Source organism: Nitratireductor arenosus, assembly GCF_009742725.1.
GTDB lineage: Bacteria > Pseudomonadota > Alphaproteobacteria > Rhizobiales > Rhizobiaceae > Mangrovimarina > Mangrovimarina arenosa.
In genome coordinates this window covers 1-55,526 of sequence record NZ_WPHG01000002.1, presented here as the reverse complement: position 1 = coordinate 55,526, position 55,526 = coordinate 1, and the positions used below count along the sequence as shown (strand labels likewise).

Here is a 55,526-nt window from a genome sequence, read left to right as displayed (position 1 = left end):
AGCCGGGCCGCACCGTTTCAATCGGCACCGGCCCGCTGCCGGGCGGCGCGGCGCGGGCCACCCGCCGGCTCAATCCTGCCCGGTCGCTGTCGGGCAGGCATACGCGGCACAGGCCCTGCCCGGTCCAGGCGATGCCGAACAGGCCGAGCCCGGTTTCAAAAACGGTCCAGCCCGCCTCGCCCGCCATCAAAGCTCCTCCTGTCGGCGTCCGGTTCAACCGGACTTCGCACCGCCAAGACTATCATGGCGCGGCCGGGCGCTCAAAAGCGCCGCGCCAGCCAGCTGACAGGTCCCGCCACAACCGGCAGGCTCGCGCCTCAGTCGAGATGTTTGCTGATGAAGGCGCCGGTCGCGCCGATCAGCTCGTCGACCATCTCGGTGCCGGCAAAGGCGTTGAAGACGTGGTCCATCGGCCGCACGAACAGCTCCTCCTCGCCGTCGTGATAGTCGAGCAGCACCTGGCCCGAGGCCGGCTGCGGGAACACCACGTCGTCCTTGGTGCCGACCGCCACGAACAGCGGCTCGTCATACTCGGCGATCTCGGCCACCGGATCGACCAGGTAAAGCGTTTCGAAAAAACCCGGCTTGAGCGCAATCTCCGCGCCCCAGGGCAAGGTCACCTTCACCGCTTCGCCGCTGCTGGCGAAACCGGCCTTCATGGTGTCGGGGCCGAGCACGAAGGTCATCGCCGCGGCGAGATTGCTGCCCGGCGCCCACAGCGCCACGGCGTCGAGATCGTGTTCGGTGCGGCCGGCGACCGTCGCGCCGACGGTGCCGCCCATGCTCCAGCCGACCAGCGCCATGCGCTCGTCGTCGACCTCGCCGGAGGCGGCGAGAAAGTCGAGCGCGGCCAGCCCGTCCTCGACCTGACGCGCAACCGTGGTGTCGGCGAAATCGCCGTCGCTGTCGCCGGAATTGCGGAAGTCGATCCTGAGGCTGGCAATGCCGTTTTCGGCCCACATGCGCGCCGCGCGCGCAAAAATGCCTTCCTTGACGGCCGGAATCTCGAGCTCGTCGCGGCTGCCGGTAAACCCGTGCAGAAGCAGGATCACCGGCGGGTTGTCGACGCCGTCGGGCAGGTTCATCGTGCCGACCACCTTTTCGCCGCCAACCTCGAAGCTGACGGTCTTTTCGGCGGCCAGGGCCACGCCCGGCGCGGCCGCCAGGGTGATGGTGGCGAGCGATGCGAGGGCTGCAAGGGGCAAACGAAGTGTCATGGCGATGTCCTCCCGGGGCTGATGCGCAACCCCTTAGCCATAACACGTCGCGGGCGAGGTGCAACGCGTTCCCCGTTTGAGGAGCACCGCCGAAGCCCAAAAGCCGCTGCGGCTTCCGCCGATGCCTGCCGCCGGCGATCCGCCCGCGGCAGGCCTGTCACGGTCGTGCCAGCGATCAGTTGGCCACGATCGAGATCACGGTGTCGCTGTCGTCGGTGGTGACGACGACGCTGGCGCCCGGCTCGATGCCGTCGAGGCTGACGCCGTCGGCAACGGCGAGCTCGGCGCCGTCCTCCATCACGATGACCATGGCCTCGGCATCGACGGCCGACACCACGCCCTGCATTTCACCGGCGAGCGCGACAGTCACGAAGGAAGCCGAGGCGAGCACGGCGGCGAGAAGCATCTTCATCGGAATTTCTCCATTCCATAATGAGGGGTCATAGACGCCGCTTCGGCGCGTTCCGGGCAGGCCCGTCTCATCCGCGCCGTAGCGGACGGCAGGCATGTATTCCCGCCCCTTCATTCGCGCAATTGGTTGAAAAATATATTTTTTCCGTAATCTTCCATACCGAATTCCGCCGCAATTCGGCGCTGTCGCGCAGCAATGATCGCAACCCTAGGCCGGGGGCCGCTTCACCCGGTGCCCGCCCGGCAAAAACCGGGCCGTCGCCAGCGAGCCCACCGAAAAGGCCACAAGCACGGCGAAGGCCGCTCGATAGCCGCCCGCCCCGGCGGTGCTTTCCAGAACGAGGACGACGATGATCGCCCCCAACGCTCCGCCGAGACGCTGGGCGATGTTGACAAGCGTCGCCGCATCGCCCGTTTCGGCCTTGTCGACCAGGGTGTAGGCCGCCGTCATGGCGGGCATCTGGGCAAGCGCAAGCCCGGCACCGCGCAGGAAAAGCAGCCCAGCGAGCGGCAGGACGGACAAAAAACCCGGCACCACCGCCGTGGCGACCACGACGAGGCCGCTTCCGGCCAGGCTGATCCGGGCCGCGCCGGCCCGGTCGACGAGCGCACCGGCGACCGGCAGAGCAACGGCCGCGCCAAGGCCCAGGAGCAGCAGCATCAGACCGGCGAGAGCCGGCGGCTGGCCAAGCGCACGCTGCAAATAGAGCGGCAACAGCAACAGCCCGCCATAAAGGGCCGCCCCCGTCAGACCGGCCGTCGCGATCGCGGCGCCGAAGCCCGGACGATCAAGCAGACGCATATCGATCAGCGGCGCGGCGGCACGGCGTCCATGGTGCCAAAATCCGCCAAGCAGAAGCACACCGGCAACCGTCGCGACACCCGGCAGGACGCCGCCACCGGTGCCGGCGATCGCGGCCGCTCCGAAAAGCGCGAGCGGAAGACCGGGGCTGACAAGCGCCAGCCCTTTCACGTCGAGCCGTTCCGACGGCACCCGCTTGCCACCGGCGATCAGCCCCCGCGCGGCGAAAAGCGCGAACAGCCCGACCGGGAGATTGATCCAGAAGAGCCAGCGCCATGAGGCGAGTTCTATCAGCAAGCCGCCCAGCGCGGGCCCCAGCGCCGGACCGAGCGCGACGGCGAAGCCGACCGTGCCCATCAACCGTCCGAGCTGGCGGGCATCGGCCTTGGCGGCCAGCACCGCTTGCCCGGCCGGCACCATCAACCCGGCCGCGAGCCCCTGCAGGCAGCGTCCGGCGACAAGCACCGCCATATCCTGCGCCGCCGCGCATAAGAGCGAGGCGGCGACGAAGACGACCATGCTTGCCGTCCATAGCCGCCCCTGCCCGATGCGGCGACCGAACCAGCCGGTGAGCGGCAGCGAGACGGCGAGCGCGATCAGATAGGCGGTCGCGACCCATTGCACGCTGGCGAGCGGGGCATCGAAACCGGCGCGGATGCTTTCCAGCGCCAGATTGGCGACGGTCGAATCAAGCATAGCCATGAAGCCGCCGGCGCCGGTTGTCGCGGCCAGCGCCCAAAGGCGGGTGGGTACGGGAGGCGGGGTGGTGGGCATGGTCGCGTTTTCGTCGAGCGGGACAGGATCGGATTTTTATGATACATATGTATCACAAAAAGCAACCCGGACGCCACAGGCCAGACCGATGCCGAAAACCGTCGACCACGACAAACGCCGCGCGATGATCCTCGACGCCCTCTTCGCCGTGGCCGCGCGCCAGGGCCTGCACGCCGTCTCACTGCGCGCGGTGGCTGCCGAAGCGGGCATATCGCTGCGCCTGGTGCAATATTACTTCGAGACCAAGGCCGGGCTGATGCAAGCCGGACTGGATCGCCTCGAGCGGGAGAGCAACGATCGCTGGACCGGGCGGCTGGCCCCGGCCCCCGATGCGCCCGACACACGCGCCGCACTCGCCGCGCTGTTCCGCGAGGCGCTGCCGACCGATCCGCAAAGCCGGGCCTTCCATCATATGTGGATGTCTTACGCGGTTTTGGCGATGACCGAGCCGGATCTGGCCGGACCCGGCCTCGTCGCGGGGCCCAACCGGCTACAGACGCGGATCGCGGCGATCCTCGCGGACGGCAAGGAGGCCGGCATGTTCCGCGCCGATATCGACGTCGACGCGGAAGCCGGCGCGCTGTTGGGACTGATCCACGGCCTCGGCACCGCGATGCTGGTCGGGCAGCAGAAACCTGCCGCGGCCCTGGCCCATCTGGAACGCCAGCTTGACCGGTTGTGTGTGACAAAGAAGCCTGGCGAAAATCCACCACGTGCCGGAAACCAAAGGCCGGCGTAACAAGGAGGTCGACATGACGGACTGGGCTCTGCCACGCGCGGGTGGTTGCCGCTGCGGCCAGGTGCGGATCGAGGTGAACGCGCCGCCTCTGATCACCATGGCCTGCCACTGCGCCGGTTGCCAGCGCATGAGCGCGTCGGCCTTTTCGCTGTCGGCGGCGATCCCGGCCAAAGGGTTTCACATCATCCGTGGCGAGGCGGTGATCGGCGGCCTGCACGGCGCGACACGACATTTTTTCTGTCCGCGCTGCATGACCTGGATGTTCACACGCCCGGAAGGGATGGACTGGTTCGTCAATCTGCGTCCGACCATGCTCGACGATCCGACCGGCTTCGCGCCCTTCATCGAAAGCTGGACCAGCGAAAAGCTGGCCTTCGCCGAAACCGGCGCAGTGCACAGTTACGATGCCTTTCCGCCGCTTGAGGCCTATGACGGGCTGATGCGCGACTTCGCCGTCTGGACCGGGACGTAGCATCAAACGAAATTCAGGGCCGGGAGCGTTGCATCAGGCACCGGACCGGGACTTGGAAACCGAGTTTCAATACGGTCCGATGCATGGACAACGGCCTGCAAGAGCATGACAATTCCGGTTGAACGCACGATGTCATCCAGTCGGTCCTGTTTGGTGAAACGGCATCGAACTGTCCTTGGCCCGGCACCGCCAAGACGCCGAAATGCCGGTTTTCCGCGCCTTGCCGGCCTCCGGAGCTCCGCCGGTCGCGCCTTGGCGCGTCGGCGCCGAACGCACCGCCCTTCTTGCCAGCGGGCCAACACACCTTTATATGGTCACCATTGATATTTCGGCCGATCGATACGGCAGGTTGCGATCTTCCTCGCATTTGCTGACGTCAATCTCCAAAATCTCGATACCACCGGCCACGACGGGTCGTGGCCACATGACGTTGCAAATCTGAAGGAACTCATCATGGCAACCGGAACAGTGAAGTGGTTCAATTCGACCAAAGGCTTCGGTTTCATCCAGCCTGACGAAGGCGGCTCGGACGTATTCGTCCACATCTCGGCTGTCGAACGTTCGGGCATGGGCAATCTCGTGGAAGGCCAGAAGGTCAATTACGAGATTCAGCAGGACCGCCGCACCGGCCGTTCCTCGGCTGGCAATCTGACGGCCGCCGACTGAACCATTTGCCGTCGCGCCTCGCGCCACGACAAACGATCGTCAAGGAAAAGGCGGGGTGCCGACCCCGCCTTTTTTGTGCCTGGCGACAAGACATAACAGCTACGCCCGCCTCACGGCAGCCAGTCGATCGGCACGTGACCGGGATCGGCCTCCACGCGCTTCAGCCATGCCGAAACCGCGGGAAACAGGCCAAGGTCGAACCCCCCGCGCTCAGCCTGGTGGGTATAGGCATAGAGCGCTATGTCGGCGACCGACAGCGCACCGCCGGCAAAAAAATGCGCCGCGCGCAACCGGTCTTCCATCACTCCAAGCGCCTTATTGCCCGCCTCCAGCGTTTCGGCGAGCCGGGCCGGCGTACGCTGATGCGCGCGTTCGGAGTACACGAATAGCGCCCGGCGCACCGCCACGGCGGGCTCATGGCTGTATTGCTCGAAGAACAGCCACTGATAGGCAAGCGCCCGATCGAACGGATCAGGCGGCAGGAAGCGCGTATCTTCGGCAAGATAAAGCAACATGGCGTTGGACTCAGCCAGATGGCGCCCGTCCCCGGTCTCCAACAGCGGCACCTTGCCGTTCGGATTTCTGGCGAGAAATTCCGGCGTCTGCGTCGAACCATCGAGCGAATTCACCTCGACATGCCGGAAGGGAATGCCGAGCTTGGCCAACAAAAGCCGCGGCTTGTAGCAATTGCCGCTGTCGCCCATGCCGTAGATCGTGATCATCGCGCCGCCATCCTTTCGATCCGAACAATCAAGATGCTTGGCGCCTACTATCCGGCGTGCGTGAGCGCTTGGCCAATCAGTAGTTTTGGTGGACCGATCGACAATCCTGAAGCGTCACCGCGACGTTGCCTGCGCCCCGGACGGGGCCTCGGACGACAGGGCCGCGACCGACAATGGGGCATCGTTGAATATGGTGCCGGCCAGAGCCGGACGGGCAAGCAGAAAACCCTGCAGATGGTCGGCGCCGGCCGAAATCGCGGCGACCAGCTGCTCCGGCGTCTCGATCCCTTCCACCAGCACCGTGCAATCGAGTTCGTGAAAACGTTCGAATAGCCGGGGCAAAAAATCGCGCGCTGCCTTGTCGGCGACGATCTTCTGGAACCAGCCGGCGTCGAGCTTGACGATGTCCGGCCTGATCAACCGCAGCCTGGCCGGCGTCGAATGACCTGCTCCGAAATCGTCGACCGCCACCCGCATGCCCGAGCCGCGGACAGTGCGCGCCAGCGCCGTCACCCGGTCCTTTCCCGCGCCGAAGGCCTCGGTGATCTCGCAAACGACCATGCCGGGCGGGATCTCGTTTTCCGCGAACAGCCAATCCAGATGCTCGACCTCCTCGTCGGGCATCGCCGGATCGACATTGAAGAACAGCTCCAGCCCGGCGACGCCGATATTGTGATAATTGCGCATGTGCAGCACCCGGCACAAACGCTCGAGCGCGGCCCGCTCTTCGGCCGCGGCGCGCTCGAACAGCTTCGCCGCCGGCACCGCCCGCCCGCCGGTGAAGGCAATCACCAGCGCCTCGACCGCGAACGGCATCAACACGTCGCCCTCGACCCGGAACAGCGGCTGGTAGCAGCTTTTCAGCCGCAATTCCTGAAAGCGGCCATAGGCGATACCGACCTCGTCGATATTGAAGGCGAAGGCGTCGCTCACCCTTACCCCTCCATCCGGGCGGCCGGACGACGGTGGAAAAGGCGCGGCGCGCGCGGCCGTTCCGGTACGACAGCGCTGGGTGTGGCGGAACGCATGGCAGACATTAACCGCCGGATTGGCGCCGGCCAAATGTCCGGCGCGGCGGCGACTGGTGGTGCTTGCCTTCCGGCCGGTCGTCGCTGGCCATCCGCACCGTACCGGGCCCGGACCACGATCCGCCCTGCCCGGTCGGCTCTTCCCCGCGGGAGAAGATCGAAAAACTCGTCGGCGCCAGTTCCGGCCGGGCCAGAGCGAAACCCTGCACCATCGACGCGCCCGTCTCCTCCGCCAGTTCCAACTGCCACGTTTCCTCGATGCCCTCGAACACGGTCTTGATGCCGCGTTCGGCGAAACGCGACACCATGACCTTCAACAGTCCGAATCCAGCTCCCGAATCCATCAGACGCGTGATCCACTGTGCGTCGAATTTGACGATATCGGGCTTCAGTTCGTCAATGCGCTGGATATCGGAATCGTCCGCGCCGTAATCGTCGACGGCGATCTTGAAACCGCTGGCCCGCAAGGCGTCGACAAACCGGCGCAGCGCACCGGTGGAGGCCGATTTCTGTTCGGTCACCTCACACACGATCCGGCCGGGATGCATGCCCGCTTCGTGCAGCACCAGGCGCATGTCGCGGATGGCGACATCGACGATCTCGGCATCGGTGAACAGGGACGGGTCGAAATTGACGAAGATCGACATTTTTGGATCGAGGCACGCGGCCGCGTTGAGCAGATGCAGCGTGCGCATCAAGGTCTCGACATGGAACCGGTCGACCGGCGGAATGCTGCGAAAGAACGCATAGGGCGACAGCCCGGCCCCGTCGCGAAACGGTCGCACCAGTCCCTCGAACGCGGTGATGGCGAGTTTTCCCTCACCGAAGGCGAACACCGGCTGGAAGGCGCTCTTGATCGTGTAGACGCCCCAGACGCCGGTCGAGGTGCCGTCGTCCTGGCGAATGATGTGGGCAAGGCCTGTGCTGCGCGACACGAAAGCGGTTCTCCGCGTTGAACCCGACCGGCGGCGGTCACCCGCCGCACCGCGAACCCGCCGGCCGCGACTGCGCGAGACCAGCCGGATCCTTGCCATTATCGGCGAACAGCCTTCGATCGAGGTTAACGACGCCGATCTTTTTTGCATCGGCCACGATCGCCGCCATGTCTTGCGCTCGTGCCCGCATTCGGACATTACAAGCCGCTGCCCACGCAGCGCCCCTGGCCCAAAGGAGACGATCACAATGGCCTTTCTCGCCGACGCCCTTTCCCGCGTGAAGCCCTCCGCGACCATCGCGGTAAGCCAGAAAGCGCGCGAGCTCAAAGCGAAAGGCCGCGACGTGATCGGCCTGGGAGCCGGCGAGCCGGATTTCGACACGCCCGACAACGTCAAGAACGCCGCGATCGAGGCGATCCGGCGCGGCGAGACCAAATACACGCCCGTGTCCGGCATCGTGCCGCTGCGCGAGGCAATCGCGGCGAAATTCAAGCGCGAGAACAATCTCGACTACAGGCCCGAGCAGACCATCGTCGGCACCGGCGGCAAGCAGATCCTGTTCAACGCCTTCATGGCCACGCTCAACCCGGGCGACGAGGTCGTCATCCCCGCGCCCTACTGGGTCAGCTATCCCGAAATGGTGGCGATCTGCGGCGGCACGGCGGTGTTTGCCGAAACCAGCATCGAGGACGGCTTCAAGCTGACGCCGACCGCACTGGAAAAGGCGATCACGCCCAAGACCAAGTGGCTGGTGATGAACTCGCCCTCCAATCCGTCGGGCGCGGCCTATACCGAGGCCGAGCTGAAGGCGCTCGCCGACGTGCTGATGAAGCACGAGCATGTGTGGACGCTCACCGACGACATGTACGAGCACCTGACCTATGGCGATTTCGCCTTCCGCACCATCGCCGAGGTCGAACCGGCGCTGTACGGGCGCACGCTGACCATGAACGGCGTGTCGAAGGCCTATGCCATGACCGGCTGGCGCATCGGCTACGCGGCCGGACCGGTCGAACTCATCAAGGCAATGGACATGATCCAGGGCCAGCAGACCTCGGGCGCCTGCTCGATCGCGCAATGGGCCGCCGTCGAGGCGCTCAACGGACCGCAGGATTTCGTCGCCCGCAACAAGGCGATCTTCCAGAGCCGCCGCGATCTCGTCGTCTCGATGCTCAACCAGGCCCGCGGCATCTCCTGTCCGGTGCCGGAGGGCGCCTTCTACGTCTATCCGTCCTGCGCGGCGCTGATCGGCAAGAAGGCCCCGTCCGGCACGGTGATCGAGACCGACCAGGATTTCGTCACCGCGCTTCTGGAGGCCGAGGGCGTGGCGGTGGTGCAGGGCTCCGCCTTCGGGCTCGGCCCGAATTTCCGCATTTCCTACGCGACCTCGGAGGAGCTGCTGGAAGAGGCCTGCACCCGCATTCAGCGCTTTACCGGCTCGCTTACCTGACCCCTTCGGCGGCGTCCCCGACAACAAGACCGACCCGGCCCCCGCGGCCGGGTTTTTGCTTTCCGGCGGTCAGGGCCGTTCTGCTTTTCACGGAATCGCGGACCGGCTCTAACTTATTGTTTTAACGCGTTTTTGATCGGTGAACCGGCTTCCACTTCGCCTGGAAACGCTTTAGTGCGCCAGTCGCCGCCAGGCGCCCGGCGGCGCGCCGTAGCGCGCGCGAAACGACCTGGAAAAATGCGACAGGTCGGAAAAGCCGCAGGCATAGGCGATCGAGGTGACCGGAAGCCCGGCCTTTGCCGGCGCGCGCAGCGCGCAAGCCGCCTCACCAAGCCGCACCTCCATCACGAAAGCCCCGAGCGTGGTGCCGGCCCGGGCAAAAAGCTTTTGCACATAGCGCGGCGAAATGCCCATCGCCCGGGCACATCGCGCCGCATCGAGACGCGGATCGGCGAAATTGCGCTCGACAAAGCAGCGCAGCGCGAGCAATTGCGCATCCGCCCGCGACGTGCGCGACACGCCGACGCCCTCCCCGCCCAAGACCATCGCCGTCAGGTCGAGCAGCATGGAAAAAAGCCGTGCCGATGCCGCTTCGGGCAGATGGCCGGCGGTCTCGTCGATCGAGCGCGCCGTCTCCGCGATCAGCCGTCCGAGCGCGGGTTCGAACGACAACAGACGGGGCCGCTCCGGCAGGCGGCCGCCGAGTCGGGCCGCGAGCGCCTCCTTCGGCACCCAGAACGACGACACCGCCAGCGACGACAGCCGGCGATGCTCGAGCGAAAACGGCCGGCCGGAATCGAAAATGCCGACATCGCCGGCGCGCAGGGCGATCTCCGTCCCGGCCTGATCGATGCGGCACTCCCCGCCCCGCTGCAGATTGAGATAATAGCATTCGCGCGGCGAGCGCGCGATCTCGCGCCCGGTCCGCAAAACCAGATGCGCGGTCGCATCGACCCGGTTGACCGCCCCCTCGCCCAGCGGATGCGATTCCACACGGGCCTTGAAGTGCCGCCGCCGGACGGCCTCCAACTCGGGCAGAAGCTCCATGAAGGACTGGCAGATGCCGTCGCGGTAATAATCGAACGCCTCGGTTCCATCGACATCGCGCGTGTCCCACACACTGCCCCAGTGCAGCGCCGGCCCGGCAACCGTATGCTTTCCCCCCGGCGTGGTCGTCATCGCCTGCCCCCTTGCGGTTCGCTCCGGTCCATCATCGGTGCGCGCCCGGCCAAGTCCGCCGCGCCCGTTTGCGCCAATATCGAACGCCCGACAAATCAAAGCGCAGGGAGGAAAAAATGGCAACTTACGTGCTCGTTCACGGCGCCTGGCATACCGGCGAGCTGATGGAGGATGTCGCCCGGCCGATCCGCGACCACGGCCATGACGTCCACACGCCGACCATCGCCGGCAACCGGCCGGGCGACGACCGGCGCACCGGACTTGAGGCGGCGATCGGTTCGATCGTCGCCTTCATCGAAGAACGCGAACTGACCGACGTCATCCTTGTCGGCCACTCCTATGGCGGCATGATCATCACCGGCACCGCCGACCGGTTGCCGGGCCGCATCCGCCGCCTGGTCTACTGGAACGCCTTCGTGCCCAACGACGGCGAATGCCTCAACGACATGGTGCCGCCCCACTATGTGGCGCTGTTCGACGCCGTCAGCGCCGCGAGCCCTGACAATGCCGTCATGCTGCCGCCGCCGATCTGGCGCGAGGCGTTCATGAACGACGCCGACGGCGCGGCGGCCCAGGCGACCTACGAGAAGCTCAACCCGCATCCCTACGCGACCTTTACCGACGCGATCAGGCTGTCGGCCAACCCGGCCGAGATGGAAGTCGCCAAATCCTACATCAACTTCACCGAAGACACCGCCCTGCCCCAGTCGCTCGGCTGGCATCCGCGCCTGTCGGAAAAGCTCGGCCTGTTCCGGCTGGTCCAGGCATCCGGCGGACACGAGGTCTGTTTCACCAATCCGACGCTGCTGGCCGAAAAGATCATCGAAGCCGGCCGCGACTGACCTGATGCGGGTATTTTGGCGGGATGCGGCCGACAAGGCCGCGTCCCCTCACCAGACCGACAATTCGTGCGCGGCGGCAATGACGCCCAACGCGCGCCAGTGCTCCTGCGGAATATTCGACAAGGTCTTTTCGTCGAGCACGTCCCGGGTCTCAAGATAACGCATCTTGTTGTAGAACAGCGCCTTGTCCCGTTCGATCAGCTCGTGTTTCTGCAAAAAATCATTCAGATCGGCGGCGAGCCTCTCGAACACGCCGGGCTCGACCCCGGTCAGCATCTCTTCCACCTTGAGTTCAAGGTCGGAGGGGCCAGCCGCCTGATAGAGATGGTAGAGCCGCGCCAAATGGTAGGTGCTGACGAAGCGGGACTTGACGGCGACCGTCCTGACGCTCGGCGACCGGCGGCTTTCGATCGTGGCCACCCCGCCGCTAACTGAAACGCCGATCCGCGGCGTATCGCCCAAAAGCGCCTGCAGCCGTTTTTGGGTCAGCCCGGCCTCCAGGGACGCGCCGCCGGCAGCCGCCATCTGCGTCCTCGCCGTGACCTGCCCCCTGATGATGTCGCTGACCATGAGATAGGCCGTCTCGCGCCCGTCGATGACCAACCGCACGAGGTCGCATTTTTCGTCGTTTGAAACGCGCTCCGTCGACGGCTCGTGCTCGGTGTGTTCGCGCGAGGCCGGGTCGATCGCAATCCTGGCGATGCCCGAGATCGCCAGCTCGAGTTCAGCTTCGATCTGCGCCAGCCCGTGAACGGAGATGCCGGCGCCGACACCGAACGACACCTGGTTGGCGAGCGTGATATCCAGCGCATCGACGTCGCGGAAAGCCGACGCGCCAAGATCGAGGCATTCTTGCCGCGGCACGACCCGCCCTTCGTCCGGATATTGGATGATGTCGCCTTTGCGAATGTTGCCGTTGGTGAAGATCGGAACGGCATAATGGTTGGCGATGAAATAGCGTGCCATGACGGCCTTGTACTGATCCTGGTACATGTCCGCCAAAGCCGGAGACGACATCAGCGCAAAGGCAAGAATAAAAAACAAGCGGTACATGGTTTTTCCTCTCCTCACCGAGGTGAATTGACAAATTCACTTAAGTAAAATGACAAACCTTGACCAAGACAACCAAAAATCAACAAACAGCCCACGCTTTTCGATATGTCTTTCACGACAAGGCCGTCCGAAAGCGGCAGCAACACGAGACCGCTTGGCGATATCCCAGCCCGATACCGGAAAACCCCGCGCGGCTTGCGTGCGGACCGGTTCGAGCGCAGTCTTTGGTCCCTTCGCCGCCATCTGATGTCGGCCGCGGCGTCCACGATGCCGCGCAGCAACGCACAGATCGTCAAGGGGACCACCACATGAGAAATTTTTGTCTTGCCGCAACGGTACTTGCCGTGTTTTCCGGAACCGCCCTGGCCCAGGAAAATCGTATCGACCGCATCCGGCCCGACGCGCCGGAACTCGCCGCCTTCGGCCCGCACGCGATCGGCGTGCGCACGCTGGAACTCGTGCACGCCGACCAGATCGACATCGTCAATCTCGAGCCCGGCAAACCGCATCCGCGCTACGATCGCCCGCTGACGGTCGAGATCTGGTATCCGGCCACAGGCAGCGCGGTCGGCGGAACCTATCAAAACGTCTATTTGCGCGACGGCCGAAAGACCGTCACCCTCGAAGGCCGCGCTGTGCGCGACGCAACGCCGAAAGCAGCGTCGCAGGATGGCTGGCCGCTGGTCCTGATCTCGCATGGTTATCCGGGAAATCGATTCCTGCTTAGCCATTTGGCGGAAAACCTCGCCACCAAGGGTTATGTCGTCGCATCGGTCGACCACACAGATTCCACTTATCACGACCAGTCGAAATTCGGTTCGACCCTGGTCAACAGGCCGTTCGACCAGCTTTTCGTGCTCGACGAGATCGCCCGGTTGTCGGCCGACACGAGCAGTTTCCTGAGCGGCCTTGTCGACGCCGAAACGACCGGTCTCATCGGTTATTCGATGGGCGGCTACGGCGCCGTCATTACCGCCGGCGGCGGCGTGACCCAGGCGGCGACCGAACTTTCCTGGGGTGCGCCCGACGGCACATTGTCGGTCCACCTGGCCGGCTCCGAGACGCATCGATCCCTGCCCGACCCGCGCATCAAGGCGGTGTTGGCGTTTGCGCCCTGGGGCATGGAGCGCGGCTTCTGGGACGCGGAAGGGCTCGCCGGGATCAAGACGCCGATCTTTTTCGTCGCCGGCAGCGTCGACGACGTCTCCGGTTACGAAAACGGCGTCAAGGCGATCTACGAGCAGGCCGTCAATGCCGAGCGCCTTTTGCTGACCTTCGACAATGCCAACCACAACGCGGCCGCCCCGATGCCGGCCCCGGCCGAATCCTGGTCCCCCGTCGACACGCTCGATTTCGTGCCGTTCGAGCATTATGCCGACCCGGTCTGGGACACCGTGCGCATGAACAATGTCGCCCAGCACTTCGCCACCGCTTATTTCGGCCTGCACCTGAAAGGCCGGGACGACTTGGCCGGTTATCTCGACCTGGTCGAAAACGCCGGCGACGGAGTATGGGCCGTCAACGAAGACGGCAGCTTCAAGCCCGAGCATTCATACTGGAAAGGCTTCGCCAACCGCACCGCCAAGGGGCTATCCCTTATCAAGGCGGCCCCGGCCGGCAAATGAGTCTTCCCGATCCCGGCGGCCGGTTCGCCGTGTCGGTTTCGCCCCGCGAAAGCCGGGTGACCGCGCGCATGTACGTCTCTTGCCTCATCGTGAAAGCCGTGTGACGATATCCGCGCCGGGCACCTAAAAACCCGGCGCGCGACGGCCGCGGGCCGGCCGCCGCTCGCGAGCAAGCGTGAGGAGGAGGTCGTTCACATGGGTAATCGCGCCGGAGGAAGACGCACGGGACCGAAATGCATCGCCATTGTCGGTCCCTTTGCCAGCGGAAAGACATCGCTTCTGGAAGCCATTCTGGCGCGCACGGGCGCCATCGCGCGGCAGGCCACCGTCGCCTCGGGCGCCACGGTCGGCGACGACAGCCCGGAGGCGCGCGCGCATCTGATGAGCGTCGAGGCGAGCGTTGCCACCACCGACTTCATGGACGACAGCCTGACCTTCGTCGACTGCCCGGGCTCGATCGAATTCGCCTACGAGGCCGAGCCGGTCCTGGCCGCCTGCGACCTGGCGATCGTGGTCGCGGAGGCCGACGAAAAGAAGATTCCCGCCCTGCAGCTCATCATGCGCACGCTGGAAGAACACGGCATTCCGCGCGTTTTGTTCCTCAACAAGGTCGACAAGGCCACCATCGGCGTGCGCGACACGCTGAAGCTGTTGCAGCCGGCAAGCACCGTACCGCTGGTGCTGCGCCAGATTCCGCTGCGCAAGGACGGCATCGTCGTCGGCTCGATCGATCTGGCGCTGGAACGCGCCCATATCTATCGCGAACACGCCGAAAGCGAGGTCGCGCCGATCCCGGACGACGAAAAGGCGCGCGAGGTCGAGGCGCGGTTTTCGATGCTGGAAACGCTGGCCGACCACGACGACGCGCTGATGGAACAATTGCTTGAGGAGATCGAGCCGCCCCGCGACGCGGTGTTCGACGACCTCGCCGCCGATTTGCGCGAGGGCTCGGTGATTCCTGTCCTGATCGGCTCGGCCGAGCATGGCAACGGCGTCCTCAGACTGCTGAAGACGATGCGCCACGACGCGCCCGACATCGCCCAGACCCGCGAACGGCTCGGGCTCGCTGAAACCGGCGATCCCGTCCTCCAGGTGGTGAAGACCGTGCACACGCCGCATGGCGGCAAGCTCTCCTACGCCCGGGTGCTGGCCGGCTCGATCGCCGACGGCGCCGAGATCGTCACGCATGACGGTCGCAGCGGGCGCGTTTCAGGCCTCTACCGCATGCTCGGCCGCAACCAGACCAAGTTGCAGAATGCCGGCGAAGGCGAAACGGTCGCCCTCGGCAAGCTCGACGAGGTGCGCACCTGCGACACGCTTGCCGTCGGCAAGGCGCCGCCGGCGGCGCTGGCCGCACCCGAGCCGCCGCGGCCGGTCAACGCCGTCGCCTTGCGGCCGCACGAGCGCAAGGACGAGGTCAAGCTGTCGGCGTCGCTGCAAAAACTCGCCGAGGAAGACCCCTCGATCGTAATCGAACATCAGGATACGGGCGAGACGGTGATATCGGGCCATGGCGAAATGCACCTGCGCGTGACCACGGAGAGGCTCGGTAGCAAGTTCCAGATCGAGGTCGATTCCAGCCGGCCGGGCGTGCCCTATCGCGAAACCATCCGCAAGGGCGCTACCCAGCGCGGCCGCCACAAGAAGCAGTCCGGCGGCCACGGACAGTTCGGCGACGTCGTGCTCGAGATCAGGCCGCTGCCGCGCGGCAGCGGTTTCGAATTCACCGATACCATCACCGGCGGCGTCGTGCCCAAGCAGTATATTCCCTCCGTCGAGGCCGGCGTGCGCGATTACCTCAAGGCCGGCATGTTCGGTTTTCCGGTGGTCGATATCGCGGTCAACCTCGCCGACGGCTCGTTCCACTCGGTCGATTCCTCCGACATGGCTTTCCAGCTTGCGGCCAAGCTCGCCATGCGCGAGGCGATGCCGGCCTGCTCGCCGGCGATCCTGGAGCCGATCATGAAGATCGAGGTCTTCACCCCCTCCGACACCACGGCCAAGGTGACCGCCATCCTGCCGCAGCGCCGCGGCCAGATTCTCGGTTTCGACGCCCGGCCCGGCTGGCCGGGCTGGGACGTGGTGGAAGCGATGATGCCGCAGGCCGAGATCGGGGATCTGATCATCGAATTGCGCTCGGCCACCGCCGGCGTCGCCACGTTCCAGGCAAGCTTCGATCACATGGCCGAGCTGACCGGCCGTCTTGCCGACGAGGTGGCCAACGCCCACGGCAAGGCGGCCTGAGCGTCGCCGGGCACGGCCCACCGGCCGCGTCCCACGCAGATGTGATGGCGATTGAATTGCCGGCCCGTCCGCGCGCGCTACGTTCTGCGCGACAATGGATTCGGGAGGAACACGATGGTCTCCATCCACCGCCGGCCGACCTGGGCGCTCGCCGAGCATCTGGCCACGCCGGAAGCCGCCTTCATCAACCGCCGCGCCCTACTTGCCGGCCTGGGTGCCGGCGCCGCCGCGCTGGCAGCGCCACCTTTCGTGCGCGCCGCGCGGGCGGCCGACGATCCCACGGCCGGCTTCTACCCCGCGCCCCGCAACGCGGCCTTCACCGTCGAGCGCCCGCTCACCCCGGAGGAGACGTCGAGCCAGTACAACAATTTCTACGAATTCGGCTCGCACAAGCAAATCGCCAACGCGGCCCAGGCGCTGGAGACGCGGCCGTGGGACATCGAGATCGCCGGCTTGGTCGACAAGCCGCAAAAAATCGGCATCGACGAGTTGATCCGCAAAATGCCGCTGGAAGAGCGTCTCTACCGCCACCGCTGCGTCGAGGCCTGGTCGATGACGGTGCCCTGGACGGGTTTCGCGCTTTCGGAACTGGTCGCGCTCGCCGAACCGCAAAGCGAGGCAAAATATCTGCGGTTCGAAACCTTCCTCGACCCCAAAATGGCCTCAGGCCAGAGACAGGTCTGGTATCCATGGCCCTATGTGGAAGGGGTGACCATGAATGAGGCGCGAAACGAGCTCGCCTTCATGGTTACCGGCGCCTACGGCAAGCCGCTCGCCAAACAGTTCGGCGCGCCGCTGCGGCTCGCCCTGCCGTGGAAATACGGCTTCAAATCGATCAAGTCGATCGTCAAGATCACCGTGACGGCCGAACGGCCGGTCAGTTTCTGGGAAGAGATCGCGTCCAGCGAATACGGGTTCTGGGCCAATGTGAACCCGCAGGTTCCGCATCCGCGCTGGAGCCAGGCCGAGGAGCGCGTTCTGCACACCGGCGAAACCGTGCCGACCGTGATCTATAACGGCTATGGCGAACAAGTTGCCGGGCTGTACGAGAACATGGACGGCGAAAAACTGTTCATGTGAGGCCGGTGGCGGCGCGTTGATGCCGGTATCCAGTCCGGTTCCGCCTGCGAGGCGACCGTCTTGCGCCCGGCACCTATGAAAAGGCAAAAAAAAGGCCGGTACCAAGAGGGACCGGCCTAGCTGATGGAGTTGCCGTAAAACGGCGAAACCTCCAGAGGGGAACACTCGCGGGCGCTAATGGGAGGAGAAACGCGCCCGGGAGTGATTGATATATGTGCTCACCCTGCCCTTTTCGCAAGCAGATGAATTGCAACGCACCCATGCAATTATGCATGGTTTATGCAAACGATTGAAAACCGTGCAGAATTGCCTTTTCGACAGGCACGTTTCCGGCTTGGAGAGCCCACCCAAGCCCTCAATAAGCCCAACTGCGCGCCTTGGAGAAGATGAAATCGCGAAACGCTTTGAGCTTCGCCTGATTCTTCATCGCCTCAGGATAGCAGAAATAGGTGTCGAAGGCCGGCACCGCCATATCCGTCAGCACCTGCACAAGGCCTGAACCGGGATCAGCCATATAATCGGGCAGCATGGCGACACCGGCGCCGCGCCGCACGACGCGGCGCATCGACATCAAATCGTTGATCTGCAGCGTCGCCGGCCTTTTCTCGCCCTCCGGCATGCCGAAACTCTGCAGCGTGTTGAGGTCCTTGAGATAGGCCGGGACCGGTTCGCCGAAGGTAACCAGCCGATGATTGTCGAGATCGGCTGCGGTTTCAGGTTCGCCGAACCTGTTGATGTAGGACGGCGCCGCGAAGACGTGCAGATGCACGGTAAACAACCGCCGCTGGATCAGGTCCGGCTGCTGCGGCTGGCGCAGGCGTATGGCGCAATCGGCCTGACGCATTGTCAGGTCCAGTTCCTCATTGGCGAGGATCAGCTGAATCTGGATCTCGGGATAGAGGTCGAGGAATTCCTGGACGCGCTGCGACAGCCATCCCGAGCCCAGGCCAACCGTGGTGGTGACGCGCAGCAGGCCAGACGGTTTTTCCGTCGTCTCCATCAACCGGCTACGCACCGATTCCAACTTCACGAACACTTCGTGCGCGGTGTTGAACAGAAGTTCGCCCTGCTCGGTCAGCACGAGCCCGCGGGCATGGCGGTTGAACAGCGACACGCCGATCTCCTGCTCAAGCGCACTGACCTGGCGCGAGATCGCCGACTGCGACAGATTGAGCTTCTCCGCCGCATGCGTGAACGAGCCGGCCTCGGCGGCGGCGTGAAACACGCGCAACTTATCCCAGTCGAGTGACATCAGCCCTCCTCCCGGACCGACGATCCGCTATTCCGCGGCTTCGCGGTGGGCTTCCTGTTCGGCCAGGTATTTTTCCGCTTCCAATGCCGCCATGCAGCCGAGACCGGCGGCCGTGACAGCCTGGCGGTAGATGTCGTCGGTGACGTCGCCGGCGGCGAAAACACCGGGAATGTCGGTTTTGGTCGAATTCGGTTCCGTGCGCAGATAGCCGTTCGGCTTCTGCTTGACCTTGCCCGCGAACAGTTCCACCGCCGGCGCGTGGCCGATCGCCACGAACACGCCGTCGATCGCCATTTCGGTGATCTCGCCGGTCTTCTTGTTGCGCAGCCTGATCGCGTTGACGGAGGCCGGCAGTGGCGGTTTCCCGGCCTCGCCCTTGATCTCGTCCACCTCGGTGTCCCAAAGCACTTTGATGTTGTCCTTCTTGAACAGCCGCTCCTGGAGGATGCGCTCGGCCCTGAACTCGTCGCGGCGGTGAACCACCGTGACGGTTTTCGCCAAATTGGACAGGTACAGCGCTTCCTCCACGGCGGTATTGCCGCCGCCGACCACCACGACCTCCTTGCCGCGATAGAAAAAACCGTCACAGGTCGCGCAGGCCGACACGCCGAAACCCATGAATTTCTCCTCGCTCGGCAGGCCGAGCCATTTGGCCTTGGCGCCGGTCGCGATCACCAGCGCATCGCAGGTATAGTCGGTGCCCGTATCGCCCTTGAGCCGGAACGGGCGCACGTCGAGATCGACCTCGGTAATCAGGTCGGAAACGATTTCGGTGCCGACATTCTCGGCCTGCTTGAGCATCTGCTCCATCAGCCACGGCCCCTGGATCGGCTCGGCGAAGCCGGGATAATTCTCCACCTCGGTGGTGATCATCAACTGGCCGCCCTGCTCGAGCCCGGCGATCAGCATCGGTTTGAGCATCGCGCGCGCGGCATAGATCGCGGCCGTGTAGCCGGCCGGACCGGAGCCGATGATGATGACGGGGGCGTGTCTTGCGCTCATATCCGGGTTCCTTTCGCGCGCCCGCACCGCCGCCGGCGGCAGCGGGCAGTCAGGGCCGTGCTGATCTAAGGAATGGGGACCCCATTGCGCAAGGGCGCCGCCGGCTTTTCGCACAACTGCGCCGTCCGCTGCCGGCGCTTTGTCGCCGGTTTCGGCCGGTAGGCGCAACGCTTGGCTCCATCGCGGCTTTGCCGTATGAGTTTGCCTGAGGGATCGATTCTTTCGCCAAGAACGCCATACGGGTAACAAATGACCTTCAAGGCCGAACTCGACGCGACGGATTGGAAGATCCTGCGCGAACTGCAAAATGACGGTCGCATGACCAATGTCGAACTGTCGCGCCGGGTCGGTATTTCAGCCCCGCCCTGCCTGCGCAGGGTCAAGCGCCTCGAGGACAATGGCGTCATCCGCGGTTACCGGGCGCTGCTGAACGCGCCGGCCCTGGGCTTCGACGTGGTGGCTTTCTGCCTGATCGGCCTGCAGCATCAGACCGAGGCGGAATTGAAGGCGTTTTCCGAACTCGCCCGCACCTGGCCGATCGTGCGGCGCGCCTGGATGGTGTCGGGCGATTCCGACTTCCTGCTCCACTGCGTGGCGAGCGACTTGACGACTTTTCAGAACTTCGTCATCGAGAAACTGACTTCCGCGCCGAATGTCGACACCGTACGGACCGCGCTGACGATCCGCCAGGTCAAGGACGACGGGCTGGTCGACATAGTCTGAGCCGCCGCGTCAGACCCATTTCAGCTTGACGATTTCGTAGCCGCGCGCGCCACCGGGCGCGTTGACCTCGATCGCCTCGCCCACGCCCTTGCCGATCAGCGCGCGCGCGATCGGCGAGGAAATCGAGATGCGGCCGGATTTCACATCGGCCTCCTGGTCGCCCACGATCTGATAGGTTCGCGTTTCCTCGGTGTCCTCGTCGACGAGTTCCACCGTCGCCCCGAACTTGACCGTATCGCCGGAAAGCTTCGACACGTCGATCACCTCCGCGCGCGCGATCATGTCCTCGAGTTCACCGACGCGGCCTTCGTTCAGGCTCTGCGCTTCCTTGGCGGCGTGATACTCCGCGTTTTCAGACAGATCGCCATGCGCGCGGGCTTCCGAGATCGCCTCGATGATTCTGGGGCGCTCTTCCTGCTGGCGCCAGCGCAATTCTTCCTTCAGCGCTTCGAATCCACGTACGGTCATCGGGACCTTGTTCATCGTCACACCTTTCTTCACCTGTCGCGCTGGGCGCCTGTCTCGCGGCGCGGAGCGCAAAAAGAAAACGGTCCGCAGGCGCATGCCACGGAACCGCAACAAATCGTTCCCGCCCTATATAGCAATCGTCGCGCAGGTTTTCACGCCCAAAAATTTGCCGGAACATCACCGCGCCGAGGCAAAAGGCCGCGACGTCTCCAGGTCGCCGTCCGGCGAATCGGGCGCCGGGCGTTCGCCGGCCGGCATGTGCCGGACGATCGCGGCGCGGGCCTGATCCGCATGCTTGAGGTCGCCGACGACGACCCGTCGGCCGCCCGAAAGCGTGACGACAAGCGCCCCGCTGCCCGCGATCCGCCCCGCCAGTCCGCGTCGCACCGCGACGCGGTCGATCAACCGATAAGGAATGTCCTGCGCTTCACCCGACGGAAAACCGCGATGAACGTAGAGCGTGCGCGGCATCACGGCGACCCGGATGGTGAAAACCCGCAACGTCGCATGTGCAATCAGGAACGGCCCGCCAAGCGCCAGCACAACGATGCACAGCCTGGCCAGCGCGCCATCTCCCCGACCGGCCAGAACAAGCCCCGCGAGAGCGACGCCGTAGCCCGCGAGAACCACCATGGTCGGCAGGAACAGCGACAACGCCGACGGCAGGAATGGGCCACCATATCCAGGCCGGGGATTGTCGTTCACCCCACGCATGCCGTGCCCCGTGATTCGTGTTCAACCGCTTGTGAACAGGATACATCGCTTTTCGCCGCTGTCACCGCGGCGCGTGCTTGCATCGGGAGTAAACGCCACTACCTCGTCTGGAGGACCGAAACCGTGAACCGGAGGGGACCGTGAACAGACTGACCCTGGCGATCGCCAGCATCACCATCGGCCTGTCGGCGGCGCTGATGATCGCCCGCGCCGCTCCCACGCAAAAGTTCGAGACCGAGGAGGCCGTGATCCAGGCCGACATCCTCGCCGACGGTCTCGACCATCCCTGGGGGCTCGATTTCCTGCCGAACGGCGACGCGCTGGTCACCGAGCGGCCGGGAAGCTTGCGGATTTTCTCGCAAGGCCGGCTGTCTTCCCCGCTCGAGGGCCTGCCCAAGGTCGCTGCGCGCGGCCAGGGCGGCCTGCTCGACGTCGCCGTTGCGCCCGACTTCGACCGCAGCCAGCTAATCTATTTCACCTATTCGGAACCGGGCAGCGACGGCGCCGGCACCGCGCTCGCGCGTGCACGACTGGTGCGCGGCGACGGACCGGCCAAGATCGCCGAGGTCGAAACCTTGTTTTCGATGGCCCGGAAAACCGCCGCCGGTCAGCATTTCGGCTCGCGCATCGTCTTCAATCCCGACGGCACGCTGTTCGTGACCACCGGCGACCGCGGCGACGGCCGTCGCGCCCAGGACATGGACGACCATGCCGGCGCCGTGCTGCGCCTCAATCCCGACGGCTCGGTTCCCGCCGACAATCCCTACGCCGACACCCCCGGCCACCGCCCGGAAATCTGGTCCAAGGGCCATCGCAACCCGCAAGGCGCGGTCTGGGATCCGGTTACGAATGCGCTGTGGACGATCGAGCACGGCGCGCGCGGCGGCGACGAGCTGAACAGGCCCGAAGCCGGCCGCAATTACGGCTGGCCGGTAATTTCCTTTGGAAGTCACTATTCGGGCGACCGGATCGGCGTGGGCACCGAGGCCGAGGGCTACGAACAGCCGGTCTATTACTGGGATCCCTCGATCGCGCCGTCGGGGCTCGACGTCTATGACGGGGAGATGTTCCCGGCCTGGAAGGGCGACCTGCTGGCCGGCGCGCTGAAATTCGCGCTGGTGAGCCGCATCAAGCGCGATCCCCAAGGCAACGTCACCGGCGAGGAGCGCATGTTTGAAGGTGCTTTCGGCCGCATCCGCGACGTCGATGTCGCGCCGGACGGGTCGGTGTGGCTGATCACCGACGACAGCGATGGTAAGATCGTCCGCCTGTCGCGCGGCGATTGATATCGGCGGTCCGCTCCGCGTCGCAAAAAAGAGGGCGCAGCCCGGCCAGTCGCGCCCTCTTTTCCAGCGATGTCCGCCGGTCAGCCGCTGTCGCGCTCGAACGTCGTGATCTGTCTGTCGAGCTCGGTATATTCGGCGCAGTTCTTACCGCAGCGTTTTGCGATCTCGTCCAACTGCTCGCGCGCCGAGGCGAGGTCGCCCATCTGCAAATGGGCCTCGCCGAGATATTCGCGCGTCAAGACGTAGTCGGGATCGAGCCTCAACGCCTCCTCGTAATAGCCCAGCGCGATCAGCAGCCTGCCCTGCTTGCGATGCGCGTAGCCGAGCATGTTGTAGACGCCCGGCTGCTTGCGCCCCTCGGCGAGCCGCAGGACCGAGATCGCCTCGTCATACTTGCCGGCATAGGCGAGCGCCCGCCCGGCCTCAAACAGCGTCTCGGTGTCGAGCGCGCTCGATTTCGCAACGCATTTCTTGGTGGACTTGTCGTAGACCTGCCCGGCCGGGCACTCCATCGTGTCGCCGCCACCGCCACCGCCACCGCCGCCGGCGGCCAGCGCGGCACCGCCGGAAAGCGGCAGCCCGATCATCAGCGCGGCGGCAAGGCTGGTCAGATATCTCGGCATAGGCTCCTCCCATTTGGCTCTCCTCAATACGGAGCGCACGGTTGATTGGTTTATCCCTTCGAGCAGAACATTAAGTCCGAAACACGCTGTGTGATCCTCACATTGCCGTGACGACGCGTTGGCGCATCCGCCGCCCCGGGGCTTTGCCAGTTCGTTGCAGCTTGCTAAACGAATGCATCGCCGCCCCCGAAACGGTTTTTTATGTCCCGCTCCGTCGCCAATCTGGTTCTTCTGCTTGCCGGCGCGCTGTGGGGCATGGGTTTCGTCGCCCAGTCGACTGCCATGGACGCGCTCGGCCCGTTTCTGTTCGTCGGCCTGCGCTTTCTGGTCGCCACCCTCGCCATGCTGCCTTTCGCGCTGCGCGAAAGCGCGGGTAGCAAAACCCTGTTGTCGCGCAGCGACTGGCGCGCCTTCGGCCTGATTGGTATCCTGCTGTTCGGCGGCATGGCCTCCCAGCAGGCCGGCCTGCTGACCACGACGGTCACCAATTCCGGCTTCCTGACCGGGCTCTATGTCGTCATGGTGCCGTTCCTGGCGGTCATCATCTACCGGCAATGGCCGCATCCGGTGGTGTGGCCCGCCGCCTTCGTCGCGCTCGCCGGCATCTGGCTGCTGTCGGGCGGCGCGCTCGCCGGGCTGACCGTTGGCGACTGGCTGACCATTCTGTGCGCGCTATTCTGGGCCTTGCAGATGATCTTCATCGCCCGCCACGCCGCAGGCAGCGGTCGGCCGATCACCCTGGCGGTCACCCAGTTCGCGGTCTGCGCCGGGCTGGGGCTCGCCACCGCGCTGGCGCTGGAACCGATCCGGCTTGCCGGCATCATCGCCGCCGCGCCCGAAATCCTTTACGCCGGCGTTTTCTCCGGCGGCATCGCCTTCACCTTGCAGGCCGTCGGCCAGCGCTACACCACCGCGTCGCAGGCGGCGATCTTCCTGTCCTCGGAATCGGTTTTCGCAGCCCTGTTCGGGGCGATGTTCCTCGGCGAACGGCTGCCCGCCGCGGGGCTCGTCGGGTGCGCGCTGATCCTTTTTGCCATTCTCGCCGTCGAAATCCTGCCGCCGCTTTTCTTGCGTCGACGCGGGCCAGCGTGAAAACACGACTTCATTTGCATCGGCCCCGCGTTGAATTCATTATGCGGTGACAGGCGCGCATGGAGCGGCACGGTGCAAAAGACCATCGAACCCAGCTGGGATCTGACGATCGACCCGGACACGGTGCGCCTCTTCATCCTCAAGGCGAAGGCGATCAGCGCCGCTCTCAGCGACGATTACAATGACGGCGCCGAGCACGAGGTCGAGTTCGACGGCAACCTGCGCGACGGCCACCATCATGACGGGCTGGCCGAGGAAGAATCCGAAAACCTGACCGAGAAGGAGCTGCGCGCCCTGATCGGCGACCTGAACGTCGATGAGACGGCCGAACTCATCGCTCTCGCCTGGCTCGGCCGCGGCGACTACGAGGCATCGGAATGGGACGCGGCCGTCGCCGAGGCGCGCCAGCGCGGCCGTCGTCGCATCGCCAGATACCTGCTCGGCATGCCGATGCTGGGCGACTGGCTTGAGGAAGGCCTGGAAGCAATCGGTGCATGACCGTCCGGCCTGCCGGCGCATCGAGACAACCCATCCAGGCTCCACCCGAGCCTGTGTTTCATCAACGAAACGCGATGTGATCGAACCGGTCACGCCACGGCCGCCACCGCTGGCTATGTCTCGGCGACAGGAACGTTGAACCGGTTCGAAAACACGTTGACTCACAACCACAACCCGATGACTCACCGCGTCACCAAACCGGGACAAATCTTTGTTTTGGCTTTCATCCTGAGCGCAGCATTGGCAAGCGGGAGCGCCGCCGCGCCGCTGCCGGATACCGCACCTGCGCCCGCATTGCGGCCGAAGCCGGAGACAGGAACCCGCGCGCCCGTTCCCGCTCCGGCGCCACGCCGCACCGTCGGCGACGACATGCAGCCAGCGCCACCACCACGAGCGGCGAGCGCGGCCGAACAGGCCTGCCGCGAGCGCCTGCTGACACTCGGCGCTTCCTTTCGAAACGCCGAGCCGGTGAGCGATCAAGCGGGCTGCCGCATCGATCATCCCGTGCTGGTGCGCGCGCTGTCGCCGCAGGTCGGCCTGCGTCCGCCGGCGCTCTTGAATTGCTCCGTCGCCGAAACCGCCGCCCGCTTCGTGCGCGACGTCGTCGCGCCCGCCGCCGCGCGCCGCTTCGCCCAGCCGCTCACCGCCCTGCATCAGGTGTCGGGTTATGTGTGCCGGCCGCGCAACGGCTCGGCGAAACTGTCCGAACACGCGTTCGGCAACGCAATCGATCTGTCGGCCTTCGAACTGGCCGACGGCACCCGCATCGAGGTCGGCAAGCCGGAAGGCGCCGACGAGCTCCGGTTTCTGCGTGGCGTGCGCGGCCGCGCCTGCGGACCGTTCAAGACCGTGCTCGGCCCGGGCGCGGATGCCGACCATGCCACCCATTTCCATTTCGACCTGGCCGAACGGCGCGGCGGGGCGAGCTTCTGCCAGTGAGCCCCGATTGCCAGCGAACGGGGGGGGGGGGCGGCCCGCCCGGATTTGGCCCAAATCGTAAATGCCGGCGCTGAACTTTCCTTTACGCTTCGCCGCTATTGTGGCGTGAAACGGACGGGAAAAATGTTCATGCGTCTATCGTTCCGCCGCTCTCCATGGCCGGCTCGGGGCCGTTCGCGCCGCATGCCGGTCGCGCCGCTCGCCGTGCTTGCCGTCGGGGTGCTGGCGCTGTCGGCCTGTTCGGTTTCGGAGGTGATGCGGCCGGATGTGGACGTCGGCGCCAAGACCAGCGCCGTGCCGGCGCGCGGGCTGGCGCGTCTGGTGCCGTCCAACCCGTTCATGGCCGGCTTCCCGCGTTTCAACAGTCCGGCCTCGCCGTTGCAGACGATGTCGGCCGAGGAGCGCCAGTGCCGGACTGCGCTGAAACGGCTCGGCGTGACCTATCGCGACATCGCGCCGATCAACGACAGCGCGTCCTGCCGCATCGACCATCCGGTTGAAATCTCCGGATTTTCGGGCAATATCGCCCTGAAACCGGCCGCCACGCTCAACTGCCAGATGGCGCTCGCTTTCGCCCGCTGGACCAAGGACGAACTCGCCCCGGCCGCGCGCTGGCGCTACATGTCGGGCATCCGCACCATCCACCAGGGGTCGAGCTATTCCTGCCGCCGGGTCAATGGCACCACCAAGATGTCGGAACATTCGCGCGGCAACGCGCTCGACGTCATGCAGATCGACCTGAAGAACGGCAAAAAGATCGACGTGCGCAAGCCGGGCTGGTTCTCCTTCCGCGAACGCGGGCTCTTAAACACCGTGCGTTCGGACGCCTGCGGCTATTTCACCACGGTGCTCGGCCCCGGATACGACCGCGACCACGCCGATCATTTCCATTTCGACATCAAGCCGCGCCGCAACGGCTACCGCGCCTGCAAATAGACCCGGGCCGCCGCCTTCAGCCGTTCGCCGGCACCGGGCTCGGCCTGCCGTCCTTGTCGAGCGCCACCATGATGAAATCGGCGTCGGTGACCTTTTCCATCAGGTCGGACAGGTAACGCTGCGCCCAGGCCTCGACCTTGAGCACCATCGACGTGCGGCCGACACGGGTGATCTCGGTATAGATGCACAGCGTGTCGCCGATCTTCATCGGCTTGGCGAAAGACATCTCCTTGACGGCGGCCGTCACCACGCGCCCCTTGGCGCGCTCGGCCGCGCGGATGCCGCAGGCAAGGTCCATCTGCGCCATCACCCAGCCGCCGAAAATATCGCCGGCGGCGTTGGCGTCGCCGGGCATGGCCAGCGTGCGCAAGGTGAGTTCGCCACATGGCGGAATCCGATTTTCGCCCATGATGCGCCTTTCTGGGTCGTGTCGCGGGAAACCCGCTGGTAGCGGCCGGAATGTCACGCGTCAACGCGAAGCGCGACAGGCGCGCACCGCCGGTCGCTAAGAAAATCCCGACCTGCCATGTCGCCCTGGCGGCGCGCAATCGCCACGCCCCTCGCCTAGTCTTGGTGGCACGATATCATCAGGGAGGCCGAAACCCGATGCCGAAAGCCCGCGCCGCCGTGTGCCACGCCTTTGGACAAAGACTGGCGATCGAGGAGGTGACGCTCGCCGATCCCGGACCGGGCGAGGTGCTGGTCGACGTCAGGGCCTGCGCCATCTGCCATTCCGACATCTCCTACGCCGAGGGCGCCTGGGGCGGAACGCTGCCGGCGGTCTACGGCCATGAGGCCGCCGGTATCGTCGCCGCGACCGGGACAGGCGTGAGCGGCGTTGCGCCCGGCGACCATGTCGTCGTCACCCTGATCCGATCCTGCGGGGCGTGCCATTATTGCCGCCGGCAAAGCCGGGTGATGTGCGAGGAGGTGTTCGCGCTCGACCGCGAGGGCGCGCTTACGGGCGCCGACGGAAGCCGCTACGAGCAGGCGATGCGCACCGGCGCCTTCGCCGACAAGGTGGTGGTGCATGAAAGCCAGCTCGTGGCGATCCCCGCCGACATACCGTTCGACAGCGCCTCGCTGTTGGCCTGCGGGGTGATCACCGGCTTCGGCGCCGTGGTCAACTCCGCCCGCGTCAGGCCCGGCGAGGCGGTCGCGGTCGTCGGCTGCGGCGGCGTCGGGCTCAACAGCGTCCAAGGCGCGGCGATCGCCGGCGCGGCGCCGATCGTGGCGATCGACCTTCACGACGACAAGCTGGAGGCGGCCAAACGGTTCGGCGCCACCGACGGCGTCAACCCGGCCCGCGAGGACGCCGCGGCCCGCGTCAAGGCACTGACCAACGGGCGCGGCGTCGACCATGTCTTCGTCACCGTCGGCCAGAAGGCCGCCTTCGACGGGGCCTTCGATTATATCACCAAGAACGGAACGGTCGTCGTCGTCGGCATGCCGCCCTCGGGCGTGCTTGCCCAATACGATCCCGGCACCCTTGCCGCCTGGAACCAGAAGATCATCGGTTCCAAGATGGGCGAGGCCGACATAGCGACCGACATTCCCGCCCTCATCGAGCATTATCGCGGCGGCCGGCTCAAGCTCGACGAGCTGGTCAGCGCGCGCTACCCGTTGGAGGCGATCAACGAGGCGATCGCGGCGGTGAAGGCCGGCCACGCCCTGCGCAACGTGATCGTGTTCGACTGAGGACTAGCGGATGGGAAGGAGCGGCAGACGATGAAGATCACCGACGTGAAGACCTGGGTGGTCGGCAATCCGCCGCCCGGCATCGGCGGCAAATATTTCATCTTCGTGCGGCTGACGACCGATGGCGGCGTGACCGGCTACGGCGAGGCCTACAACGCCACCTTCGGCCCGCACGTGACCGCCCGGATGATCGAGGATCTGGCCGCGCGCTATCTGGTCGGCCGCGACCCGCACGACATCGAGGCGTTTTTCCGCCGCGCCTACTCCTCCGGCTTCACCCAGCGTCCGGACGTCTCGGTGATGGGCTGTTTTTCCGCGCTGGAGATCGCCTGCTGGGACATTATCGGCAAGGAGGCCGGCAAGCCGGTCTACATGCTTTTGGGCGGCCGCGTGCACGAGAGCCTGCGCTCCTACACCTATCTCTACCCGCAGGAAGGCTCGGTGCATTCGGAAGACGCGCAAGAGGGCCGCAACGTCTACAACGACCCCGATCTCGCCGCCCAATGCGCGGCCGACTATGTCAGCCAGGGTTTTAGCGCCGTCAAGCTCGATCCGGCCGGCCCCTACACCGCGTTTGACGGCCACCAGCCGCGGCTTGTCGACATCGACCTGTCCGCGCGCATGATGAAGGCGATCCGCGCCGCGGTCGACACCTCCTGCGACATCCTGTTCGGCACCCATGGCCAGTTCACCGCCGCCGGCGCGCTCAGGATCGCGCGCGCGATCGAGCCCTACGACCCGCTCTGGTTCGAGGAACCGGTGCCGCCCGACATGCCCGAAGTGATGGCGCAGGTGGCCCGCGCCACCTCTATTCCGGTCGCGACCGGCGAGCGGCTGACCACCAAGGCCGAATTCGCCCGGGTGATCGAGCACCGCGCCGCCGCCATCCTGCAGCCCGATCTCGGCCGCTCCGGCGGCATTCTGGAAACCAAGAAGATCGCGGCGATGGCCGAGGCCTACCATATCCAGATCGCGCCGCACTGCTATTGCGGGCCGATCGTCGGCGCGGCCAACATCCAGCTCGCCGTCACCCTGCCCAATTTCCTGATCCTGGAATCGCTCAAGCAGTGGGACGGGTTTCATGCCCGGCTGTTGAAAAAAAAGATCGCATGGCAGGACGGCGACGTCATTCCCCCGACCGGGCCCGGCCTCGGCGTGGAACTCGACGAGGCGGTCTGCGAGGCCCACCCCTATGACGGCGACGACCTGCATCTGCAGATGATGCAGACCCCGCTGATGCCCTGAGGAGGCCGCGATGACGGACAAGCCCGACTACGCCTTCATCGGCCTCGGCCATCTCGGCCACCATCTCGCCGCCCGCCTGCTTGCGGCCGGCTACGCCGTTTTCGTCCACGACCGCGACCGGGAGGCCGTCGCCCGGCTGGTCGACAAGGGCGCGGTCGCCTGCGCCGGCCCGGCCGAAGCCGCCAAAAGCGCCGGCAACGCCATCACCTGCCTGCCCTCGCCGGCGGTCAGCGAGGCGGTGCTGGCCGGGCCGGGCGGCCTGCTCGACGGCCTGCGGGCGGGCGGGACCTGGATCGAAATGTCGACCAACGGCCGCGACGAGATGCTGCGGCTGGCCGGCCTCGCCGCCGAGCGCGGCGTCGCGGTGCTCGAATGCCCGGTCACCGGCGGCGTGCATCTGGCCGCCGAGGGCCGCATCACCGCGCTGGTCGGCGGCGACACGGCGCTTTACGACAGCCACGCCCCGGCGATCGCGGCGATGTGCCACAAGCATTTTCTGATGGGCCCGCTCGGCGCGGCGGCGGTGATCAAGGTGATCACCAACATGCTCGCCTTCATCCATCTGGTCGCCGCCGGCGAGGCCCTGATGCTGGCCCGGCGCGGCGGGCTCGACCTGACCCAGGCCTATCACGCCATCGCCGCCTCGTCGGGCACCAGCTTCGTGCACGAGACCGAGGGCCAGCTGGTCTTGAACGGCTCCTACGATATCGGCTTCACGATGGACCTGGCGCTGAAGGATCTGGGCTTCGCGCGCGCCATGGCCGCAGAATTCGGCGCGCCGCTCGATCTGGCCGCGCGTGTCGAGGCGATCTTCGAAAACGGCAGGGCGGCCTATGGCGGCGAGGCCTGGTCGACCATGATCGTCAAGCTGCTGGAGGACGAGACCGGCACCGATCTGCGCGCCCCCGGTTTCCCCGCCCGGCTGGGCGAATAGCTTGAGGTGGACCTGAAGGCTTCCGATCACACCCGGCATACTGTCTGACGTGAGTAGCCTGCGCGGTGCCGGTGTCTACCTCTCCCCGCAAGCGGGGAGAGTCAGGGTGAGCGGCTAGCGCGCCCGTCAATCTCGTTGCCATGAGGACCTTCAAGATCGACATGCTATCTCCGCGTGGCGAAACTGCCTGCGCTCAGATCGTTGGCAAGGCGATTCTCTGCCTTGATCGTGCTGATAGAACGACCGTCCAGCATCGTGTTGCCTATGGTCTCCAGCCACCCCAGCACCTTCTCCACTTCTCCCTCCGTCACCGCCTCCTCGGTGATCTCCAGCGTGACGCGCTTCAGCGCCACGCCGGGGCCGAAGGTGGCGGCGAGATCGTCGGGATCGACGCGCCTGACCGTCGTCGGGTCGGCAAGGTCGGTGAAGGTCACCAGCAGCGGGTAGCGCTCGCGCGGCAGCACGCGGATTTCGCGCATGGTCTCCAGCCTCTCGGCCCGTTCGAGCGGCGACGGCGCGGGCTCGGGGAAGAACAAGGTCAGCGCGACCTCGCGCTCCCAGTCGCCGCCGCCGAGCAGCGCGAACAGGTAGCGTCCGGGCGCCACCTCGACGAAGGACGCCTCGCCATGCATCCGCGAGCCGAGGCCGCCGGCGCCAGCGCCAGGCGCCCATTTCGGCGAGGTGCCGGCCTCGACCGCAACCACACTGCCGCCGCTGACGACGCCAGTCGGCGTCTCGACCTCGAGCACCAGTTTCTGGCGCCATTCCCAGTTCTTGAAACCGAGCGCGTCGCAGCCGGCGAGCAGAGTGATGGCAATCAAGACGTAAAGAAGGGCGACCTTGCGTCGGAAGAGTCTTGTTGCGGCCATCACGTACAACCCCCTACCCGGAAGGCACCAGTGCCAAGGGTGTTAGAAAGTTCGTTGTCAGTAATCGCGCCTGACTTGCCGTTCAGGCGCACTTGTTTCGTGCGTAGATCGCACCACCAGCCCAACACTGCCTCCACCTCTCCCTCTGTCACCGCCTCGTCGGTGATCTCCAGCGTGATGCGTTTCAGCGCGACGCCGGGGCCGAAGGTGGCGGCAAGGTCGTCGGGATCGACGCGCCTGACGGTCGCCGGGTCGGCAAGGTCGGTGAAGGTCACCAGCAGCGGGTAGCGCTCCGGCGGGACGTCGCGCACGCCACGGAACTGCGCGATCTTGGGATAGAGCGTCTCGTAGTCGGAACGGCGCTCGCCCAGTTCCTGATGCAGCGTGTAGCCGGCGATATATTTGGTCGGCTCGCCGATCAGGGCGAACAGCAAACCGCGCGCGCCGAGGTCGACCACCGTCGCCTCGCCGCGATAGGCGGTGGGATAATGGTCGAGCGCGTTGGCCTCCTGCCAGCGCACATAAGAAACCGCCGCGCCGGAAACGGTCTCGCCGTCGACCAGCACCTCGACGGTCAGCTTCTGGTTCCATTCCCAGCGCTCGGCCAACCACCCGCAGCCGGCGAGCAGTAGCGTGGCGAGAACGAACCCGACCAAAGGAACCAATCGAGGGCAGCGCGTGCAATTTTCGAACACGAGGCTCTGCAACTTTGTCATCGTCATCTTCGAATGAACTTGGTCCGACCGATTGTCTCGTAGCCAACCGGGCTGTTGTCCGGTGCTCTCAGCGGGTTTTCTCCACCGCCGGCGGCAAGGAAGCGTTCACGCGACCAGCGAAGCCACCCCAGCACCGCCTCCACCTCTCCCTCCGTCACGGCCTCGTCGGTGATCTCCAGCGTGATGCGTTTCAGCGCCACGCCCGGGCCGAACGTTGCCGCCAGATCGTCGGGATCGACGCGCTTGACGGTCGTCGGGTCGGCAATGTCGGTGAAGGTCACCAGCAGCGGGTAGGCCTCGCGGGCAACCTCGCGCACGCCGCGAAAGCCTGCGACCTTGGGATAAAGCGTCTCGTAGTCGGAGCGGCGCTCGCCCAGTTCCTCGTGCAGCGTGTAGCCCGCGACGTATTTGGTCGCCTCGCCGATCAGCGCGAACAGGACACCGCGTTCGCCGAGGTCGACCACCGTCGCCTCGCCGCGATAGGCCGTGGAATAGTTGTCGAGCGCGTCGGCTTCCTGCCAGCGCACATACGAAACCGCCGAGCCCGAAGCGATCTCGCCGTCGACCAGCACCTCGACGGTCAGCTTCTGGTTCCACTCCCAGCGCTCGGCGAACCAGCCGCAGCCGGCGAGCGCCAGCAGCGCCGCGACCAGCGCGACCTTCGCCAAAAAATCCCGCCGGCTCACGCCGCACGCCCCGCGCCGTGCGCGGCGAAAGCGGCGGCCGGGTGCGCTGCCGCCGATCTGCTTGCGTCGTTCGAAAGGACCATGCCGAGGCTCCCGCTACGGCGTCGTCCGCCGCGCTTTCTCCAAAGCCGCCGCCCGAAGGCCGCGCCGTCACCCCGCCCACCACATTAGCGATGGCTTGTTAAAAAATCATGCCACGATATCCCCAGCCGTGATGCGCGCCGCGCCTGCCCAGGCGGCCGGAATCGGCTAAACTCAAAGCCTCGAACCGCAAGGGGGCGGCAATGACGCTGATCCAGAAACTCGGCATCGCCTACGCCGTGATGTTTTTCGCCGTGGTCGGCATCGGCTACGTGCCGGCCTTCAACGACGCCAACGGCTCTCTGTTCGGCCTGTTCTCGCTGCAATGGTATGACGACCTGCTGCACGGTTTTTCCGGCGTCTGGGCGCTCGCCGCCGCAATCGTCTCGCACCGCGCCGCGGTGCTCTATTTCCGGCTGTTCGGCTCGGTCTATTTCTTCGACGGCGTGCTCGGCCTCGTCACCGGCTCGGGCTGTCTCGACGGCGGCATCTTCCTCGACGGTTTCCGCTCCTTCGACGACATCGAACTGCCGACGCGTTTCTTTGCCAACCTGCCGCATCTGGCAATCGGCGGCATCGCCATCCTGATCGGCTTCTGGCTGGCCGGCCGCGTCCGCGCCGCGCCCGGGCCGGCCTGAGCGATGGCGCGGCTCGCTGGGCGCATCGCGCGTCTCATCGTCGCGCTTCTGGCGCTGGCGCTCGCCATTCCCGCCGCCGGGCTCGCCTATGGCTGGCTGACGACGGCAGCGCTCGAGGCCACGCCGCCCAACGAGGCCGACGGCGCGCCGACCGAAGCGCTGCGCGCCGAGGCCGCCGCCGGCATCGAGGCCTATCGGCGCCCCGAGGAGGCGACCTATCTCACCTATCCGGAATGGGCGATCGTCTACGCGGCGCGCGACTATGCCGGTTTCGTCGCCGAGGCCGACGAGAGCGGCTTTGCCTACTGGGCCTATATCGGCCGCTTTTGGCAGGACTACGCCACCGTGATTCGCGCCACGGCGGACTATCCCTTCAACGCCGGCAACCATGTGATGCTGCTCGTCATCGGCACCAGCCACACGGTCGAGCACGCCATCCAGTGGGCCTGGGAAAACACGCTCGGCCGGCTGAGCGCCGTCGCCGCCGGCGGACGGAAGACGGCGCAGGACCGGTTCCTGGCGGCAATGGCGGCCGACTACGCCGCCTTTCTCGACCAAGTGCCATGGTACCGCTTCGCCTATGACGAAAGGCGCGCCGCGCTGTGGCGCACCGAGACCGCGCCCGGGCTGGCCGCGCTGCGCTCGTGGGAGCGCAGGCTCGCCTTCGGCCTGGCGCTGTCGATCAAGCAGGCTTATGCCGGCCTGATCACCGCCGGGCTCGGGGCCACCTACGACCCCGCCCTGACCGACATAAATGTCTGGGCCGCCGGCCCGGTCGCGAGTGCGATTTCCGGCGAGGCGGACACCCGGCTTCAAAAGGATCTCGGCGACCATGGCGCGGTGTTCGTCACCCGGCGCTACCAGGTCTTTACCGAAATGATCCCGCGCCTGATCGCCAGCGGCGTACGCTTCGTCGAAATCGGCGGCAACGACGACATCCTCGTCACCGTGGTGTCGAACGACGAGATTGCCGTGCCCGCCGGCGCGCGCGCGATCTTCGCCTACCAGCTCCCCGCCCGGCCGGCCGTGCGCCGCACCGGGCTCGCCGTGCCGGTGCGCCGGCTGCATGCGATCCTGCCGGCGCTGGCTGCGGCCGGGGCCGGGCTGGAGCACGTCTATGATTATTGACCGGCGCGCCCGGCCTCGGTGACGATGAAGTCCATCGCGATGTCGTGGGGCTGCGGATAGATGGTAGCGATGGCGGCAGCGGCGTAGCCGACGCCGATCACCGTCGGCCGGGCCGGCAGCGCCGCCAGCGTGCGGTCGAAGAACCCGCCGCCGTAACCCAGCCTGTAATTGGCCGGATCGAAGCCGACGACCGGCGAAATCACGATGTCGGGGATGACGGCCGGCGCCGCCGGCGGAACCGGGATGTTCCACACGCCCTTTTCCAGCTTCATGCCCGGCCGCCAGTCGCGAAACACAAGCGGCGCGGCCTTTTCCACCACCACCGGCAGGGCGAGCGTGCCGCCGCGCCGCATGAAGCCGGCGGCGAAGGCGCGCAGATCCGGCTCGCCGCGAAACGGCCAGTAGAGGCTGAGCCGCCGGCCGGCCGGGTCGCCGATCGCCGCGTCAAGATGGGTCGCGATCGCGCCGGCCATGGCGCTGCGTTCGGCGGCCGGCACGGCCAACCGTGCCTCGATCAGCCTCTGGCGCTCGGCCTTGCGCCAGCGCATGATGTCGGCGCGCGCCTGCGGATCGCTGTCGGGCGCGGCAAAACCCGGCTGCAATTCGTGCATGAAACAGGGCGGCGAGGCGTAGGCCCCGCCCGTTGCCCGATCGTCGTCGTCCGTCATCACACACCTCGCCAATCTCGCGGCACCGCAGCGGCAAAACCCGCCGAGTCCCGATCCTTAACCGAGCCGATCCTAGACCGCCACGCAAGGCCGCCCACGCCACGCAAGCGACATCTGGGCGTCGCATCCCTCTCCCCTCACCGCCTTGCGCACATCTCGCGCACGGTGCGCTTAAGAAGCGCCGTGCCGCCCGGCCGCCAGCCGAGCGCGCGCAGTTTGCGCGTGTCCATCAGGTTGAGGGCGGCCGGGTCGGCGCGCGCCGGCAGGGGACCGCCCGCACCGGTCGCCTCGCGCACAAGTGCCAGAAGGTCATGCCGGTCGAGCACGATGTCGGCGACGTTGAAGAGCTCACCGCACACCGCACCCGGCGCGGCCGCGAGCACATGCCGCACCGCCTGGCCGACATCGGCGCCGTGCACCTCGCCGGCCACGCGCGGCGCGACCGGCCGGCCGGCGAGAAAATCGCTAAACAGCGGCTGCCATTTGTGCGCCCGGTTCGCCGCGGCGGCTCCGTAGACGCCGGTGATGCGCAGCGCGGTGGCGCAAAAGCCGGCATCAACCAGCCCCATAAGCCCTTGTTCGGCGGCGTGTTTCACCGTGCCGTAAAGCGTGTCGGGACGACACGGCGTGTCTTCAAAAAGCACAGCACCCGGCGGCTGCCGGCCGTAGACGGCGCGGCTCGACAAAAACACCACGCGGCTCACGCCGGCACGTTTGGCCTGGTCGAACAGGGCCAGGCTGCCGTCGAGATTGCGGCGGCGAAACCCGGCCGGATCGTCGCCCTCCCCGCCCCGGTAACGGCCGGGCAGATGGTCGAACGCGGCGTGAACGAAAAAATCGATGCCCGCAAAGGCCGCGCTCCGGTCGCGGCCGGGATCGAGCGCGGCTTCGACGAAGCCGATGGCGCGCGGAAAAAAACCGGCCGGCGGCGCTGTGCGGCCCAAGAGGGTAACCGCGTGGCCGGCCGCAAGCAGGGCCTCGACGACGAACCGGCCGACAAGACCGGTGCCTCCCGAAACCAGCGTCGCCGGCACGGCCCTAACTCCGCGCCGACGGGACGGGCGGCGGCAGGGTGGCGATATCGGGGATCGCTCCGCCTCGGTGGAAGGCCCGCCACAGATCGATCAGCGGCCGCAGCCTGTCGGCCTTGGCATGGTCGCCCTGCCAGGGTTTTTCGTACTGGTAGTGCACGACCGCGACGGAATTCCAGTCCCACAGTTCCGGCAGGTTGAACCAGACATATTGCAGCATGTTGCAGAACACCGGCAGGCCGTGCCAGTCGGGAAAAAAGCTCTGCAGAAAGGTCTGGTCGGTGCGGGGCCAGAAGGCGCTGGGCGCATCGAGCGCGGCAAGCATTTTTTCAAACGTCCGTTGCGAGGGCCTGGCGACGAAAACGCCCGAATTCATGCGATGAAAATCGGCAAGCCGCTCGTAGACATTGGGCGCGGCGGAAAACTCCGGGTAGGCAAACAGCCGGTCGATATTGCGCAGGACCAGCGTGTCGGCGTCGAGAAAGACGATGCTGTCATACTCCTCCAGCTGCCACAGCCTCAGCTTGGCGAAATTGTCGAGCGGGGTATGGAAGGCGGGCTTTTCGCCTTTGGTGAAGGGGTTGCGGCCGTGAATCTCACTCTTCGCATGGCGCGCATTGAACGCATCCGAGGTCGCCAGCATCGCGACCGGCCGCAGCCGCGCGCCGAGCGCGGCGGCCGGCGCCAGCGCCGCCGGCTCGACGCCGCCGGTGTGCATGACCACGATATCGGCGCTCGTTGCGGTCAGCCGCAGCGAGCGCACCAGCGCGGTCGCGCCGAGCGCGAAATCGGCATTGGTGACCAGCGTGACATAGGCGCGCGCAGCGCTCACCGGGAAAGCCTCGCCATTCGCTCGCCCACGGGCTTAGGAAACGCTTTTCAGCCGCCGGCCCTCGGGATCGCGTTCGACCGTCGGCGCGATGTCCCTGGTCCAGGCCGAGACGGCGGGAATGCGCGACCGGTCGACGCGATAGGCGAACTTTTTCGCCACCTCGATCACTTCCGACAGCAGCCCGGCCTCCAGCGTGATCGGGTCGAGCCCGAGCGCCATGAACTGCTCGTTGTCGACCACGAGGTCGTTCTCGGCCGCTTCCTTGCGCGGATTGGGCAGATAGGCGACCTCGGCCCCGGCGATCCGCGCCACCATCTCGGCCAGGTCGCGCACGCGGTGGGTTTCCGTCATCTGGTTGAAGATCTTCACCCGCTCGCCCGATCTGGGTGGGTTGTTCAGCGCCAGTTCGATGCAGCGCACCGAATCCTGGATATGGATGAAGGCGCGGGTCTGGCCGCCGGTGCCGTGCACGGTCAGCGGATAGCCGATCGCCGCCTGGATCAGGAAACGGTTCAACACCGTGCCGTAATCGCCGTCATAGTCGAAGCGGTTGACGAGCTGGGCGTGGCGGCGGGTCTGGTCGGTATGCGTGCCCCAGACGATGCCCTGATGCAGATCGGTGATCCTGACCCCGTCATTCCTGGCGTAGAACTGGAACAGCAACTGATCCAGGCATTTGGTCATGTGGTAGATCGAGCCGGGATTGGCCGGATAGAGGATTTCCTGGCTGACCGTCTCGCCGGCCAGCGTCTCGACGCCGACCGACAGATAGCCTTCCGGGATCGCCGCGCCGACGCTGGAATAGCCGTAGACGCCCATCGTGCCGAGATGCACCAGATGCGCGTCGAGCCCGGTTTCGACCACCGCGTTCAGCAGATTGTGCGTGGCGCTGACATTGTTGTTGACGGTGTAGTTCTTGTGCCGGTCGCTCTTCATCGAATAGGGCGCGGCGCGCTGCTCGGCGAAGTGCACGATCGCGTCGGGCCGCTCCTCGGCAAGCCAGCGCTTCAACACCTCGTAGTCACGCGCCAGGTCGATCAGGTGGAAATGGATGCGCCGGCCGGTCTCCTGGTGCCAGATGCGGGTGCGCTCCTGGATCGAATCCATCGGGGTCAGCGACTGCACGCCGAGTTCGGTGTCGATCCAGCGCCGCGAGAGATTGTCGACGATATGGACGTCGTGACCGCGGTCGGACAGGTGCAACGAGGTGGGCCAACCGACGAAACCGTCACCGCCGAGAACCGCTATCTTCATCAAATTTGTCCCTCTCAGAAAATCCTGTCACGTGTTAGCCGGCATTTATGACAGGAATGGTACGCCGCCGAAACGATCTCGCCCGGCGCGGAAGCAAACCCGGCCGGCCGAACCGAGAAAGGCCGGCCCCTTGCGGGACCGGCCGGGAGAGGGATCGGGTCCGCCGTGCCTACTCCTGCTTGTTGACCTCGACGGCGCTCGTGGTCGCGTCGTCCACGGTGATCATCACCTTGTCGCCCGCCGCAAGCGATTCCAGATCGACGGCGGCGTCGGCGACATAGCTCGTGCCATCGTCGAGCATGATGGTGCGGCTGGCCGGATCGACCGATTGGACCGTGCCCTGTACCTCGGCCGCATGGGCGGCAACGGCAAAAAATGCGGTAGCGGCAAGGGCGGTAAGCAATTTTGTCATGACATGACTCCGTTATTTCCATTTCGCCGGCCGGGATATCCGTTGCCTGAGACCCGTTTGGGTAAGTCCCGTCCGACGGGGCTTATCTAGGCACCAGCGCAGGCCGCCCGCAAATCAACTCGTGTAAAAGAACCTAACGATTTCAATGACTTGTTTTTGCCACAATCCGGCGCAAGCGCGCCTCCAACGGCATCGACCGCCGAGCTCCGGGCGGCACGGACGCGCTAGGCCGCCGGTTCCCGCGACAGCGACGGACGCAACTTCGCCGAAATTGTCGCGCGCGCCCGTTCACGGATGGCTTGAGCAACCCGCCAGCGCGGCACCGCCCAATAAATTCGCGTTACGCAATATAAATAATGTGAGCGCCCGGTCCCGCCGCAACACACCTTTGCGAAGGCGCCGGCCGGCACCGTCGCGGCCTGAAACGGACGCGCCGAGACGGCGAACATCGCAACGGACGGCGTGATGAAAACCGATGCCTGGTTCAGGCCGGCCCTGGCGGCGGCGCGCCGGCCGCCATCGCTTTCAGCACGCGATAAAATGTCGAACTGAACAGCTCGCCGGGATCATAGGCGCGCTTGCTGGCCAGGAATCTCGGCAGTTCGGGATAGCTGGCGAGCAGTTGCGCCCCGGTATAGTGAAGCTGATAGGGCAGGAAGAAACGCCCACCATGGCGCAAGGTCAGGTCGATCAGCGCCCGCGTCAGAGAGCGCATCGCGGCATTGCCGGTCCCGTCGGCCGGCTGATTGATGTAGAGCACCAGCGAGAAGGCCGGCTCACGCGCGTAGGAAAGCGCGATGTCCTCTGCATGCACCACCCGCACCGAGGCGTTGAGCACTGGCAATGACTGCCCGGCGAGCACCGCGCGCGCATCGGCGATGAAGGCATTATAGGCGGCGCGCGGCACGAAATATTCGTGCAGGATATCGGTGTCGGCGGCGAGATCGTTGAACAGATACGGCACGGAATCGTGCATCGGGTCGTTGCGCGAGACCAGGCAGGCCTCGCCCTCGCCGAGCGCGTCGGTGCGCGCCACGGTGCAGTTTTCGAATTCCGGCTCGAGGTGCTTCTCGGCGTACCATTTCAGACGCTGGAACAGCGCCCCGTGCTTGGCGAGGTTCATGATAAACCGCTTGACCTTGACCGCGCCGGGGGCACCGAGCCTCGGCATGTCGAGCGGCGCCCGCTCGGCCACTACGTCGTAGCGATAGACGATCATTTCTTCGAGCAGATTGCCGGGCGCGGTCGAGAGATGGCCGTAAAACAGGCCCGGGCCGCCCTCGCCCGCCAATTCGCGCTCGAAATAGCCGGGGAAATCCTCGGAGCGGATGACCGCGCGCGAGGTGCGGTAGACGGCGTTGGGAACGATCTCGAGCGTGGCGGACACGATGACGCCGAACAGGCCGTAACCGCCGAGAACGTGCCAAAAGAGCTCGGCGTTCTCCTCGCGCGAGCAGGTCAACACCTCGCCGGAGGGCAGCATGACCCGCATCGTGCGCAGGCTACCGGCCAGCGCGCCGGCATGATGGTCCATGCCATGCGCGTTGACGGAGATCGACCCGCCGACGGAAAAGATGTCGGTCGACTGCATTGCCTTCACCGCAAAGCGCGGATGCAGCACGTTCTGGATGTCATGCCAGGTCGCGCCCGGCTCGACAGTGACGGTGCGTTCGGCCTCGTCCACGGCGATGCCGTTGAAGGCGAGCATGTCGAGCACCAGCGCATGATCGTCGAATGCGTGACCGCCCATGGAATGCCGAACCGCCGCGACAGACACTTTCAAGCCGTTGGCTTTGGCGAAATCAAGCGCTGCAGCCACGTCCTGTTCGCTGCGCACGCCGACGACACCGTAGACCGGCGTCCGCGACAAGGCGCTGGCATCGTTGAGGTCGCCGCCTTTCGACATCCACGGCAGTTCGGGATCGTGCGGCGGCGATACGTCGGGTTCGGGAGTGGCCAGGCCGAGACCGTCGACATCGGCAATCCGCCCGGCATCCTTCGGCCCGGACGGGTCGCGCGACAGCCGCGCCACCGTCGCGCCGCTCCAGCCGATGGCGCCGACCCCCACCGCAGCGCCCAGAAGAGCGCGCCTCGACATCCAGAAACGCCTGCGCCGTGTCGCCAAATCCGCCTCCCGGTCACACTCGGTCAGGCATGCTTAGACCGGCTTTCGCGGATCAGCGCAACTGTGTTCGATGCCGGCCGCCGCACAGTCTCGAGCACCCGCCAGCGGCCGTCCGGCAACCCGTCCGGACAAGCCGACACCGTCGTCGCGTTCGATCGCATCGCAAGCCACTCCGCCCATCGTGCCACGATGACGTTCCAGGTTCGCCCGTCTGTCAAAAAACATGGCCGGTGCCGCGGCCCGGCGTGAATCAGGCTCGATCCTGCCCGAACGCTGTAAGTCAGCGCTTCCGGATGCGCGGAAAGCATCTCCTTTTGCGGCATGCTCGCGACGCCCGACGAGCACATTGCCGCCGGTTGCGGTCAGTCACATGAATTATCAACTATTTTGGCAATAATCACGATCAATTGGGGAAAAATTGGATAGTCCCGATGCGGGTTGCCGGCCTAACCGCTAGGTTCGAGCCGCGAACGCGCGCATCAACAGTGTGTCACGGATAGTCCGCAGTGGCGCAAAACGAACAGAACCAAGAGGCGCGATCAAGCCGATGCCCCCGAATTCACTGACCCTCGCTTCACTCACCGGCCTTATCGAGAAAATGGCGGCGATCCGCAATCGCTACGACGCCTACGCCGTTCTGCTCGATATTTGCAGCCGCGCCGGCTATCTCCACGGGGTGATGCTCGACCTTCCGGCCGAAGCCACCCAGCAACTGTCCAGCCACATCCTGATCAGCAACTGGCCGGATCGGTTCCTGCGCGATTACGACGCCTACGGCCTTCTGGCGACAAGCCCCGTTATCGCCCGCGCGCGCGACGCCATCGCGCCGTTCGTTTGGTCGTCCAAGTCAACCTCCGCCCGCCGCAACCAGGCAGAGGCGGGTCGTGCCGCAGCGCTTTTTGAGGAACATGGCTTTGTCACGGGAGTGGCGTTGCCGGTCGGGGGGCGTCCCGGCGAACGGCGACTGCTTTTTCTCGCCGGTGATCGGGACGAGCCGCGATGCGCGGAACTTTCCTATCTGCTGATGCTTGCCGCCCATCTTAGCGAACGCCTCGTGGAGACACTGGAGACACCCGGTCGCGACGAACCCGCCGCGCGGCTGTCCGACCGGGAGCGTCAATGTCTGGTCTGGACCTCGGCCGGCAAGACCAGTCTCGAGATCGGGATGATCCTCGGGCTGTCGGAACACACGGTCAACCAATATATCGCGTCGAGCAGCCAGAAGCTGGGCGCCATGAACCGCGCCCACGCGGTCGCCAAGGCGATGCGTCGTCGCCTGATCGACTGAGACGGTCCGGTTCCGGCATCGCGCCCCCCCCCGAACCGCACCTGTGGCGCGGCGCTCTCACGCACAGCGGATGTGCACCCATCGTAGCGCAATTTCCCGATCGGCGCGGCGCGTGGTCTGCAATCATATTCTTAAACAAGCAGGCGGACGGACGGACCAAATGTTTTCCGGAAGGTTGCGTGCGTTGCTCAATGCTGCGCCCCAACACATCAATCCCGTCGTCGCGGGCCGGCAAACCACGCCCAGCACCATAGGCCATGCCTGACGATGCTTGTTTTCTGCACGGCAACGCCTATTTGCGGTTTCGTTCCCACATACTCGATCGGCGCGCCGGGTTCAGCGCAGCCATATGAACGTCGGCGATCCGGCACGCGAGCAAGGCAAATGCCACGACCTGCATTGATCTCGGCCGGCAAGGACTGGACATCGTTTCGCGAGCGCATCGAACGCGTGGCGGGACTGGTGGGGACGTACGACCTTCTCAAGGAACTGGCGCACGATGCGGGCTATCGTCATTTCGCGATCTTAAAGTCGCATGGCGCAGCCGGCGCCAACCTCTCGCCCCAGTTCGTCCTGACGAGCCTGCCGCACGGGTCCGTGCAGGAATATCAGGATATGGAAACGGCCTCCGGCGACATGGCGCTGCTCAACGCGCTGCAGGCCGGCCACCCCTTTTTCTGGGATTGCCGGACGCCGACGTCGGTCGATACGAGCACGGTCGGCGCCGAAAACGACAATCGTGGCACGGACCGTCTCCTGGCCCGCCTCGGTATCCGCACCGGCCTCGGTCTACCGGTCTTCTCCACCCACGCACCGCATGGCTTCGCGCTGTTCGGCGGCGAACGGTCCGTCCCCGACATCGGCGAGGCCGCGCAATTGTCGCTGTGGTGCAACGGGCTGTACGAGCGCATGACCGCATTCGAGCCGCCCGACCGGGGACAGTCGCGCCCGCGCCTGACCGCACGTGAATTGCAATGCCTGAGCTGGACGAGCGCCGGCAAGACCAGTGTCGAGATCGCGGCGATACTCGGTCTTTCCGAGCACACCGTGAACCAGTACGTTGCCACGACCAGCCAGAAACTGGGCGCCGTCAATCGCACGCAGGCCGTCGCCAAGGCGATCCGGCTCCGGCTGATCGAATAGCACGGGTCGAAACACCGTGTCGTGCCGGAGCGCGAGGCCGATGTCTGGCCTCCTGCAACGATGCATACGGTGCTTGAGACGGAGCATGCGTGCGGCCCATCGCCTGCGGAACGGATGCCGAAAGGCTCGCGCGACCAGCGACCATAGGGGTGGGGTTGAGCGCTGGCCGCGCACCGCGGAAACAGGGAAGAGCTCTCGATCCTGCTCCCGTGGATTTATGGGCGGCCACCCGTGGGGTGGGGGCTGACCCTGATGTCACTATGGGTTAGAACCGGCATCGGCGCGATTACGTCATAACACCATATGGCGTTGCCTATCCCTCGCATGTCTGGTGGAGGGCTCTTCCAGTGCCAAACCGGCGCCGCCGTTTTCCGCTTCTCCTCCCGAATATGACGGCACCTTAGCGCGGTTGTACCGCCAGGGATATTCGCGTCATTTCGGATACGAAAACTGAGGATCGCGGCTTAGGGCAATCTTAACGATCACATTCGACGACCCGCGCCGCGCCGGCCCGGCGGACGCCGGCGGCTGTCAGGTGACGTTCTCGCTCTCGGCTTCCGCGCGCATCCGTTCCAGATAGCTGTCGGCGAAATCGATTTTCAGTTCGACGAACAGCGGAAAATGATCGCTGATCTGGAAGGTCCGCCATTCATTGAGATAATAGGCCTCACGCGCATCCCGGTCGGCAAGAAGCCGCTCTTCGGCCTCGATCGACCGCACCGCCTTGTCGCGATCCTTTTCCGCGCGCTCGCGCGCGGAATCCGTCGCTGCGGCGGCGAGCCGCGCTTCGGCCTTCTCGCGCGCGGCATCGGCCGCGTCGCGCCGCGCATGGATGATCGCCGACATCGCCGGATCGTGCAGCGTGAAATCCTGGTCGCGAAAGACGACCGAAAACATGTCGAACACCCCGTGCGCCTTGCCGCTGCCGGGATTGGCGAGCGCGACCTGCTTGTGTTTGGGCAGGAAGGAGATCTGGTCGTAGAATTTCGTCTTCTTGGCATTGCTGCCGATCTTGTTGCGGAACACCTCGAAGCCATGTCTGGCCAGCGCGTCGAAGGTCTCGCCCTCGAAATCCTCGATGTTGAAGTCGCCGACCAGAATATGGTTGTAGACCGGGTCCCGCCGCGCCCGCGTGGCGATGAATTTGGCGACCGCGTCGATTTCCTTCACCCGGCGCTTGAACTTGTCCGAACCCGGCGAATTGCTGCCGTAGTAGATATGCACGGTGGCGAAGGCGAATTTGAACCATCCCGACTGGAAGGTGCAGGAAAACGGCGTGCGGGCGAACTGGCGCTCCTTTGTGACATCTGAAATCTGGCGCGAGAACGGCAGCACGATCTCGCCGGCCACGCCCTTGAAGGAAATCTTGCTGCGGTCGTAAAGGAAGCCGAGCCGCTCCCGATTGCCGCCAGGGCCTTCGGTCACGTCGGTCATGATGAAGTCGTAGCCGGGGCCGAGAATGTTCATCAATTCCTGGAACGGGCCGAGATCGTCGCAGATCTCCTGCACGGCGACGATGTCGAAGGCCGAGATCACCTCCGCCAGATAGAAAAAACTCTCCTCCAGCCGCGACCCGTGGCCGAAACGGTCGTCGTCGAAATTGCGGATATTCCAAGTGCCGAGCAACAGCGTCGAGGACGCAGTCCGGTCGGGCATCCGTTCGGCGATCGCCTGCCGCAGGCGGGCGAGGCCATCGATGGTGCGGATGCGCGCGGCCTTGCGCGCGGCCTTGTCGAGCCGCTTGAATGCATAGCGCAACTTCCAGTAGGCGACCATGGCGATACCCCGATCGTTTTCACGCTATACTGGCATCGACCGGACCAAGGCACTGTGGCCGACTTCACACAAGAACATGATGGCGGTTCGCCGACTCGCCATCATGATCCATCGTCCTGCTCCGGCACCGTCTTTTCCGGAAAATCGGCATCCACTTTTCGAGACCATGCTCGGACGCGACAATCTCGCGCATTGGCCGAAGGGCGGTCCGGGCTTGCAAGCCGGCCGGGTTCGCGCAAACTGGCGATCATGAAACCGCACTGCCTTTTGACCGCGCTTCTCCTTGCCGTAACCAGCACCGCCGCGCACGCGCAATGGCGGCTGCAGGAGCGACAGGCGGTGGCCGCGGCGCAGGACACCAACAGCACCCTTGCTGCGCTGACCATCGGCTGCGGCGATCCGTTCCAGATCGAACTCCACGCCACCGATGGCGGTCCGGTCCTGCCGCGGGCCGGCGGTACGGCCGACTATTTTTACCGGCCGGGCAAGATCATCGCCAGCGTGGACGATCATGACTGGCCGTTGGTGGCGGCCGCCTCGGACGTCGCGGTGGTGCTGTTTTCGGAAGGGACGGTGGCCGAAAACCACCTGGCCCCGCTCGACCGCCGGTTGATCGAGGCGCTGCGGGACGGGCATCGCCTGGTGCTTTATTTCGACATCACCGCCGCCAACGCCGCCGACGGCTCGCCCTTCGAAACATTCGCCGCCTTTTCGCTCGACGGCGCCCAAGATACGCTGGCCGTCGCGCTGGACGGCTGTCCCTAGGCTCACGCGATGCGCGAACTCCTGCTGCTGCGCCATGCGAAATCGAGCTGGGACGATGCCACGCTCGACGATGCCGACCGACCGCTCGCCGCGCGCGGTCGCAAGGCGGCGCCGGTCATGGCGCGCGCGATCGCCCGGCGCGGCTGGATACCCGATCTGGCGCTGGTTTCACCCGCCCTGCGCACCCGGCAGACCTGGGCACTGGTCGCAGCCGGATTGCCGCGTTCGGTCGAAACCCGGTTCGAGTCCGACATCTACGAGGCCGATCCCCAGGCGATCCTGGCCGCGATCCGGACTGTACCGCCGGCGACCGGGCGGCTGCTCGTCGTCGGCCACAATCCGGGGCTGGAGCGTCTGGCGGAAAACCTTGCCGGGCCGGGCTCGGACGCGGACGCGCTGGCGCGGCTGCGAACGAAGTTTCCGACCGGGGCGCTGGCGCGGTTCGAGGTGACAAGGCACTGGTCCGGCCTCGCCCCCGGCACCACGCGTCTCGCGGCGTTCCTGAAGCCCAAGGACGAAGAATAGCCACCGACACGCAAGGGCCATCCGGTCGTAGATCGGGGCCGTCGGCTTCGACAGAGGCCCGATCATTCAGTGGTTTGCATCACCGCTGCGCTCCAGCCAACGCTTGCTGGCCGGCCAACAGCTCCGCGATCGCGCCAGCACTTTTTGCAAGATGCGCGCGTAACACCTCCGCTGCCCGATCGGGGTCCCCGGCACGGCACGCGGCAACCAGCATTCGGTGCTCGGCCTGCGATTTCCCGGCATAGTCAAGCTGGGTCAGCGTTACCCGGATGTAGCGATCAAGGTGTTGATATTGGGCCGCAACCAGGTCGTATAGGCGCGTGCCGCGAAGATTGTCGTAGAGCGTCATGTGAAAGCGCTGGTTCATTTCACCCCAGCGCGCGACATCGTTTTCCTCGTCCAGTTCATCGAGCACGCATTCGGCCCGCCGTAGAACGTCTTCGCTGAGCGTCGGCACGGCTTTTTTCAGCGCGTGACATTCCAACAGGCTCCGGATTTCGCACATCTCGAGAATTTCGTCGGGCTTGAGTTCGGCGACGACCGCGCCGCGATGGGGCAGAAACTCGACCAGCCCTTCGGCTTCAAGTTGGCGCAGCGCCTCGCGCACCGGCATCCGGCTGACGCCGAAGGCCGCCGCAAGCTGATCCTGCCGAATCATTTCGCCGCTTCCAAGCGCCCCTCCGATGATTGCCTCACGCAGTGTCGCGGCAACCATTTCAGTCATCGTTCTGTACTGGCGACGGCTGGTTTCAATCAGGGTCTGAAGTGTCTTCACCATCACGCCTTTTTCGCAGAACGGCGCCGCATTCTATCGGCACCCTGAATCGACGGCTAGGGGCAAGTCCCATCGAGCCGGCCAATATCAGCATGCCTTACGGTCCGCGCCCGGGCCCGCGCAGTCGTTCACTTCCCGCACGCGTGGCGATCCTACGCAGATCGATCAAAACTGGTCTCACAGCATGTCCGTCCGATTGCGGCGCATTAACCTTGATATTGGATCCAATATTTAATATCAGGAACCTGTATCGGAGGATGCTGTCATGCCCGCAACAGCCAAACGACTCGATGGAATTTCCGGGATTGGTCTCGATCGCGTCGCTCTCGCCGCTGGCAACGACCCGGATATTCTGCGACTGGAGAATCTCGACACAGACGTCGCCGTGCCTCAACTGGCCGTGGCCGAAACCGTTCGCGCCACAGCCGACGACGACAGCAACAGTTGGCTTCCCTTGACGGGTCGCAGCGAATTGCGTGAGGCCGTTTCGGCGCGGCTGAGGAGCCAATGCGGTCACGACTACGACCCCTTCCGCGAGGTCGTCATCACGTGCGGGGGCATGGAAGGTTTGTTCAATTCGCTGCTCGCCCTGGTGGATCCGGGCAGCGAGGTGGTGGTCACCGACCCGACCTATTGCGGCATGATCAACCGTGTGCGGATGGTGGGCGCAACGCCGGCATTCGTGCCGTTCCGGCGTCATCGGGGCGCTTGGCGCCTCGACCTGGAACGGTTGGAGGCGGCCGCGTCCCCCTCGTGCCGGGCGGTCTTCATCATGAATCCTTCAATGCCGTCGGGAGCGGTGCTGAATGCCGGCGAGTGGCAGGCCATCGCCGATTTCTGCCAGCGAAACGACTGCTGGCTGATCTACAACGCGGCGATGGAAAACATCCTGTATGACGGCCGCGCGCTCATACACCCGGCATCGATCCCCGGCATGGCGGAACGCACGATCACCGTGGGTTCGGCATCCAAGGAATACCGCATGATCGGCTGGAAGGTCGGCTGGGTCGTCGGGCCGCACGCAGCGCTTGACGCCATCGCCAAGGCCCACATCTACAATACGGCAGACGCGGTAGGGATCGCCCAGATGCCCGTCGCGCGATTGATGTCCGGCGACCCAGCGCGGTCGGGTCTCGCCGACGCCATCGCGCAGTGGCAGGCCCGGCGCGACGTCATCGTCGACGAACTGCGCGGTATCGACCCGGGCTCCGGAACCGTCCTGGTGCCGGCGGCCGGCGGATGGTCGATGCTGCTCGACGTCGGCCAATTCGGGCTGACGTCCCTTGAAGCGTCGCAACGCCTCTTGGAGCGCGGTCGGGTCGCGGCCACCTATATGCGCGACTGGGGCAGCGAAAACGCGGATCAGTTTGTACGGCTGGTGTTCAGCAACGAGCCGGTCGACCGCCTGGCCGGCATCGGCGACCGGGTAAAGCAGTCATTGGTGAACTAACGTCTGCGTTTCGCGCGTGAGGCAACCTGACGCTGACGGGATTTTCAGCCGCGGCGCTGGCGCGGTTCGAGATCGGGGCCGACTGGTCCGCGCTGGCTCCAGGCGTGGCCCGGGTCGCCGGTTTTTTGACGCCGAAGGATTTCGGCTGAAGGCCCCGGCTGCGGCGAACACGAACTTGCGCGTCCCTGCGATCCGCGCTAGCAGTTCGGCGAATGCTCGGAGGTTTTATGTCCCGGTAAAGGAGGGGCGGCAGCACCCCGCAAACGGATGAACCCCGTCGCAAGCCGGGGCCCCTGTTCGTTTGGCTTACCAATATCCTGAATAGGCAGCCCGCCGCGCAGCGTGCCGGCGTATGTTTGGTGCTGCCCGAACCGGACATGAGCAAACCATGATCAAGACCTACCGCCCCGGCGTCGATGACGACGCCATCGTCGCTATCTGGCTCAAGGCCAGCCGTCTCGCCCATCCCTTTCTCGGCGAGGATTTTTTGCAGCGCGAGGCCGGCAACATCCGCGATGTCTACCTGCCGGCTGCCGATACCCGTACCGCGTGGATGGGCGCACGGCCGGTCGGTTTCATCTCGCTGCTCGGCGACCAGGTCGGCGGCCTGTTTCTCGACCCCGCCTTTCACGGCCGCGGCCTTGGCCGCGCGCTGGTGGACGACGCCGTAACCCGACGCGGCCACCTCGAACTGGACGTGTTCGTGGACAATGCCGTCGGCCGGCGCTTTTACGCCCGCTACGGGTTCGTGGAGACCGGACGGCATGTGGACGAGCGGACCGGCCACCCCGTGATCCGCCTGCGTTACCCCGCCTGATCGCCGCCGGCGCGCCGACCTTCCTGACACCCTCTTGTCAGGAGGCGCGACGCGCCGGCATCGGCGCACCGACCCGAACCCTTCCCTTTCGGCCGGACTCTCTCCATATTCCCGGCATGGTTTCCAAATCCGACAAAAAGGCACCGCGCCCGACGGCGGCCGACGACCGGCCCGGCACGCGCAAGCGGCGCAGCCCGCTGACCGATTTTCACGACGCGGCCGAACCGCTGGAGCGCGGCGATAGCGGCTTCGCGGAAGCCCCACAGAAGGATATTTCCGCCGCGCCGTTGTCGGGATCGGTAGCGGACTGGGCGCGCGAGATGGAGCGCGCCGCCGAAGCCGATGCGCGCGCGGCGGAAATGCGCGCCATTCGCTCGGCCGCCGGCAAGCACCGCGTCAAGGCCGCCGGCGACGCTCCGGCGCGCCCGTCGAAAAAAGTGCCCGAACGCTCCGCCGCCCCGACCAAGACGGCGCGCGGTACCTCGATGGGCGGCGCGGCTTCCGCAAAGGACCGCGCCGCCGCCGGCCTGAACCCGGTCGCCGGCCTCGACATCTCGCTCGAAGACGCCGGCTCGCTCGCCAATTCCGGCGTCACCGCGACCGTGGAGGCGCTGTCCAAGCTGATCGAAAGCGGCAACCCGCTGCACAAGAACGGCAAGCTGTGGACGCCGCACCGGCCCGAACGGCCGGAAAAGTCGGAAGGCGGCGTGCCGATCCGCATGGTGACGGAGTACGAGCCCTCCGGCGACCAGCCGACCGCCATTCGCGACCTCGTGGAAGGCGTCGATTCCGGCGAGCGCACCCAGGTGCTGCTCGGCGTCACCGGCTCGGGCAAGACCTTCACCATGGCCAAGGTGATCGAGGCGACCCAGCGTCCAGCGCTGATCCTGGCGCCCAACAAAACGCTTGCCGCCCAGCTCTACGGCGAATTCAAGCAGTTTTTCCCCGAAAACGCCGTCGAATATTTCGTCTCCTATTACGACTATTACCAACCCGAGGCCTACGTCCCGCGCACCGACACCTATATCGAGAAGGAATCCTCGATCAACGAGCAGATCGACCGCATGCGGCACTCGGCGACGCGCTCGCTACTGGAGCGTGACGACGTCATCATCGTGGCTTCGGTCTCCTGCATCTACGGTATCGGCTCGGTCGAGACCTACACGGCGATGACCTTCCAGATGCAGGTCGGCGACCGGCTCGACCAGCGCCAGCTTCTCGCCGACCTCGTCGCCCAGCAATATAAGCGCCAGGACATCAATTTCGTGCGCGGCTCGTTCCGGGTGCGCGGCGACACGATCGAGATCTTCCCGGCCCACCTGGAGGACCGTGCCTGGCGTATTTCTCTGTTCGGCGACGAGATCGAATCGATCACCGAATTCGATCCGCTGACCGGCCACAAGACCGGCGACATGAAATTGGTGAAAATCTACGCCAATTCGCACTATGTGACGCCACGACCGACGCTCAACCAGGCAACGCGGTCGATCAAGGAAGAGCTTGCCCACCGCCTCGACGAACTGGAAAAAGCCGGCCGGCTGCTGGAAGCGCAGCGGCTCGAACAGCGCACCCGCTTCGACCTGGAAATGCTGGACGCGACCGGTTCCTGCGCCGGCATCGAGAATTATTCGCGCTACCTGACCGGCCGGGCGCCGGGCGAGCCGCCGCCGACATTGTTCGAATACGTGCCAGACAACGCACTGGTCTTCGTCGACGAGAGCCACGTGACGATCCCGCAGATCGGCGGCATGTATCGCGGCGATTTCCGCCGCAAGGCGACGCTGGCCGAATACGGCTTCCGCCTGCCGTCGTGCATGGACAACCGGCCGCTGCGTTTCGAGGAGTGGGACGCCATGCGCCCGCTGAGCGTCGCGGTCTCGGCGACGCCCGGCGGCTGGGAGATGGAGCAGGCCGGCGGCGTGTTCGCCGAACAGGTCATCCGCCCGACCGGGCTCATCGACCCGCCGGTCGAGGTGCGCCCGGCCAAGAACCAGGTCGACGACGTTCTGGGAGAAATCCGCGACACGGCCCGCCGCGGCTACCGCACGCTGTGCACCGTGCTCACCAAGCGCATGGCCGAGGACCTGACCGAATATCTGCACGAGCAGGGCGTGCGCGTGCGCTACATGCATTCCGACATCGACACGCTGGAGCGGATCGAGATTTTGCGCGACCTGCGTCTTGGGGCCTTCGACGTGCTGGTCGGCATCAACCTGCTGCGTGAGGGGCTCGACATCCCCGAATGCGGCTTCGTGGCCATTCTCGACGCCGACAAGGAAGGGTTCCTGCGCTCCGAGACCTCGCTGGTGCAGACCATCGGCCGCGCGGCGCGCAATGTCGACGGCCGCGTCATCCTCTATGCCGACACGGTGACCGGATCCATGGAGCGCGCCATGGCCGAGACCGCGCGCCGGCGCGAGAAGCAGCTCGCCTGGAACGCTGAAAACGGCATCACGCCGGAGAGCGTGAAATCGCGCATCGCCGACATTCTCGATTCGGTCTACGAGCGCGACCATGTGCGGGCCGACATTTCCAGCCATACCGGGGAAGGCGCGCTGGTCGGCCACAATCTCAAATCGCATATCGAGCATCTGGAAAAGAAGATGCGCGACGCCGCCGCCGACCTCGATTTCGAGGAGGCGGCCCGCCTGCGCGACGAGATCAAGCGCCTGCAGGAGACCGAACTGGCCGTCATGGACGACCCGATGGCCCGCGATACCGGCGTGGAGAACACGCAAAAAAGCCGGCGCGACAAGGCCAGGGGCAAATCGGCAAAACCGCGCGGCGGCGCGCCCGTGCCGGCGCCCAGCGACAGCCTGTTTTCCAAGCCGGCGCTCGACGACATGGGCGGATCGGGCGATCATGCCACACCCGCCGGCGCGGTGCCGCGCTCGCTGTTTAAAAAGCAGTCGCATCGCGAGGCGCATGGGGCCGACTACGGCACGCCGGGTGAAGACCGGCCCGACGACACCAAGGCGGGCGTGGGGAAATCGCTGTTCCGCAAGAACACGCTCGACGAGATGACGGTCGGACGTACCGAAAAGCCGCTCGGCGGCGAACCGCCCACGCCCGGCAACGAGGCCAAACCGGTCAAGCGCCACCGCGCCGGCACCGGCTCCTACGAGGACCCGGCCGACGAGCGCCGCGCGCGGCGTCCGAAAAAGAGCGGCCGGCCCGGCCGGTAAGGGCCGGGTGCCGACGGATATGGACTGTCCGGCTCACCTGTCCGGCGGATTGATGCGAAGTCAGGCCGGTTCCGCAAAGGAAATGGAGGCGCCAAGGTCGATCCGCTCCGCGCGACGCTCCCCGCCAATCTGCGGAATGGACGTTAGGTTTTGCGACGGGTTGCACTCGGCAGCCTAAACCTGGATCCGCCGATCAATCGCCTGCGACAGGCCCGGGACAGCCGGTTGCGGCATCGTGGACCGGGTCAGCCTTCCAGCCCGGCGCGGACGAGATCGAGCGGCTGGCGCGGACCGTGATTATAGGCAACGACAACCCTTTGCTCGATCGCGGCGCGACGCGCGCGCTGGCGCGCCGACACGCCGAGCTCGCTGCACACCGCCTCCACCACCTGTCGGATCGCTTCGCGTGCCTCCTTCGGGCGCGGCGGCGCCGGGACGGGCTTGCGGCGGGGGGATTGCGTGGGGCGGGTCATCTCCTTGGCCTCCTGTCGGCCGGCTCCATCGGCGGGCATTTTTACCAACCTGACTATTAAACGCATACAATGTGGAAACGGATCGGCGAGGGAGATCACAGTTTGTACCGCACAGTAACGCTACGGCACCGACAGGTCCGTGGCGGCCGGCGGCTTTGCGGCCTGCTTCACCTTTGGTTAGGGAAAAATCCCGTTTTTCGAAACGCCCCTTGGATCGGCGGCCTTTCCGGCCCCAGATAGACCCGTAGAACACCAGACCGGGAGCCGGACCTTGACGCTTCGTTCCGCCATCGCATGCCTGCTTCTTTCCGGGGCCCTCGCCCTGGCCGCCATCTCCGGCGCCACGGCCGCTCCGGTGTTTGCGGTACAACCGTCGACGCCGCATGGCGGGCTTGCCCTGATCCCGGTCGGCGGTTGCCATCGGGACACGCGCCGCCATTTCGTGCCGGAATTCGGCAAGACAGTGCGCCACCATCACCGCCGGCGCGACTGCCGGCCGGTCGCCGACGAGGCGGCCCAGCCCCGCAAGCCGGCGGACTGCCACCGCGACCCGCGGCTTCATCGCGTGCCGGGCGCCGGCCGTATCTATCATCGCCATGTCGGCAATGATTGCCGCATCCGTGTTATCCGGCGTTCGAGCGAACCGGCGATCTCCGACTGAGCCCGGTCGCGGGGCGTGCCGGCAAATCCGCGCTTGCCGCAAACGTAAAAATAAGGGACAAATTCCGCATTCGGGCATTTGCCGGCCCGGAGACTGGAATAGCATGCCCCGGCCTAGGACTGCGCCCGTGGCGCCCGGGTGGATCGCGGAACGAGAGGGCCACTGGCACCGCCCCGGCGTCGATCCGACTGTTTCTTCTCCCCCAGTGAACGACCGATGACATGCGGCTTGCCCGCAAACCGAGCAAACTGACGGGAGAAAGGAGATTCCGATGGGTCAGATGACCGGAACCGTCAAGTTCTTCAACCACGCCAAGGGGTATGGCTTCATAACGCCCGACGATGGCGCCAAGGACATTTTCGTCCATATTTCGGCGGTCCAGGCATCCGGGCTGACCGGGCTCGAGGACGGACAAAAGGTTTCCTTCGACACCGAACCCGACCGACGCGGCAAGGGCCCCAAGGCGGTCAATCTGATGCTCGCCTGAGATCGCTCTCACGCTTTCGCGTCGCGGGGCCGCCGGTCCCGCGCCAAAACCCGGCCGAGTGGCCGGGCCATTTCCGAACAGTCACGCCGGCCGCGCCGGCCGCCCGCCAAGTTAAGCCGGGCACAGCGTCTCGATCGGGCACCAGCGCTTTTCGGAGCGCGGCAGCCCACCGCGGCGCCATCGATCCACCTCCCTGTCAAAGCATGATCGTTTCGAAACCCGACGCCAGCTTTTCGGTGCCGCGTCCAAGCTGAACGCGCCGTTCAGCCAGCGTTCAGTCGCCCCCTTCTAAAACAGCGCCAATTCCGGCCCGCCTCCCGCGCCGGCGCTTTCAAGGAGAGCTTGATGAACCGTTTTTTTAAGTCCCTGCTTCTCGCCACCGCGGTCGCGGCGACCACCCTGGTGCCGGTCCTGGAAGCCAGCGCCGGACAGCGCTGGCGCGAGCATCGCCCACGCCATCCCGAAATCAACCATCGCCAGAACGCCAAGGACGATCTCCTCGCCGCCGGCATTCTCGGCCTCGTCGTCGGTGGCCTGATCGTCGGCGCCGTCAACAGCGCGGACAGGGCCCCGGCCTATATAGACGACTACCCCGATGCCGGCTTCGACGATTTCCCGCCGCCCCCGCAGCCGCGCCAGTACCGCCGGCGCGTGGTCGATGCCGACCCCTATGCCGGCGGCGGCTATCAGCCCTGGACGCGCGAATGGATGCGGTATTGCCAGCAGCGCTATCGCTCCTTCAACGTCAGCACCGGCACCTATCGCGGTTACGACGGCAAGGACCATTTCTGCGTCGCCGACTGACCTCCAGGCATGACGCGCGCTGCCCCGTCCGCTTTGCGGGCGGGGTTTTTCCTGTCGGGATACCCTAGAGCCGTTCTGCTTTTCGCGGAATCGCAGACCGGCTCCACCTTATTGTTTTAACGCGTTTCCGAACGGCGAACCGGTTCCACTTCGCCTGGAAACGCTCTAGGTCACGTACCCATAAACAGGATTCCTTTTGGCGCGCGCTTCTGATTCAGTGACCTCCTTGCATGGAGGTTTTCGATGGCCCGATTCGATCTCACGGATTTCGAGTGGTCTGTGATCCAG

57 protein-coding genes (1 of these 57 running past the window's edge) are annotated in these 55,526 nt (G+C 65.6%); 29 read left to right on the top strand and 28 right to left on the bottom strand.

What is annotated here, in order from left to right; translation table 11 throughout:
- The 4 genes from GN330_RS07205 to GN330_RS07190 form a co-directional block, all read right to left on the bottom strand.
- On the bottom strand, positions 1-187 hold the 5' portion of the coding sequence (locus tag GN330_RS07205) for a methylated-DNA--[protein]-cysteine S-methyltransferase (RefSeq protein ID WP_156712035.1). The gene continues 386 nt to the left of window position 1, outside the view; only the first 187 of its 573 coding nucleotides appear in the window; the start codon lies at positions 185-187; its stop codon lies off the left edge, out of view.
- Between the two features lie 130 nt (positions 188-317).
- Positions 318-1,217, bottom strand: coding sequence for an alpha/beta hydrolase family protein (locus tag GN330_RS07200; RefSeq protein ID WP_156712034.1), 900 nt, complete (start codon positions 1,215-1,217; stop codon positions 318-320).
- A gap of 175 nt (positions 1,218-1,392) precedes the next feature.
- Positions 1,393-1,629, bottom strand: a complete 237-nt coding sequence (locus GN330_RS07195; RefSeq protein WP_197435084.1) for a DUF1344 domain-containing protein — start codon at positions 1,627-1,629, stop codon at positions 1,393-1,395.
- 207 nt (positions 1,630-1,836) lie between these two features.
- The gene (locus GN330_RS07190; RefSeq protein ID WP_156712032.1) at positions 1,837-3,204 is read right to left on the bottom strand and encodes a DHA2 family efflux MFS transporter permease subunit; all 1,368 of its coding nucleotides are present in this window, start codon (positions 3,202-3,204) and stop codon (positions 1,837-1,839) included.
- 88 nt (positions 3,205-3,292) lie between these two features.
- On the opposite strand from GN330_RS07190, the gene GN330_RS07185 reads away from it, so the two are divergent.
- The 3 genes from GN330_RS07185 to GN330_RS07175 all read left to right on the top strand — a co-directional run bounded on the left by GN330_RS07185 (position 3,293) and on the right by GN330_RS07175 (position 5,081).
- Positions 3,293-3,943 (top strand): TetR/AcrR family transcriptional regulator, encoded by a 651-nt coding sequence (locus GN330_RS07185; RefSeq protein WP_246188582.1) that lies wholly within the window; start codon positions 3,293-3,295, stop codon positions 3,941-3,943.
- Positions 3,944-3,956: 13 nt separating this feature from the next.
- Positions 3,957-4,415: a GFA family protein gene (locus GN330_RS07180; RefSeq protein WP_156712031.1), complete on the top strand. Its 459-nt coding sequence runs from the start codon at positions 3,957-3,959 to the stop codon at positions 4,413-4,415.
- Between the two features lie 453 nt (positions 4,416-4,868).
- Positions 4,869-5,081: a cold-shock protein gene (locus GN330_RS07175; protein WP_106570547.1), complete on the top strand. Its 213-nt coding sequence runs from the start codon at positions 4,869-4,871 to the stop codon at positions 5,079-5,081.
- Between the two features lie 110 nt (positions 5,082-5,191).
- On the opposite strand, the gene GN330_RS07170 is transcribed toward GN330_RS07175, so the two are convergent.
- The 4 genes from GN330_RS07170 to GN330_RS23960 all read right to left on the bottom strand — a co-directional run bounded on the left by GN330_RS07170 (position 5,192) and on the right by GN330_RS23960 (position 7,935).
- Complete coding sequence (locus tag GN330_RS07170) at positions 5,192-5,803, bottom strand: glutathione S-transferase family protein (RefSeq protein WP_156712030.1); 612 nt, start codon at positions 5,801-5,803, stop codon at positions 5,192-5,194.
- A 114-nt stretch (positions 5,804-5,917) separates the two neighbouring features.
- Complete coding sequence (locus GN330_RS07165; RefSeq protein WP_343040392.1) at positions 5,918-6,736, bottom strand: EAL domain-containing protein; 819 nt, start codon at positions 6,734-6,736, stop codon at positions 5,918-5,920.
- Between the two features lie 103 nt (positions 6,737-6,839).
- Positions 6,840-7,766 (bottom strand): EAL domain-containing protein, encoded by a 927-nt coding sequence (locus GN330_RS07160; protein WP_343040391.1) that lies wholly within the window; start codon positions 7,764-7,766, stop codon positions 6,840-6,842.
- A gap of 37 nt (positions 7,767-7,803) precedes the next feature.
- Positions 7,804-7,935 (bottom strand): hypothetical protein, encoded by a 132-nt coding sequence (locus GN330_RS23960; RefSeq protein ID WP_281349384.1) that lies wholly within the window; start codon positions 7,933-7,935, stop codon positions 7,804-7,806.
- 78 nt (positions 7,936-8,013) lie between these two features.
- Between GN330_RS23960 and GN330_RS07155 the strand changes: the two genes are divergently transcribed.
- Positions 8,014-9,216: a pyridoxal phosphate-dependent aminotransferase gene (locus GN330_RS07155; RefSeq protein ID WP_156712027.1), complete on the top strand. Its 1,203-nt coding sequence runs from the start codon at positions 8,014-8,016 to the stop codon at positions 9,214-9,216.
- Positions 9,217-9,387: 171 nt separating this feature from the next.
- On the opposite strand, the gene GN330_RS07150 is transcribed toward GN330_RS07155, so the two are convergent.
- Positions 9,388-10,395 carry a helix-turn-helix domain-containing protein gene (locus GN330_RS07150; protein ID WP_156712026.1) on the bottom strand — a complete coding sequence of 336 codons (1,008 nt, stop codon included), beginning with the start codon at positions 10,393-10,395 and terminating at the stop codon, positions 9,388-9,390.
- Between the two features lie 116 nt (positions 10,396-10,511).
- Between GN330_RS07150 and GN330_RS07145 the strand changes: the two genes are divergently transcribed.
- On the top strand, positions 10,512-11,237 hold the full coding sequence (locus GN330_RS07145; protein ID WP_156712025.1) for an alpha/beta hydrolase: 726 nt from the start codon (positions 10,512-10,514) through the stop codon (positions 11,235-11,237).
- Between the two features lie 48 nt (positions 11,238-11,285).
- On the opposite strand, the gene GN330_RS07140 is transcribed toward GN330_RS07145, so the two are convergent.
- Positions 11,286-12,290 carry a hypothetical protein gene (locus GN330_RS07140; RefSeq protein WP_156712024.1) on the bottom strand — a complete coding sequence of 335 codons (1,005 nt, stop codon included), beginning with the start codon at positions 12,288-12,290 and terminating at the stop codon, positions 11,286-11,288.
- 308 nt (positions 12,291-12,598) lie between these two features.
- On the opposite strand from GN330_RS07140, the gene GN330_RS07135 reads away from it, so the two are divergent.
- The 3 genes from GN330_RS07135 to msrP all read left to right on the top strand — a co-directional run bounded on the left by GN330_RS07135 (position 12,599) and on the right by msrP (position 17,239).
- Positions 12,599-13,915: an alpha/beta hydrolase family protein gene (locus GN330_RS07135; RefSeq protein ID WP_156712023.1), complete on the top strand. Its 1,317-nt coding sequence runs from the start codon at positions 12,599-12,601 to the stop codon at positions 13,913-13,915.
- A gap of 195 nt (positions 13,916-14,110) precedes the next feature.
- Positions 14,111-16,159, top strand: coding sequence for an elongation factor G (locus GN330_RS07130; RefSeq protein WP_156712022.1), 2,049 nt, complete (start codon positions 14,111-14,113; stop codon positions 16,157-16,159).
- A gap of 114 nt (positions 16,160-16,273) precedes the next feature.
- The gene (gene msrP / locus GN330_RS07125; protein WP_156712021.1) at positions 16,274-17,239 is read left to right on the top strand and encodes a protein-methionine-sulfoxide reductase catalytic subunit MsrP; all 966 of its coding nucleotides are present in this window, start codon (positions 16,274-16,276) and stop codon (positions 17,237-17,239) included.
- A gap of 355 nt (positions 17,240-17,594) precedes the next feature.
- On the opposite strand, the gene GN330_RS07120 is transcribed toward msrP, so the two are convergent.
- The gene (locus GN330_RS07120; protein WP_156712020.1) at positions 17,595-18,491 is read right to left on the bottom strand and encodes a LysR family transcriptional regulator; all 897 of its coding nucleotides are present in this window, start codon (positions 18,489-18,491) and stop codon (positions 17,595-17,597) included.
- 27 nt (positions 18,492-18,518) lie between these two features.
- Positions 18,519-19,493, bottom strand: a complete 975-nt coding sequence (trxB, locus tag GN330_RS07115; protein WP_156712019.1) for a thioredoxin-disulfide reductase — start codon at positions 19,491-19,493, stop codon at positions 18,519-18,521.
- A gap of 249 nt (positions 19,494-19,742) precedes the next feature.
- Here trxB and GN330_RS07110 point away from each other — a divergent pair, with 249 nt between their 5' ends.
- Entirely contained in the window at positions 19,743-20,216 is a 474-nt protein-coding gene (locus GN330_RS07110) for an Lrp/AsnC family transcriptional regulator (protein WP_156712018.1), read from the top strand.
- A 9-nt stretch (positions 20,217-20,225) separates the two neighbouring features.
- Here GN330_RS07110 and greA read toward each other — a convergent pair whose 3' ends face one another.
- A complete protein-coding gene (gene greA, locus GN330_RS07105; protein ID WP_156712017.1) occupies positions 20,226-20,699 on the bottom strand; it encodes a transcription elongation factor GreA in 474 nt (157 codons plus the stop codon).
- Between the two features lie 162 nt (positions 20,700-20,861).
- A complete protein-coding gene (locus GN330_RS23955; RefSeq protein WP_197435083.1) occupies positions 20,862-21,389 on the bottom strand; it encodes a PH domain-containing protein in 528 nt (175 codons plus the stop codon).
- A 206-nt stretch (positions 21,390-21,595) separates the two neighbouring features.
- Between GN330_RS23955 and GN330_RS07095 the strand changes: the two genes are divergently transcribed.
- A complete protein-coding gene (locus GN330_RS07095) occupies positions 21,596-22,684 on the top strand; it encodes a PQQ-dependent sugar dehydrogenase (RefSeq protein ID WP_156712860.1) in 1,089 nt (362 codons plus the stop codon).
- Positions 22,685-22,764: 80 nt separating this feature from the next.
- Here GN330_RS07095 and GN330_RS07090 read toward each other — a convergent pair whose 3' ends face one another.
- On the bottom strand, positions 22,765-23,307 hold the full coding sequence (locus tag GN330_RS07090) for a tetratricopeptide repeat protein (protein ID WP_156712015.1): 543 nt from the start codon (positions 23,305-23,307) through the stop codon (positions 22,765-22,767).
- Positions 23,308-23,508: 201 nt separating this feature from the next.
- Here GN330_RS07090 and GN330_RS07085 point away from each other — a divergent pair, with 201 nt between their 5' ends.
- From GN330_RS07085 to GN330_RS07070, 4 genes are all read left to right on the top strand, one after another.
- The gene (locus GN330_RS07085) at positions 23,509-24,399 is read left to right on the top strand and encodes a DMT family transporter (RefSeq protein WP_156712014.1); all 891 of its coding nucleotides are present in this window, start codon (positions 23,509-23,511) and stop codon (positions 24,397-24,399) included.
- A 72-nt stretch (positions 24,400-24,471) separates the two neighbouring features.
- Positions 24,472-24,897, top strand: a complete 426-nt coding sequence (locus GN330_RS07080) for a DUF3775 domain-containing protein (protein ID WP_343040388.1) — start codon at positions 24,472-24,474, stop codon at positions 24,895-24,897.
- Between the two features lie 369 nt (positions 24,898-25,266).
- Positions 25,267-25,836: an extensin-like domain-containing protein gene (locus tag GN330_RS07075; protein WP_156712012.1), complete on the top strand. Its 570-nt coding sequence runs from the start codon at positions 25,267-25,269 to the stop codon at positions 25,834-25,836.
- Positions 25,837-25,965: 129 nt separating this feature from the next.
- Positions 25,966-26,772 carry an extensin-like domain-containing protein gene (locus GN330_RS07070; RefSeq protein WP_425487162.1) on the top strand — a complete coding sequence of 269 codons (807 nt, stop codon included), beginning with the start codon at positions 25,966-25,968 and terminating at the stop codon, positions 26,770-26,772.
- 16 nt (positions 26,773-26,788) lie between these two features.
- Here the strand turns inward: GN330_RS07070 and GN330_RS07065 are convergent, their stop codons facing one another.
- Complete coding sequence (locus tag GN330_RS07065; RefSeq protein WP_156712010.1) at positions 26,789-27,181, bottom strand: acyl-CoA thioesterase; 393 nt, start codon at positions 27,179-27,181, stop codon at positions 26,789-26,791.
- Positions 27,182-27,378: 197 nt separating this feature from the next.
- On the opposite strand from GN330_RS07065, the gene GN330_RS07060 reads away from it, so the two are divergent.
- The 3 genes from GN330_RS07060 to GN330_RS07050 are packed head-to-tail and all read left to right on the top strand — an operon-like array spanning position 27,379 to position 30,649.
- Positions 27,379-28,470: a zinc-binding dehydrogenase gene (locus tag GN330_RS07060; protein ID WP_156712009.1), complete on the top strand. Its 1,092-nt coding sequence runs from the start codon at positions 27,379-27,381 to the stop codon at positions 28,468-28,470.
- Between the two features lie 30 nt (positions 28,471-28,500).
- Positions 28,501-29,715: a mandelate racemase/muconate lactonizing enzyme family protein gene (locus tag GN330_RS07055; RefSeq protein WP_156712008.1), complete on the top strand. Its 1,215-nt coding sequence runs from the start codon at positions 28,501-28,503 to the stop codon at positions 29,713-29,715.
- A 10-nt stretch (positions 29,716-29,725) separates the two neighbouring features.
- Positions 29,726-30,649 (top strand): NAD(P)-dependent oxidoreductase, encoded by a 924-nt coding sequence (locus GN330_RS07050; protein WP_156712007.1) that lies wholly within the window; start codon positions 29,726-29,728, stop codon positions 30,647-30,649.
- Positions 30,650-30,813: 164 nt separating this feature from the next.
- On the opposite strand, the gene GN330_RS07045 is transcribed toward GN330_RS07050, so the two are convergent.
- Genes GN330_RS07045 through GN330_RS07035 form a run of 3 tightly spaced genes read right to left on the bottom strand, consistent with a single transcriptional unit; the run spans position 30,814 to position 32,920 of the window.
- A complete protein-coding gene (locus GN330_RS07045) occupies positions 30,814-31,518 on the bottom strand; it encodes a hypothetical protein (protein ID WP_156712006.1) in 705 nt (234 codons plus the stop codon).
- Positions 31,518-32,234, bottom strand: coding sequence for a hypothetical protein (locus GN330_RS07040; protein ID WP_156712005.1), 717 nt, complete (start codon positions 32,232-32,234; stop codon positions 31,518-31,520). The genes GN330_RS07045 and GN330_RS07040 overlap by 1 nt, the downstream gene beginning before the upstream one ends.
- 2 nt (positions 32,235-32,236) lie before the next feature.
- Positions 32,237-32,920 carry a twin-arginine translocation signal domain-containing protein gene (locus GN330_RS07035; RefSeq protein WP_156712004.1) on the bottom strand — a complete coding sequence of 228 codons (684 nt, stop codon included), beginning with the start codon at positions 32,918-32,920 and terminating at the stop codon, positions 32,237-32,239.
- 284 nt (positions 32,921-33,204) lie between these two features.
- On the opposite strand from GN330_RS07035, the gene GN330_RS07030 reads away from it, so the two are divergent.
- Both GN330_RS07030 and GN330_RS07025 read left to right on the top strand, forming a co-directional pair.
- On the top strand, positions 33,205-33,639 hold the full coding sequence (locus tag GN330_RS07030) for a hypothetical protein (RefSeq protein ID WP_156712003.1): 435 nt from the start codon (positions 33,205-33,207) through the stop codon (positions 33,637-33,639).
- 3 nt (positions 33,640-33,642) lie between these two features.
- A complete protein-coding gene (locus tag GN330_RS07025; protein ID WP_156712002.1) occupies positions 33,643-34,767 on the top strand; it encodes a hypothetical protein in 1,125 nt (374 codons plus the stop codon).
- Here GN330_RS07025 and GN330_RS07020 read toward each other — a convergent pair.
- The 6 genes from GN330_RS07020 to GN330_RS06995 form a co-directional block, all read right to left on the bottom strand.
- Entirely contained in the window at positions 34,761-35,435 is a 675-nt protein-coding gene (locus tag GN330_RS07020) for a 5-formyltetrahydrofolate cyclo-ligase (protein ID WP_156712001.1), read from the bottom strand. The two genes, GN330_RS07025 and GN330_RS07020, sit on opposite strands and share 7 nt — an antisense overlap.
- A gap of 137 nt (positions 35,436-35,572) precedes the next feature.
- A complete protein-coding gene (locus GN330_RS07015; protein WP_343040387.1) occupies positions 35,573-36,469 on the bottom strand; it encodes an NAD-dependent epimerase/dehydratase family protein in 897 nt (298 codons plus the stop codon).
- A gap of 4 nt (positions 36,470-36,473) precedes the next feature.
- Positions 36,474-37,298 carry a glycosyltransferase gene (locus tag GN330_RS07010; RefSeq protein WP_343040386.1) on the bottom strand — a complete coding sequence of 275 codons (825 nt, stop codon included), beginning with the start codon at positions 37,296-37,298 and terminating at the stop codon, positions 36,474-36,476.
- A 33-nt stretch (positions 37,299-37,331) separates the two neighbouring features.
- Positions 37,332-38,552: an NAD-dependent epimerase/dehydratase family protein gene (locus tag GN330_RS07005; protein WP_156712000.1), complete on the bottom strand. Its 1,221-nt coding sequence runs from the start codon at positions 38,550-38,552 to the stop codon at positions 37,332-37,334.
- A gap of 169 nt (positions 38,553-38,721) precedes the next feature.
- Positions 38,722-38,964, bottom strand: coding sequence for a DUF1344 domain-containing protein (locus GN330_RS07000; RefSeq protein WP_156711999.1), 243 nt, complete (start codon positions 38,962-38,964; stop codon positions 38,722-38,724).
- A 484-nt stretch (positions 38,965-39,448) separates the two neighbouring features.
- A complete protein-coding gene (locus GN330_RS06995) occupies positions 39,449-41,062 on the bottom strand; it encodes an FAD-binding oxidoreductase (protein ID WP_246188581.1) in 1,614 nt (537 codons plus the stop codon).
- Positions 41,063-41,636: 574 nt separating this feature from the next.
- Here GN330_RS06995 and GN330_RS06990 point away from each other — a divergent pair.
- Both GN330_RS06990 and GN330_RS06985 read left to right on the top strand, forming a co-directional pair.
- A complete protein-coding gene (locus tag GN330_RS06990) occupies positions 41,637-42,377 on the top strand; it encodes a LuxR family transcriptional regulator (RefSeq protein ID WP_156711997.1) in 741 nt (246 codons plus the stop codon).
- Positions 42,378-42,761: 384 nt separating this feature from the next.
- Positions 42,762-43,520, top strand: a complete 759-nt coding sequence (locus GN330_RS06985) for a helix-turn-helix transcriptional regulator (RefSeq protein WP_197435082.1) — start codon at positions 42,762-42,764, stop codon at positions 43,518-43,520.
- A gap of 531 nt (positions 43,521-44,051) precedes the next feature.
- Here the strand turns inward: GN330_RS06985 and GN330_RS06980 are convergent.
- Complete coding sequence (locus GN330_RS06980; RefSeq protein ID WP_197435081.1) at positions 44,052-45,296, bottom strand: endonuclease/exonuclease/phosphatase family protein; 1,245 nt, start codon at positions 45,294-45,296, stop codon at positions 44,052-44,054.
- A gap of 249 nt (positions 45,297-45,545) precedes the next feature.
- Between GN330_RS06980 and GN330_RS06975 the strand changes: the two genes are divergently transcribed.
- Entirely contained in the window at positions 45,546-46,061 is a 516-nt protein-coding gene (locus GN330_RS06975) for a hypothetical protein (protein ID WP_156711995.1), read from the top strand.
- 9 nt (positions 46,062-46,070) lie between these two features.
- Positions 46,071-46,586 carry a SixA phosphatase family protein gene (locus tag GN330_RS06970; protein ID WP_156711994.1) on the top strand — a complete coding sequence of 172 codons (516 nt, stop codon included), beginning with the start codon at positions 46,071-46,073 and terminating at the stop codon, positions 46,584-46,586.
- Positions 46,587-46,665: 79 nt separating this feature from the next.
- Here the strand turns inward: GN330_RS06970 and GN330_RS06965 are convergent, their stop codons facing one another.
- The gene (locus tag GN330_RS06965) at positions 46,666-47,364 is read right to left on the bottom strand and encodes a GntR family transcriptional regulator (protein ID WP_156711993.1); all 699 of its coding nucleotides are present in this window, start codon (positions 47,362-47,364) and stop codon (positions 46,666-46,668) included.
- A 262-nt stretch (positions 47,365-47,626) separates the two neighbouring features.
- Here GN330_RS06965 and GN330_RS06960 point away from each other — a divergent pair, with 262 nt between their 5' ends.
- The 3 genes from GN330_RS06960 (at position 47,627) to uvrB (ending at position 52,813) form a co-directional block, all read left to right on the top strand.
- Complete coding sequence (locus tag GN330_RS06960; protein ID WP_156711992.1) at positions 47,627-48,811, top strand: pyridoxal phosphate-dependent aminotransferase; 1,185 nt, start codon at positions 47,627-47,629, stop codon at positions 48,809-48,811.
- A gap of 388 nt (positions 48,812-49,199) precedes the next feature.
- On the top strand, positions 49,200-49,628 hold the full coding sequence (locus GN330_RS06955; RefSeq protein WP_156711991.1) for a GNAT family N-acetyltransferase: 429 nt from the start codon (positions 49,200-49,202) through the stop codon (positions 49,626-49,628).
- 116 nt (positions 49,629-49,744) lie between these two features.
- Entirely contained in the window at positions 49,745-52,813 is a 3,069-nt protein-coding gene (gene uvrB, locus GN330_RS06950) for an excinuclease ABC subunit UvrB (protein ID WP_156711990.1), read from the top strand.
- Between the two features lie 245 nt (positions 52,814-53,058).
- Here uvrB and GN330_RS06945 read toward each other — a convergent pair whose 3' ends face one another.
- On the bottom strand, positions 53,059-53,286 hold the full coding sequence (locus tag GN330_RS06945; protein ID WP_156711989.1) for a hypothetical protein: 228 nt from the start codon (positions 53,284-53,286) through the stop codon (positions 53,059-53,061).
- A gap of 271 nt (positions 53,287-53,557) precedes the next feature.
- Here GN330_RS06945 and GN330_RS06940 point away from each other — a divergent pair, with 271 nt between their 5' ends.
- From GN330_RS06940 to GN330_RS06930, 3 genes are all read left to right on the top strand, one after another.
- A complete protein-coding gene (locus tag GN330_RS06940; protein WP_156711988.1) occupies positions 53,558-53,947 on the top strand; it encodes a hypothetical protein in 390 nt (129 codons plus the stop codon).
- Positions 53,948-54,218: 271 nt separating this feature from the next.
- Positions 54,219-54,434 (top strand): cold-shock protein, encoded by a 216-nt coding sequence (locus GN330_RS06935; protein ID WP_156711987.1) that lies wholly within the window; start codon positions 54,219-54,221, stop codon positions 54,432-54,434.
- 345 nt (positions 54,435-54,779) lie between these two features.
- Entirely contained in the window at positions 54,780-55,238 is a 459-nt protein-coding gene (locus tag GN330_RS06930) for a BA14K family protein (protein ID WP_156711986.1), read from the top strand.
- The last annotated feature ends 288 nt before the right edge of the window (positions 55,239-55,526 follow it).

Excerpts from the sequence above, each read along its gene's own strand:
- greA (WP_156712017.1), bottom strand. The coding sequence starts at position 20,699 with ATGAACAAGGTCCCGATGACCGTACGTGGATTCGAAGCGCTGAAGGAA.
- GN330_RS07135 (WP_156712023.1), top strand. The coding sequence starts at position 12,599 with ATGAGAAATTTTTGTCTTGCCGCAACGGTACTTGCCGTGTTTTCCGGA.
- GN330_RS07020 (WP_156712001.1), bottom strand. The coding sequence starts at position 35,435 with ATGACGGACGACGACGATCGGGCAACGGGCGGGGCCTACGCCTCGCCG.
- GN330_RS07145 (WP_156712025.1), top strand. The coding sequence starts at position 10,512 with ATGGCAACTTACGTGCTCGTTCACGGCGCCTGGCATACCGGCGAGCTG.
- GN330_RS07005 (WP_156712000.1), bottom strand. The coding sequence starts at position 38,552 with ATGAAGATAGCGGTTCTCGGCGGTGACGGTTTCGTCGGTTGGCCCACC.
- GN330_RS06985 (WP_197435082.1), top strand. The coding sequence starts at position 42,762 with ATGCCACGACCTGCATTGATCTCGGCCGGCAAGGACTGGACATCGTTT.
- GN330_RS06930 (WP_156711986.1), top strand. The coding sequence starts at position 54,780 with ATGAACCGTTTTTTTAAGTCCCTGCTTCTCGCCACCGCGGTCGCGGCG.
- GN330_RS07195 (WP_197435084.1), bottom strand. The coding sequence starts at position 1,629 with ATGAAGATGCTTCTCGCCGCCGTGCTCGCCTCGGCTTCCTTCGTGACT.
- GN330_RS07140 (WP_156712024.1), bottom strand. The coding sequence starts at position 12,290 with ATGTACCGCTTGTTTTTTATTCTTGCCTTTGCGCTGATGTCGTCTCCG.
- GN330_RS07190 (WP_156712032.1), bottom strand. The coding sequence starts at position 3,204 with ATGCCCACCACCCCGCCTCCCGTACCCACCCGCCTTTGGGCGCTGGCC.
- GN330_RS06990 (WP_156711997.1), top strand. The coding sequence starts at position 41,637 with ATGCCCCCGAATTCACTGACCCTCGCTTCACTCACCGGCCTTATCGAG.
- GN330_RS07150 (WP_156712026.1), bottom strand. The coding sequence starts at position 10,395 with ATGACGACCACGCCGGGGGGAAAGCATACGGTTGCCGGGCCGGCGCTG.
- GN330_RS07200 (WP_156712034.1), bottom strand. The coding sequence starts at position 1,217 with ATGACACTTCGTTTGCCCCTTGCAGCCCTCGCATCGCTCGCCACCATC.
- GN330_RS07085 (WP_156712014.1), top strand. The coding sequence starts at position 23,509 with ATGTCCCGCTCCGTCGCCAATCTGGTTCTTCTGCTTGCCGGCGCGCTG.
- GN330_RS23960 (WP_281349384.1), bottom strand. The coding sequence starts at position 7,935 with ATGGCGGCGATCGTGGCCGATGCAAAAAAGATCGGCGTCGTTAACCTC.
- trxB (WP_156712019.1), bottom strand. The coding sequence starts at position 19,493 with ATGAGCGCAAGACACGCCCCCGTCATCATCATCGGCTCCGGTCCGGCC.
- GN330_RS07070 (WP_425487162.1), top strand. The coding sequence starts at position 25,966 with ATGCGTCTATCGTTCCGCCGCTCTCCATGGCCGGCTCGGGGCCGTTCG.
- uvrB (WP_156711990.1), top strand. The coding sequence starts at position 49,745 with ATGGTTTCCAAATCCGACAAAAAGGCACCGCGCCCGACGGCGGCCGAC.
- GN330_RS06960 (WP_156711992.1), top strand. The coding sequence starts at position 47,627 with ATGCCCGCAACAGCCAAACGACTCGATGGAATTTCCGGGATTGGTCTC.
- GN330_RS06970 (WP_156711994.1), top strand. The coding sequence starts at position 46,071 with ATGCGCGAACTCCTGCTGCTGCGCCATGCGAAATCGAGCTGGGACGAT.
- GN330_RS06965 (WP_156711993.1), bottom strand. The coding sequence starts at position 47,364 with ATGGTGAAGACACTTCAGACCCTGATTGAAACCAGCCGTCGCCAGTAC.
- GN330_RS07095 (WP_156712860.1), top strand. The coding sequence starts at position 21,596 with ATGATCGCCCGCGCCGCTCCCACGCAAAAGTTCGAGACCGAGGAGGCC.
- GN330_RS06995 (WP_246188581.1), bottom strand. The coding sequence starts at position 41,062 with ATGTCGAGGCGCGCTCTTCTGGGCGCTGCGGTGGGGGTCGGCGCCATC.
- GN330_RS06980 (WP_197435081.1), bottom strand. The coding sequence starts at position 45,296 with ATGGTCGCCTACTGGAAGTTGCGCTATGCATTCAAGCGGCTCGACAAG.
- GN330_RS07120 (WP_156712020.1), bottom strand. The coding sequence starts at position 18,491 with ATGTCACTCGACTGGGATAAGTTGCGCGTGTTTCACGCCGCCGCCGAG.
- GN330_RS07090 (WP_156712015.1), bottom strand. The coding sequence starts at position 23,307 with ATGCCGAGATATCTGACCAGCCTTGCCGCCGCGCTGATGATCGGGCTG.
- GN330_RS07030 (WP_156712003.1), top strand. The coding sequence starts at position 33,205 with ATGACGCTGATCCAGAAACTCGGCATCGCCTACGCCGTGATGTTTTTC.
- GN330_RS06935 (WP_156711987.1), top strand. The coding sequence starts at position 54,219 with ATGGGTCAGATGACCGGAACCGTCAAGTTCTTCAACCACGCCAAGGGG.
- GN330_RS07065 (WP_156712010.1), bottom strand. The coding sequence starts at position 27,181 with ATGGGCGAAAATCGGATTCCGCCATGTGGCGAACTCACCTTGCGCACG.
- msrP (WP_156712021.1), top strand. The coding sequence starts at position 16,274 with ATGGTCTCCATCCACCGCCGGCCGACCTGGGCGCTCGCCGAGCATCTG.
- GN330_RS07130 (WP_156712022.1), top strand. The coding sequence starts at position 14,111 with ATGGGTAATCGCGCCGGAGGAAGACGCACGGGACCGAAATGCATCGCC.
- GN330_RS07180 (WP_156712031.1), top strand. The coding sequence starts at position 3,957 with ATGACGGACTGGGCTCTGCCACGCGCGGGTGGTTGCCGCTGCGGCCAG.
- GN330_RS07060 (WP_156712009.1), top strand. The coding sequence starts at position 27,379 with ATGCCGAAAGCCCGCGCCGCCGTGTGCCACGCCTTTGGACAAAGACTG.
- GN330_RS07000 (WP_156711999.1), bottom strand. The coding sequence starts at position 38,964 with ATGACAAAATTGCTTACCGCCCTTGCCGCTACCGCATTTTTTGCCGTT.
- GN330_RS07170 (WP_156712030.1), bottom strand. The coding sequence starts at position 5,803 with ATGATCACGATCTACGGCATGGGCGACAGCGGCAATTGCTACAAGCCG.
- GN330_RS07185 (WP_246188582.1), top strand. The coding sequence starts at position 3,293 with ATGCCGAAAACCGTCGACCACGACAAACGCCGCGCGATGATCCTCGAC.
- GN330_RS06945 (WP_156711989.1), bottom strand. The coding sequence starts at position 53,286 with ATGACCCGCCCCACGCAATCCCCCCGCCGCAAGCCCGTCCCGGCGCCG.
- GN330_RS07155 (WP_156712027.1), top strand. The coding sequence starts at position 8,014 with ATGGCCTTTCTCGCCGACGCCCTTTCCCGCGTGAAGCCCTCCGCGACC.
- GN330_RS07075 (WP_156712012.1), top strand. The coding sequence starts at position 25,267 with ATGCAGCCAGCGCCACCACCACGAGCGGCGAGCGCGGCCGAACAGGCC.
- GN330_RS07045 (WP_156712006.1), bottom strand. The coding sequence starts at position 31,518 with ATGGCCGCAACAAGACTCTTCCGACGCAAGGTCGCCCTTCTTTACGTC.
- GN330_RS07025 (WP_156712002.1), top strand. The coding sequence starts at position 33,643 with ATGGCGCGGCTCGCTGGGCGCATCGCGCGTCTCATCGTCGCGCTTCTG.
- GN330_RS06955 (WP_156711991.1), top strand. The coding sequence starts at position 49,200 with ATGATCAAGACCTACCGCCCCGGCGTCGATGACGACGCCATCGTCGCT.
- GN330_RS07050 (WP_156712007.1), top strand. The coding sequence starts at position 29,726 with ATGACGGACAAGCCCGACTACGCCTTCATCGGCCTCGGCCATCTCGGC.
- GN330_RS07110 (WP_156712018.1), top strand. The coding sequence starts at position 19,743 with ATGACCTTCAAGGCCGAACTCGACGCGACGGATTGGAAGATCCTGCGC.
- GN330_RS07175 (WP_106570547.1), top strand. The coding sequence starts at position 4,869 with ATGGCAACCGGAACAGTGAAGTGGTTCAATTCGACCAAAGGCTTCGGT.
- GN330_RS07055 (WP_156712008.1), top strand. The coding sequence starts at position 28,501 with ATGAAGATCACCGACGTGAAGACCTGGGTGGTCGGCAATCCGCCGCCC.
- GN330_RS07040 (WP_156712005.1), bottom strand. The coding sequence starts at position 32,234 with ATGACAAAGTTGCAGAGCCTCGTGTTCGAAAATTGCACGCGCTGCCCT.
- GN330_RS06975 (WP_156711995.1), top strand. The coding sequence starts at position 45,546 with ATGAAACCGCACTGCCTTTTGACCGCGCTTCTCCTTGCCGTAACCAGC.